The organism is Prosthecobacter vanneervenii, assembly GCF_014203095.1.
Lineage (GTDB): Bacteria > Verrucomicrobiota > Verrucomicrobiia > Verrucomicrobiales > Verrucomicrobiaceae > Prosthecobacter > Prosthecobacter vanneervenii.
In genome coordinates this window covers 113450-171120 of sequence record NZ_JACHIG010000007.1, presented here as the reverse complement: position 1 = coordinate 171120, position 57671 = coordinate 113450, and the positions used below count along the sequence as shown (strand labels likewise).

Genomic DNA, 57671 nt, shown 5'->3' with positions numbered 1-57671 from the left:
CTTCTTGGCAGCTTTCTTGACGGCTTTCTTGGCGGCCTTCTTAGCGGGGGCCTTCACAGCCTTCTTGGCGGCTTTCTTTGCAGCTTTCTTAGCCATAGTGTTTGTCCTCTGTTTGTTGTTGGTTGCTTTGTTGTTTTGTTTTGCCACGGATGCGCTTTTGGCGCCTCCCTGGACATTTTTTCCTGCGGCGGCCGAAGCGGCGCGCTTTTCTTCGATCGCAGCCTGCGCGGCGGCAAGGCGGGCGACGGGCACACGGAAAGGACTGCAACTCACATAAGTGAGGCCTACGCGATGGCAGAATTTGACGCTATCTGGATCACCGCCGTGTTCACCGCAGATGCCCAGCTTGATGTCGGGCTTGGTCTTGCGGCCTTTTTCGATGGCGATCTTGATAAGCTGGCCCACACCGGTCTGATCCAGCGTGGCAAAGGGGTTCTTCTTGAAGATTTCGTTTTCGGTGTAGGGCATCAGGAAGCTGCCCATGTCGTCACGGCTGATGCCGAGAGCGGTCTGCGTCAGGTCGTTGGTGCCGAAGCTGAAGAACTGCGCCGTTTCGGCGATTTCGTCAGCGGTGAGTGCTCCACGCGGCACCTCAATCATGGTGCCGACAAGATAGTCGAGCTTCACTTTTTTCTCAGCCATCACTTCTTTCGCTACCTTATGCACGATTTCCACCTGCAGGTCGAGTTCTTTCTTGAACCCGACGAGCGGAATCATGACTTCGGGCTTCACCTTGATCTTCTTCTTGGCCACATCAGCAGCAGCTTCAAAGATGGCGCGAGCCTGCATCTCGGTGATCTCGGGATAGGCGATGCCAAGACGGCAGCCGCGATGTCCGAGCATCGGGTTGAACTCATGCAGAGCAGCAACACGTGCGGAAACTTTCTCAACGGACACACCCATCTTCTTGGCGAGCTCGGCCTGGGCCTTCTCGTCATGCGGCACGAATTCGTGGAGGGGCGGGTCGAGAAGACGGATGGTGGCAGGCAGACCCTTGAGGGACTCAAAGATGCCTGTGAAATCTTCACGCTGGTAAGGCAGCAGCTTGGCCAGCGCCTTCTTGCGGTCAGCCACGTTGTCAGCCAGGATCATTTCACGCACGGCGTCGATGCGGTCACCTTCAAAGAACATATGCTCTGTGCGGGTGAGGCCGATGCCCTGGGCGCCAAAGGAGATGGCGTTCTGGGTCTGCTCGGGATTGTCGGCATTGGTGCGGACCTGCAGGCGGGTGGCCTTGCCGCACCAGTTCATGAGCTGCTGGAAGCTCTTGAACTTCTCAGTGGCCTGCGCGGCTTTGTCTCCGTGCAGCATGCCTGTGATGATCTCGGAAGGAGCGGTCTTCAGCTCGCCGGCGTAAACCGTGCCGCTGGTGCCGTCGATGGAGAGGTAGTCGCCTTCGTTGAAGGTCTGGCCTGCAACGGTGACGGTCTTCTTGTCATAGTCGATTTCCAGTGCAGCGGCGCCGCAAATGCAAACCTTGCCCATCTGACGGGCAACGAGAGCTGCGTGGGAGGAAACACCACCACGGGCGGTCAGGATGCCTTCAGCAGCGATCATTCCACGAAGATCTTCGGGGCTGGTTTCGTTGCGGACGAGCAGCACTTTTTCACCCTTCTGCTCAGCGACGACGGCGCGGTCAGCATTGAGGTAGATCTTGCCGGAGGCGGCGCCTGGGCCGGCGGGAAGGCCGGTGGCCACAGCCTTGGCCTTCTTGACGTCAGCAGCGTCAAAGATCGGAGCAAGGAGCTGGTCGAGCTGGTCAGCAGGGTTGCGCAGCACGGCGGTTTCCCAGTCGATGAGCTTTTCCTTCACCATGTCCATGGAGAACTTCAGAGCAGCGGCGGCGGTGCGCTTGCCGTTACGGGTCTGCAGCATGAACAGCTTGCCTTCCTGGATGGTGAACTCAACGTCCTGCACATCCTTGAAATGCTTCTCAAGCTTCTGGCGGACCTCAAGCAGTTCAGCGTAGGATTTAGGCATTTCCTTCTTGAGCTGGATCACCGGCTCAGGAGTGCGCACGCCGGCGACAACGTCCTCGCCCTGGGCATTGATGAGGAACTCACCGTAGAATTCGTTCGCGCCGTTGGCAGGATTGCGGGTGAAGGCCACGCCGGAGCCGGAGGTCGGCCCAGTGTTGCCGAACACCATCGCCTGCACGTTCACGGCAGTGCCCCACTCAGCGGGGATGTTGTACTTGCGGCGATACACGATCGCGCGGTCGTTCATCCAGGAGCCAAACACAGCGCCAGCTGCGCCGCGAAGCTGATCCCACGGATCGCTCGGGAAGCTCTTGCCGGTGCGCTCTTTAACGAGCTGCTTGAAGCGCTTCACCAGCTCCTGCTGGTCGGCGGCGGTCAGGTCGCTGTCCAGAATGTCCTTGTGATAAGTTTCGTGCTTGTAGCCTTCGATCACAACTTCGAAGGGCTCATGGTCTTCGCCTTCGCGCTTCTGCACGCCGAGCACCACGTCGCCATACATCTGGATGAAGCGGCGGTAGCAATCCCAGGCAAAGCGCTCGTTGTTCGTGGCTGCCACGAGGGAGAGCACGGTGTCGTCGTTGAGACCGAGGTTGAGAATCGTGTCCATCATGCCGGGCATGGAATCACGGGCGCCAGAGCGCACGGCCACGAGAAGCGGGAAGCCTTTGGCGTCGCCGAACTTGTAACCCATGATCTTTTCCATGCTCTTGATCGCAGCTTCCATCTGGGACTGCAGAGCGGCAGGATAGGTCTTCTTGTTCTGATAGTAATAGGTGCAGACCTCAGTGCTGATCGTGAACCCGGGAGGAACGGGCAGACCGATGCGGCTCATCTCTGCCAGGTTGGCGCCTTTGCCGCCCAGCAATGCTTTCATGGAGCCGTCGCCGTCTGCCTTGCCTGCTCCGAATGAATACACGTACTTAGTTTTATCTGCGCTGCCCTTGGATGCTGTCTTTGCCATATTGTTTTTTCAGATCGTCTTGTGCGATCCGTGGTTGTTTTGTGGGTTCTGTGGGGATTGAAGCGCGGATTTAAATCGCTGAAGTATATGATGCAAGCATTAGTTGACAATCAAAACCCATGGTGCAGGCGCCGCTCAGCAGCCTTCCGGCATCATAAATGCCATCGCTGCAGAAGGCAAAGTTGGCCCCTCGCAGCATGACAAGTATTGACGTGGAAAAGCAAAACCGGTTAAATGTTCAAAAGGAATGATGCCTCGTCTTCAAACAGCAGGCGCTCCGCACGCTACCACTCAATGCATACCCACACCCCCCAACCGAAGAACATGAAAATCAAACCTCGTTCCAGCCTCTTGGTTCGATCAGGCTTCACGCTTATCGAACTTCTGGTCGTGATCACCATCGTGGCTGTCCTGGCCAGCCTCGTGATGTCTCAGGCCACCAAGATGATTGCCGACGGCCGAAAGCTCCAGGTCCAAACCGTGCTCAAGGATCTGCGCGTGGCTATCACCAGCTATCAGGTGGAGTACAACCGCTGGCCTGTAAGCGCCAGCCTCATGAGCTCAGCATCTGGCGGGCAGGACATTCAGCCCGTGATGACTGATGAAAACAGCGGCATCGTCTCCGCACTGACCACTCTCAACACGAATCAAGGCAGTTCCAGCGGTGGCACCACCAACCTGAATCCAAAGGACATTAAGTTCATCGACCTGCCCATCGCCAGAAACGGCAAGTTTGGTCTGGTTAATCCGCAGCCCCCGTACAAGCTCGTGGACCTCTGGGGCACCACCTACTTTGTACTGCTCGACACCAACGGAGACAAACAAGTGGCCAACCCTGACCTGAAAAACTCAGATCCCAAGATCTCCGCCAACACCATCAGCCCTCCGCCGAAGATGCTTCCTCTGGAAGTGGCCATCTACAGCGCAGGCCTGGACCTGCAGCAAAACACCCAGGACGACGTGGTCTCCTGGAGAAGCAAATAATCCCACTCTTGCAGGTTTAGTCTGACCCCATGCGCAGCGGTTCACAGCCGCTGCGCTTTTTTATTTCCACCTCAGCTCTCCTGACACGAATCAGCGGGGAGACAGAGATTCACAGCTTGCTTAGGCCAGCTCTCAAAAGATTCTCTTTTGAACTGGCAGCGCAGCGACCGCAGTGGCAAGTCGGAAGCGCCGCCCACTGTGTGAAAATAACCCCACGCAGCCAATGTGACGCTCCACCACCTGGACAATGCGAAAGGTTTTTGAGGACCAAACTAGGCTCTCTGGACCAGCAGTTCGCCCACCTTGGCGGGATCGACCTTCTCATAAAAGTCGTCCTCGATCATGCACACAGGGCCAAATCCGCAGCTCGCCAGACACTCGGCAAATTCAATGCTGAATTTGCCATCTGGGCTGACTGCAATCGGGTGATGATGATCCGTGTGCGAGCGGTCAATATTGGCCGCTTTGCAGAAGGCATCCATCAACTCGTAGCTGCCCGCCATGGCGCACGAGAGCGTGCGACAAACACGAATGTGATACTTGCCGGGAGCGCTCTGGCGGAAGCCTGGGTAGAAGGTCACCACTTCAAGCACTTGAATTGGTTCCAGCCCGAGCTTGGCGGCCACCCAGTTCACCGACTCCTCGCTAATGTAGCGAAAGTGCTCCTGCATCAGATGCAGCAGGGGCAGCACCGCGCTGCGTTTGGAGACAGGATAGTGCGAGATCGCCTCATCCATGCGTTTTTCCAATTCGGCTGGAACTTCAAGGGCCATGCGTGGGTGTCTCTCGGGATGAAAAAGGTTGGGTGGGAAAAATCAGCGGTCGCACTCGCCCATCACGAAATCCAGACTGCCGAGCACGGCAGGAATGTCGCTGAGCATGCTGCCGACGAGCAGCTTGGGCACGATGCTGAGATTGAGGAAGGAGGGGCTGCGGATCTTCAGACGGTGCGGCACGCCGCCACCGGTGCTGTTGATGTAAAAGCCGAGTTCGCCCTTGGGATTTTCTGCGGCAAAATAAACTTCACCTGCAGGAGCATCAATGCCCTGGGTGGCGATGATGAAGTGGTGGATGAGCTCCTCCATCTTCATGAGCACCTTTTCCTTCTTTGGCAGCAGGCCCTTGGCATCGGCCACATTGATCGGGCCGCCAGGCAGGCTGGCCAGCACCTGCTTCAGGATGCGCACGCTCTGGCGCATTTCTTCCATGCGCACGAGATAGCGGTCATAGCAGTCACCCTTGGTGCCGATGGGAATGTCAAATTCGTACTTCTGGTAGTCCAGATAGGGCTGCGCCTTGCGCAGGTCGTGCTCCACACCCGAGGCGCGCAGGTTCGGGCCCGTGAGGCCGTAGCCGATCGCATCTGCACGGGAGATCACACCGATATCCTGTGTACGATCAATGAAGATGCGGTTGCGGGAGAGCAGCTTGTCGATCTCATCGATCACTGGCTCCAGTTCGGAGAGGAAGGTCTTCACCGCTTCCACAAAGCCGTTCGGCAGATCGCGGATCTGGCCGCCCACGCGTGTGTAGCTCGTGGTAAAGCGAGCGCCGGTGAGCTGCTCGCACAGATTGTAGATTTTTTCGCGCTCCGTGAAGGTGTAGAGGAAGACCGTCATGGCACCCACGTCCATGGCAAACACCCCGACTCCCAGCATGTGGGCCGAGATGCGCGCCAGCTCGCAGCAGATCACACGGATGGCGCGGCCACGCTCAGGCACTTCCCAGCCCATGAGCTTTTCCACCGCCAGTGCATAGGCCACGTTGTTGGCCAGAGGTGCAAGGTAGTCGAGACGATCCGTGTAAGGCACGAACTGGTTGTAGTGCATGTTCTCGGCGATCTTTTCGTCGCCGCGATGCAAAAATCCCACATCCGGATCTGCCTTGGTGATGATCTCGCCATCTAGCTCCAGCACCAGTCTCAGCACCCCGTGGGTGGCAGGATGGCTCGGGCCCATGTTGAGCACCAGTTTCTCGCCAACGATGTCCGTTGTGGTTTCTTCCACAGCTTCGAGCTGCCGGGCCGCTTTGGCGGCGGTATCCGGGGCCTCGTATTCTCGGGTGACAGTGGGCATGGAAAGAGGGGGTCTGGTAGCAGGCGTGAGAGGTATCTATCTACGCTGCCCAAGGAGCGGCAAGGCGATTTTGTGAAAAATTTCACAAGCTCCCCGGAAACCTGCCCAAAAATCCACCTCCCAGAGCGTTGGCGCATGCTCAAAGTTGCCCTCCGGCCGCTTTGGCCGAAGGTGTCGCGTCCATGCGCCGGAGCCCCCCCCTTCCTCATAGCCTCCTTCTCCCGCTTCTTGTCTGGGCTTGGCTGGCTGCTGCCGTAGTGTCGTCAGCTCAGACACCGCCGGCGGACGGCATCCTGGATGAAACACGCGCCCTGTCTGCTGAAACCCGCAACCAGCTGGCCGAAGAGCTCCGGCAGTTCCGTCAGGACCTTAAATATGAAGGCTGGGTCCGCACCTGCAGCTTTCTGCCCGCCGGCGTCACCATTCGCAGGCAGGCGCAAATGACCCGGCGCTCATGGAGCGGCATCCAGCCCGCCGTGCTCATGCTCTACGACCGCTCCAGCAGCAGCAGCGCAGTCTCCTTCGCCCCAGTCCTGTGGGAGCGCTACCCTGCCACCGACCTTGTGGAGATCATGCAGGAAACCCGCCGCATCTTCGCAGACACAAAGCTCACCCTCGACGAACGCTTGGCGGTGGCCACACGCACATGGATCGACCGCGTGCGCACCATGGAGAGCATGCGGCTGAAGCAGTCACTCTGGCTGCAGCGTCAGGAGAGGCAGTTTGGGCTGGTGGTGCCCGCCTTGCTCGCAGGCGGGGCCGTGATCGCTGCATTGCTGGGCTTCGTCTCACGTCGGCGCAGCGCCGCGTCAGACCGTCGCTTTCTGCTTCCAGTGGTTCACGTTGGCACACGCTTCGGGGCGGCCTTCGGCGGCGGCGTCACCGCAGACGTCAAGACCAGCGCCGGAGCACACTGATCAGTCCTCTTCCTCTCTGCTTTGCTGCACACCCTCCTCGGCCTTGATGCCCATGGCCTCCAGCTTCTTGTCCAGCTGCTCCACATACTTCCACGGCAGCTTTTTGCGCTGATACTTGCGGAAAAGCAGGTCTCTCAGTTCCAGCCAGCGCTCGTTGGTGGGGTTTTCCAGCGGCATCCAGTGCTCTCCGTCCGGATGGGCGTAGCGAAACTCCCAGTCACGCGAGTTCCAGTACGCGCGGATGTACTGCTTGCGACCGTCTTCCAGACGCTCGTGCCATTCATGGATTTGGTTTTTGGTCATTGAGAGAGTGCAGGATGCGCTAGTATCGCGACCATGCAAGCCGCCAGCCCCGGCAGTTCCCCTGCCCTGCCCAAAGTACTTCTCTACGTCATCACTGTCATGGTCGGTGGCGCGCTGCTTTCCGTGCCGCTCTTTCATTTTGGCAGGGCAGCCCAGGCCTGGCTCTCAGCCTCCTCCATATACGATCTCGGCATCGTCAAATGGCTGCTCTCGGAGATCCAGCGCGCGCAGTTCACCCGCTATTTTAACCGCGCCGTGCTCGTCTGCGCCCTCGCCTTCATCTGGCCCTTCATGCGCTGGGTCCGCCTGGAGCGCTCCCTCCTGCCCGCCTGGCGGCCTTTCAGCACCGGCATCAGGCAGTGGGCGCTTTGCTTTTTGCTCGCAGCCGGGCCGCTGCTCATGCTAGGATTCATCTTCCTCAAAAGCGGCGCCTATCAGCTCCGTCTTGATCCACGCTGGTGGCGGCTCGGAGAGCCCATCACCGGCGCTCTCGGCGCAGGCATCGTGGAGGAGTTCTTCTTCCGCGGCCTTCTGCTGGGCCTGCTGCTGCGCACCATGAAGGAGACCAGGGCCGTCCTCTCCCTCACCTTTGTCTTTGCGCTCGTCCACTTCCTCAAGCCGCCGGAGGGCTGGCAGATCAGCGATGCAGACGTCACCTGGAGCAGCGGTTTCCTCGTCCTGCGCCAGATTGCTGCCGGGTTTGGAGATGTTCAGTTTCTGCTGGCTGAATTCGCCACCCTCTTCGCCGTCGGCTGGGTCATTGCACGCGTGCGCATGCAGACTGGCGCGCTCTGGGCCGGCATGGGCCTCCATGGCGGCTGGGTATTTGGCCTGAAATACTTCAGCTCCCTCACCAGCTATGCCGGAGGCTGGCTGCCCTGGATCGGTGCCAATCTCAAGGTGGGCCTCATGCCCCTCTGCACCGTCCTGCTCACCGGCTTGGTCGCATCTCATCTGCTGCGCACGCGATAATTCATTTGCAGCCTCATTCTCCTCACGGAATCATAGCCGCGAGCAACTCCATGCCGGAGTGGCGGAATTGGTAGACGCGCCAGACTTAGGATCTGGTTTGGAAACAAGTGCAGGTTCGAGTCCTGTCTCCGGCACTTACGAAGGAGAATTGACCATTTTCGAGCTTCGGGAAAAACTGCGGAAAAATGTACCTTGGCCACTTCTTGGCCACTTTTGCGGAGCAACATCCCGGTCCCTTTTTCTGGCAGGCCCCCCTTGCCGAAACCTCCGCCTCCCGGACTACACTCAGAGCGAACTGCAATTTGCCCATCTATCGCGTTATAGAAATTTGAGAGGTCGGGCTTTACCCCTGACCCTTTTCATCCACCCACCATGCCTCGGCGAACCCATTATTCGCCCTGCATCGACCGGGTCATCGTCTGCGCGTTGTATCATGAAGGCCGGCGGCTCCGCCTGCCCATGACGCGACTGGTCAACGACCTGCTCACCTCATCCCTGCAACACACGCAGGGATGGAGCATCGCTGCCACGCAGATGAGCGTCCCGGCTCAGGGCCGCATTCAGGAGGCTGGCACCATACGCTAGCCGCTCTACGTCGTCACAGCACCCACTTCACCCACCCGGTTCTCTCGCAAGAGGGGCCGGGTGTTTTGTTGTCGGGGCCATGTGGCGGCTTCTTCCCCCCAAGCACACCCACCCCAAATCAGGAGACACACCACCATGGCCATCAAACTCAGCGCCAACTACAGTAAAAAACTCGGCCTGCCCCAATACAGTAGCCACAGCTTCAGCGCCTCCGTTGAAGTCGAACTCAACGACATCAGCCAAGTCGAAGCCGAGGTGCAGAAGCTCTATCAGCTCCTGCAGCAGTCTGTCGATCAGGAAATCCAACAACCTGGCTTTGTCCCGACTGCCAACACCAACGGCAACAGCCGTCCAGCGCCCCAGCAAAAAGGACGTGCCCAGCCGGTCAACGGCAGTGGTCGCCCGTCTGCGTCATCTAGCGCCGACCGCTGGAACTGCACCGACGGTCAGCGCGGGTTCATCCTGCGCATCGTCAACGAAAACCCCGGCATCACCAAACAGGTGGCGGAGGATCTGTCCCAGCAGCTCTTCGGCATCGGCGTCAAGCAGCTCAACAAGATGCAGGCCTCCCAGCTGATTGAGGACCTGCTCGTCATGGCGGGGAAGCCCGCTCCACGCCAGACCCGCTGGCAGCAACAACCCACCAACGCCCAAGCCGCATGAACACGACAGCTGCCTCACCACCAGAGCGCAGCGAGCAGGACGTCATCACCGCATTGCAGGAAACGGTGTCAGCTTCCCGGCTGTCACTGTTCCTGCAATGCCGGCTGAAGTTCTACTTCCGTTACGTGCTCAAGCTCAAGAAGCCCAAGACAGCCTCGCTCCATCTCGGTAACGCGGTTCACGCCGTGTTGAAGGCCTGGAACAAGGCACGCTGGGTGCAGCAGCCGCTCTCGCTCAAGGTGGTCCACGAGACCTACCTGGCAGCCTGGGCGGACGACACCGAAGGATCTGTCGATTGGGAACCCGGGGAGGAGGAGGCCGATAAAACCACCGGCTGGCGCCTGCTCGACACCTACCTGCGTGAAAGTCATATGCCTGCCGCCATTAAACCCGACGCCGTGGAAGTCCCGGTAGAGGCCGATTTGCAGCAGCATGGGCTGCCCCGCCTGATCGGCATCCTTGATCTGGTGCAGCACCGCCAGATTATCGACTACAAGACCAGCGCCACCACTCCCAACGCTGACAAGGTCGCCCACACCACGGAAATCCAAACCTGCAGCTACGCCATCCTGTACCGCCACAACACAGGCGCGCAGGAAACAGGCATGCAACTGCATCACCTGGTCAAACTCAAGAACCCCAAGGTGGTCATCACCACGCTGCCTCCCATGAGCCCTGGCCAGGAAACCCGGCTGTTCAGGCAAATGGAGGCCTACCTCGAAGGATTGCAGCGCCGCGACTTCATCCCTTCGCCTGGGATGCACTGCTCAAGCTGCGAATTCTATAACGAATGCCGCCGCTGGCATTGAACCCTGCTGCAGGTCGGCACTCACCACGAGCGCTGGCCTGCAGATCATCCCCCACACCCACTATGAAACATCTCATCCTCATCACCAGCCTGCTGATGCTGTTCGCACCGAATACGCACGCAGGCTGGTTCTTCGACGATCCCCCGCCTGATCTCGGACCGGAATACCGGGCCAAAATTGTCAGCCTGGAAGATCGCCTCTCGGAACAGCACGCCGTCACCACCCGCTGGGAGATCGCCACCGGCACTCTCGCCGTGGGCTGCGTGCTGTTGTTTGTCATTGGAACCGCCCTTGGGGCCAAAACACGCCAACATTATGATGGAACAACCCGACTGGGACGAACAGTCCCACCCACCGCTGCCACGGCAGCTCCCAACGGTGCCCGCCACCACATGGGCGAAGCAGGCCCGCCAGATCGTCATTCGACGTTGGCAGCCTGAACCGCTCAGCGAACCCGTCATCGACGAAGAACTGCCGAACCTCAGCGCCATTGAGCGCTCGGCAGAGGTCGTCTGCTTCACCTGCCGCCGGGCTGAATACTGGCTCTCACCGCAGGGAACCCTGCGGGAGTGGCTGAAGTTCAACCTGCGCCTGGCCATCGGCATCGCGGTGCCCGCCTTGCTGGTGGCACCACTGGTCACTCTGGCCTTGGAACGATTCAATCTCTGGATCGACCTCATCAGCAAATCGACGTCCAACTTCGTCCTGGTGCCGCTCTCGGTGCTGCTGGTCGTGGGACTCATTGCCGGATTGGTTTCCATTGCGAAATCCATTTTGTCGATGCGCCTGCGCCATCAACAGCGCCGGGATCCCTACAACTACTGAAGCGGCCTCCACGACCCAAACCCACCCAAGAGCCGGAGGATCGCAGGATCATCCGGCTCTTTTCATTTCAAGAAAGGAAATTCACCCCATGGAAAGCATCACTTTGTATTTCCGCGAAGGCCCTTCCGACAAAGTGTACCAAGCCAGCATCGCTCCCAAGGATGATGGTTATCACGTGCACTTCGCCTATGGCCGTCGCGGTGCCACCCTCAACACCGGCAGCAAAACGCAAACGCCTGTCGCCTACTCGATTGCCAAGGACATCTACGACAAATTGATCCGGGAGAAAATGGCGAAGGGCTACAAGCCCGGAGCTGAAGGTGTTGTCACCCCACCCCCGGAATCCCCCAACAAGCACACCAGCATTCATTGCCAGCTCCTCAATCCCCTGCATGAGCAGCAGCTCGACCAGATGCTGCTCAATCCGGACTACTGGATGCAGGAGAAACTCGACGGACGCCGGCTGCTGATCAAAAAGGACGGCGACCAGATCACCGGCATCAACCGCCTGGGATTCCCCACAGCTATCCCAGAAACCATCGCCCACGATGCCGCCCAATACCCCCGCGACTTCCTCCTCGATGGCGAAGCAGTGGGAGACACCTTCCATGCCTTCGACCTGCTCACCATCGGCTCCGAGGACATGCGTCCTTTGGGCTTCGCGGTGCGCTATTTGCGGATGCGCGACATGCTCAATGCCTTTGATCATCCGCACATCCGCTTGGTCGAGGTCATCTTCCCGTGTGAAACGGCTGACCGCCTCCAAGAGTTCAAGCGGGAAGGAAAGGAAGGCGTGGTGTTCAAACACAAGGACGCACCGTACAGTCCCGGTCGTCCCAACAGCGGCGGCAGCCAGCTCAAATACAAGTTCCACGAAACCGCCTCGTTCATCGTCACCAAGGTGAACGGCAAGCGCAGCGTCTCGTTGATCTTGTTTGACGGCGAGAAAGTGCGCCAGGCTGGCAACGTCACCATTCCACCCAACCACGATGTCCCTGAACCGGGCACCGTGGTGGAGTGCCGCTACTTGTACGCATTCAAGGAATCCGGCAGCATCTACCAGCCGGTTTACTTGGGAGCACGTCCAGACATTCGCGCCGCCGAATGCACCACCTCCCAGCTCAAATACAAAGCTGAGACGGATACCTGACACCACAACGCCGCGCAAACCCAGGCATCTTTACCGGTGCCTGGGCTTTTGCGCACAACCCCAAAGCTCACACTCATGAAGCACATTGTTTATTTCATCCGGCTGGCAGCCTGCGTGTTGCTCGTCCTCGCAGGCACCGCCTGCCCCCATTCCTCTTCGCAACCAGCGATCAAGGAACTGCGGCAGGACATCATCATCGTCGTTCCTCAAACCAAGACCACGCCGGAAATACCGCAAAAATTCGGCGAACAACCTCAAACACCACGCCCATGAACCCCATCTCACTGCCCGTTGCGGAATTGAAGCCCGCCCTTTTGGGGCTCGGCAAAGTGATCAATTCACGATCCACGCTGCCCGTTCTGCAATACGTTAAAGTCGAGCGTACGTCCGAAGGTTGGGTCGCTCTCACGAGCACCGATCTCGACCGCTTCGTCACCGTTCGTCTCGAACAACCCTCCACTGGACCTGCCATGACGGTGTTCATTCCTCATGAGCAGCTCGTTCAGCTCACCAAGAACTGTGACCGCAATGAAAGTCTGCTCATTGACACCACACCGACAGGCCCCGTCATCAAATTTGCCCTGGCTGACAACCTCGGCGAATCCAAGGTGAAACTCATTCCACTGGCGGAATTCCCGGTGACACCGCGCCTTCCTGGCGAGGCTATCCCGCTGCCGCCCGAGCTGCGCCGTTCCATCCACGAAGCAATGGATTGCGCCAGCATCGACGAAACACGCTACGTTCTCAACGGCACGTTCATCGACGCAAGCAACCCTAAGGCCAACTACATCGTGGGCACCGATGGCAGGCATCTCTACAGCGCGAACTCCTTTGCGCTGCCGTTGAAGCACTCCGTCCTCATTCCCAACAACAAGTTCCTCGGTTGGAAGGAGTTCAACAACGACGGGGAATGGCAGCTCAAGGCGGACGGCACAACCGTTCAGATCAGCAGCCGGCGCTGGCGGTTCATCTCCAAGCAGATCGACGGAAAATATCCCGACTGGCGCGTGACGGTCCCAAATCCTAGCGATGCCAAAACTCACATCACTCTCGACCCGGCCAAACTGGACGCGCTCATCAAGCTCATCCAGCGCATGCCATGTCACGACCCCAACAAATACCAGACCATCGGCCTGGAGTGCCAACAGGGGCAGTTCCTGCTTCTCGGCAGAGACACCTCTGACACTCCATGGACACGGGTTCCGGTTCCCGATGCCAAGTTCGAAGGCCAGGAGGTTTCCATCTTCCTGTGCCGTCGCTATCTCATCAAGGCACTCGAATACGGCCTCAACACCATCAGCCTCAATGAGGAAATTCACCCTCTGCGTTTTCACCACGAAGGCAGGCAGATGATCGTCATGCCCTTGCGCATAGACGGCACTTCCTCAAGGCAAACACCCAAGCCGCAACCCGCACCGGTGACCCCGCCGCCATCCCGGCCTGTTCCATCGCCTGCACCACCACCCACACCCATGATCACCACTCCCACCTCCGAAGGCTCTGCAACCGGCGAGCCCAAAACCGCCACGGAAGAAGTCATCGACCTGACCTTGCTCCTCCGGGACAAGCTCAACGAAGGCTTCAACCTGCTGCGCGAGCTCTCCCTCAAGTTGAAGGCCATCAATCGTGACCAGAAGACAAGCGCGCGGGAGCTGAATTCCGTCCGCTCCACCCTGCGCTCACTGCAAGGTCTGAAGCTGTAATCCACAACCCACACACCCCATGGAGCCAGACGCGCTTTCACCGGCGCGCTTGGCTCTTTTCGTTTCATGAAACGCATTTCGTCCATCGTTTTCGACAGGCAGGAGCGTCCCAAGCGAGCCACCATCATCACCCCACTCGGCACCATCAAGGTCGAGTGGCAGGAAGTGGCCGGAAATCGCTACTGGAGCAGCTCCGGCGAACTGCCTGCCAGACAGCTCGCCGTGCCCGTCATCCAAAGAATCGAGCGTCTCTTTTCCTGACGCCCTCAATCTCAAACCCATTCATCACCATGATCGCAAACCTTGAACCACAATCCCTCATCACCGCACCTAGGCATCCGAATCTCATCCTTCACTGCGGTGCACACAGCGTAAATCTTGAAGAAGTCGGCAAAGTCCGAACACCGCGCTCCTCCACGAGCTGGTGTCCCATTCCCCATCATCAGCTCATCACCACCGTGCAGAGAGCCCTGGCCACCACCAATCTACGCATCGGCGCTCAGGCTCATTCGCTGTCCCACGAGGGGCAACGATACTTCGGGCTCATGGAAGTCCACGCCCAAAAAGCCAGCGACGACTATTGCTGGGTGCTAGGACTGCGAAACAGTCACGACAAGACTTTCCCCGCCGGCATCGTCGCCGGTGCAGCGGTCCTGGTTTGTGATAATTTGTCGTTCAGCGGCGAAATCAAATTCGGACGCAAACACACCCGGTTCATCAACCGCGACCTCCCACAACTGGTGTCCCGTTCCATCGGACAGCTGCTTGCCAAATGGCACGACCAAGATAAACGAATCGCCGCCTACAAAGAGGCGGAGATCAGCGACACCCAGGCCCATGACCTCGTCATCCGCGCCACGGATGTCGGCGTCTGCAGCAATCGCCTCATCCCGCCCGTGCTTCATGAATGGCGCGAGCCACGGCATGCAGCCTTCGAAAGCCGAAACGTCTGGAGCCTGTTCAATGCCTTTACGGAGGCCCTGAAAGAAGGCAGCCTGGCGGAGCTGCCCAAGCGTACTGAGGCGCTTCACGGCCTACTCGACACTCATGTCGGGCTGGCCGCTTGAAGAAGAAAATGGAAAGAGGTTCGGCAGCCCCGAACCTCTTTCTTTTAGCTATCACTGCTAAACTGGCTTGCGTTGATCTATTTGACTCGCAGCAGCAGCTGAAATGGAGCTGGCAGGTCTTTACCCACAGGCTCCCACCATCGCCTTCAGCTCTTTCTGCACACGCGTTTTGAGTTCCGCTGGTCCCAGCACCTGTGCCTTGCTGCCCCAGCTGAGCACCCAGCGCGTGATCTCCTCCAGGCCGGAGAGTTCAGCGCGAAACTCGATTTCACTCCCATCATCATCCATGGGGGAGATTTGCTGGCTGGGATGCCACTGGCGCTCGGCCACCCGCGCACGTCAGTGCGCGGCTCCGTTGAAGCCCAACGATCTGCCAGTAAGGCGCTCTTTCTTTCCTCACACGAAGGAGTGCGTTTTCATTAAGTTATCGTCATGAATAACTTCGTTACACATCAACTTTTTACATGAGATGATCATGGGAAGACGCCACTTAAATTTGCGATTTTAGGTAATTAAACATGTGCGTCCACTTTCAAGAAGTTTGGAGAAGAGAGGGCATCACCTTCGAGCGCGACAAAGCGGCTAAAAATCCATCCTCCGGATTGGCGTGCCGTAGCTTGCCAGCTTTATTTGAGACATCTCGGCCAGAATCATTCAGCATTGTCAGCATCACCATGTCGATGACTTGTGACATCGAACATCCATCAAGGATTGAAATCGTTGCAGCATGGCTCTTCATCATCAGCATGCGCACGCCGCACTGCTCCCGGTTTGGGCAATTGCATTCCTGGGTGGTAGTCTTGCGGGTGCAGTAGGTGGGAGCAAAATCTCCATCGATTTTTCTGATGACATCTCCGGGGGTGAATGCATCAGCAGATGTGCTCAGACGCGCACCACAGTCTTTGCCACGCAGCCTTTCGATCATCCCGGCTTTGCGCAGATCGCCAAGAATGCCCTCCAGAAATTTAAGGGGAAGTTTTTCCCTGCGTGCCAGCTTCATGACGGACACTACCGGCCTTCCCTGGCGGCCTTCGAGTCCCAGTCGAATCAGTGCCCGCAAGGCATACTCGGCCCGCTTTGTAATATACATGCGAAAAGCGGCTCGTAGTTACGCAGGAATGGCTGAAGCGCCCTTGAGCCGCCCGCCGCTGATTTTAGATCCACGGATGGGATCCGGTCTGAGTGAGCCAGGCTCCTGTGAAGTCCGGGCGAGGACTGAATTTGTCGGCAGTTGAGACGTGAAGTTCATTTTTGAGCATGCTGCAATTTTTCGCAGAACGCTGATCACGTAATCTCACGTTACTTATATCCTTTTTAAAAGGTATACATTCAAAGCGGCTGTTGTCCAGCGGAGTCTGAACTGTCGGAGAGCCGACAGTTCAGCCCACGGCTTTTTCCAGCGTGAAGTCGGGATCGAGATCGTTGGCCTGCAGCCAGTCGCGGTTGTAGAGTTTAGACTGGTACTTGTGGCCGGAGTCGCAGAGGATGGTGACGATGGTCTTTCCCGGGCCCTGCTCCTGAGCGTGGCGCACTGCGGCACCAATGTTGATGCCGCTGCTGAGACCAAGGAAGAGTCCTTCATCACGCAGAAGGTGATAGATGATACTGAGCGCGGTCTGGTCGTCGATGCGATAGGCCTTGTCTACATTGAGGCCCTCGATGTTGCTGGTGACGCGCATCTGACCGATTCCCTCGGCGATGGAGTCGCCGTCGTCGATGTCGGTGTGGCCATGGGTGAACCATGACCACATGGCGGCTCCGTAGGGGTCTGCACACACCGTGTGGATGGCGGGGTTCTGCTCCTTGAGATAGATCGAAGTGCCCGCGAGGGTGCCTCCGGTGCCCACGGCCGAGACGAAGGCGCTGACTTCTCCACGCGTCTGGCGCCAGATCTCGGGGCCTGTGGTTTGGTAGTGCACGAGGCGGTTGGCAGTGTTGTCAAACTGGTTGGCCCAGAACCAGCCGTTTTCCTCTGCGAGACGACGTGCGATGTGGTTGTAGTTGCCAGTGTCGCTGTAGGGCTTGGCAGGCACGCAATGCACCTCTGCACCAAGCGTGCGCAGGAGGGTAATCTTTTCGGGAGACTGAGTTTCAGGGATGATGATGACAGAGCGGTAGCCCCTGGCCTGGCCAATGAGGGTGAGTCCGATGCCGGTGTTGCCAGCCGTGCCTTCGACGATGGTGCCGCCGGGTTTAAGCAACCCCTGCTTTTCCGCTTCAGTAATGATGCCCAGCGCGGTGCGGTCTTTGACAGAGCCGCCGGGGTTCATGAACTCGGCCTTGCCCAAAATTTCACAGCCAGTCAGCTCAGACAGGCGTTTCAGGCGGATGAGTGGCGTGCCGCCCACGTGGTGGTCGATGCCGTGATAGGTTTTGATGCTCATGGAAAGAGAGAGGCGGGAGAAACAGGGCCTCCGGTGATCCGGTCAGCAGTCAAAGGTCATTTGCGAAAAGGCTGCCGCACATCACTCAGCAGGTGTGCTGTCATCATGCGCATGCGGCAGGCTAGAGGCTTTGAGCGGCGAGTCAAAGCCTAGTTCATGAGCACGATGTGGAGACGACCGGCAGGATGGTCATCTGCGATGAAAAGAGGAGTTTTTTGCTTGCCGGTTTTAAATCATACATAATATATAGGATATAAATCACACCCGACCCGCTGCCCGCCGGAGGAAACCCTGACTTCTTCAACCCGGCGGCTGCTGATCCCACCAAGAGTGAACAGCGGCGTGCCTGCAAAGGCCAACTTTTGATTTTATGGACAAAGAACACACAAGCACACTGCGCGAATGGTTTCTGGAGCAACTGCTGCATGAGCAGCTCCAATCCAGCACGCCCCTGAGTGGCGAAATGGACGGACTCAAGAACAGCCTGCGAAAGCTGGCTGCGGACTATGCGGTTCTGGTGCAGATTTCCCGGCAGCAGACCTCTCGCCTGGCGGGCAGACCGCTGGTGCTGCTGATCTCTCCGCGAAGACCTGCCAACACCGCCTTTCTGCTACGGCTTTCCGGGGTGCTGGCATCTGCGGAAGACTCAGACGAGGGGCTGCACTTCAAGCCGCTGACGGTGGAGATGCGAAGCGGCGGCGACTCTGTGCTCAAGAAAGACGGCACTCCTGACGAAGAGAATACGCAGGTGCTGGTGGACCACCTGCGCCGCGTGCTGGAAGCACTGAGCCCGGCCCGCGCGGAGTCGCTGGCATTGAGCGCCTGAAACCATAAAGCCCCCTTTCATGTCTTCTTTAAACATTTCCTGCTTCGGCATTCTGCTGAAACACCACCTGCTGCGCCATCATGCCGATGCCGTGGTGCGAAAAGCGAAGCTGCTGCCAGAGCTGGCCCAGGCGCTGGCGGAGATCCCGGCTGATTTTCAAATCGAGCTGAATGGCCCCGTGCCATGCAGATCGGCATGCCAGACAGAGGAGCACCTGCACCTGCTGCTGAGGCTGGGGCAAAGCGGTGAATGGCGCGGAGAGCAGTGCCTGCTCTATCTGCAGGGCATTCTGGCCTGGAATGGCCAGGAGCTGGTGCCGCATGCCCTGCTGCCTGGAGCACTGATGCTCACGACGAGGGATGCCCGCAAGCCCGATGCAGCGCAGATCCAGAAGGCGCTGGGCATGCTGGCGCGGGCGGAGTTTGAGGTGGTGATGCAGAATGAGTCACGCATCGGCGTCTTCCGCCCGGCTCCGTCGGCACCTGTGCTGACACGCACCGCCCGCAGCACGGTCCCCGTGGCACGGGTGGCGTGAGAGGCCGCGCCCCACGAGATCAGATGATGAACTCGCCCACGTCCTTCTTTTTCTTGCGGGCGTTTTTGTCGAGAATTTCCAGCCCGGCCTCCTTGGTGACGACGAGGGAGTTTGGCGGCACGCTGTGCATGAGAAAGACATTGGCGCCGATGGTGCTGCCTTCACCAATGTTGGTCTCTCCGCCGAGGATGGTGGAGTTTGGGTAGATGGTCACGTTGTCCTCCACATCAGGGTGGCGTTTGGAGCCGCGCACGAGGTTGCCGCTGTCGTCTTTGGCAAAGCTGCGAGCGCCGAGGGTGACGCCATGGTAGAGCTTGACGTTGTTGCCGATGTTGCAGGTCTCTCCGATGACGACGCCGGTGCCATGGTCGATGAAGAAGTGGGTGCCGATGCTGGCTCCGGGATGGATGTCGATGCCGGTGCGTGCGTGGGCCCACTCCGTCATCATGCGCGGGATGATGGGCGCGCCTTCACGGTAGAGACGGTGCGCCAGACGCTGGATGGCGATGGCTTCCAGAAAGGGGAAGGAAAGGATGATCTCCTCCTGCATGCGCACGCTGGGGTCTCCGGCCAGCGCGGCCTCCACATCGTGTTTGAGCAGTTCGCGCACGGCGGGGATGGCCTTCACAAATTTCTTCATGATGGGCACGGTCTTGCCAGTGGGCTTTTCGGGATCGCCGATGCGCACGGCCTTGCGCACCTGCTCCTGCAGGCGGCGCACGACGGAGAGCATGCGCTCCACCGTGAGCTGAGCCAGGGTGCCATCGGGGATGGCATCGTGATCGTGGAAGCCGGGAAAAAGCAGCTGCAGCAGATCCTCGCAGACCTGGCTCACAGCGCCCTTGGAAGGGAGATTGCTGGAGCTGTTTTCATTGAAGCCGCCAAAGCGCTCGTAGGAGGCCAGCAGCTCGGGGATGTGCCAGTCGGCCAGGGCCAGCGCAGGGTTTTTCGGTTTGCGGGAGGACATGGATCAGACTTTACGATTCCACGGCGCCCGCGCCAGCAGCAGTCCCATGCCGCACCAGTCGCTGATGCCGGCAAAGATGAGCCCTGCACCGACGAATCCGCTGAGCCAGATGAAGGAGGGATTCACAAAGTGCGAGAGCAGCACGCCAGTGAGCACGATGGCTCCGGCGACGATGCGGACCTGGCGCTCCAGGCTGATGATGCGGCCTCTGCCACGATTCACCGGCAGGCCTGCCTCCACCCACGCGAGGGTGCCGCCCTCGACGATGACGGAATTGGGAAAGCCTCCCTGGGCCAGCTGGGCTGCGGCACGTGTGGCGCGCTGGCCGCTGCGGCAGAGGATGTAGACCGGCTTTTCCAAGCTGAGGTCATGCTTCTCGTAGAGGCTGGCGGGATCAAGAGCATCCAGGGGCACGTTTTTGGCCGCCGCCACGTGGACCTCGACAAACTCGACCGGGGTGCGCACGTCGATGACGTTCTGCGCGGGATTGTCCTGCAGGATCTGGTGCAGTTCGGTGACGGTGATGGTGGCCATGGCAGGGGTCAGCGTTTGGGGAGTTGGTGCAGCGCGGAGACGAGGGAATCCACCTCCGCGAAGGTGTTGTAAAAGGCCAGGGACGGGCGCACGGTGGTGTCCTGGCCAAAGTGGCGCTGTGCGGGCAGAGCGCAGTGGTGACCGGCACGCACGGCGATGCCCTGCTTGTCGAGATGACGCGCGATGGCGTCATTGGAAACCCCGGGGATGATGAAGGAGAGCACGCTGGCCTTGTTTGCCGCTGTGCCGATGGGCCGCAGTCCGGGCACGGTGGCGAGCGCCTGTGTGGCATACTCCAGCAGCGAGTGCTCATACGCGGCAATGGCGGGAATGCCGACGCGGAAGAGGTAATCGATCGCAGCCCCCAGACCCACGACACCAGCGATGTCCGGTGTGCCGGCCTCGAATTTTTCGGGCGCGGGACGATAGATCGTTTTTTCAAACGTCACGTCCTGGATCATGTGGCCGCCGCCCTGCCACGGGGGCATGGCATCGAGCAGGTGCTTTTTGCCATAGAGTGCGCCGATGCCGGTGGGGCCGAAAATCTTGTGCGCACTGAAGACGAAGAAATCGGCATCGAGTGCGCTCACATTGATGGGGATGTGCGGCGTAGATTGCGCGCCATCCACCAGGACCACCGCGCCGACGGCGTGCGCCATCGGGATGATCTGCTCCACGGGATTGACGGTGCCGAGGGCATTGGAGACATGCGTGACGCTGGCGATCTTGGTGCGCTCGCTTATCAGCCTGGCAAACTCCTCCAGAATGAGCTCACCACGGTCATTGATGGGAGCCACGCGGATGACGGCCCCTGTTTGCTGAGCCAGAAGCTGCCACGGGACGATGTTGGCGTGGTGCTCCAGCTGGGTGAGCAGAATCTCATCTCCAGGCCCGACGTGCCTGCGGCCGTAGCTGTTGGCCACGAGGTTGATGGCCTCGGTGGTACCGCGCAGGAAGACGATCTCCTTGGCATCTCCCGCGCCGAGAAACTGGCGCACCTTTTCGCGTCCGGCCTCGAAGAGCTTGGTGGAGCGCTCCGCCAGCACGTGCGCGGCGCGGTGGATGTTGGAGTTGTCCCGACCGTAGAACTGGGCGGTGGCATCCAGCACGGCCTGGGGCTTGTGCGTGGTGGCCGCATTGTCCAGATAGATGAGCGGGTGGCCGTTCACACGCTGATGCAGCGCGGGGAAATCCCGCCGCACACCCTCGACATCGAAGCTGCTCAGTGAAGCCGCCGGGGCGGGCAGCGAGGCACCTTTGAGACGCTCCAGGAAATAGAAGTCGGGCTCGGAGACCACCTGCGCCTGCTGCGGAAAAGAGGGCGTGCGGTGCAGGCTGGCCAGATCGGTCTCCACTGGAACATCCGGCGGATGGGAGCCGAGGCTCTCCAGATAGAAGCGTGGCTCGCCATACTCATAGGAGCCATCGGCACCGGCCTCGTGCGTGCCGGTGGGGGTCGCGGGCTTGGAGTCTGCAGCAGGCTCAGCACCCACGACGGTGGGGTGCACGGGCGGTGCTGAGCTGGTGGTGGTGGGGAAGCCGCCATTGAGCCCGATGTCCCGCGTGTCCGCTGCAGGCACGGTTGGCTCTGCGGCCGCAGGGGGTGCCACGGGGAGCTGGGTGGGAACGCCAGACAGAGTGACAGGCAGTGCGCCGGGCAGTTCAGGAGCAGAGGTGGCTCTGCCATTAAAGAGCTCGCCCACGAGGCTGCGAATCAGGGCGGTGTCCTCCGTGCCTGAGCCGAATGCGGCAAAGGGGGATGGAAGATCAGGCCTTAGGATAGACATACTCGTGGTAGTTGGTCACCGAGACATTTCCAAGCAGGCCGATGGCGTCCTCATCCAGTGCAGCCACGGAGAAGTAACGTGTGACGAGATGGGAGGCGATGGAGTTCTCATTGGTGCCCATGTAGCGCACGGAGAGGCCGGGCTCGATTTCGCCGGTGACGCCGGCTTTTTGCAGGCCCACCACACCGCGCTGATTTTCACCCACGCGGAGTAGCAGGATGCTGGTGGTGCCCTCGGCGCTCAGCGGCAGCTTGTCGCTGGGGATGAGGGGGATGCCACGCCAGGTGATGAAGGGAGAGCCAAACAGGGAGACGGTGGGCGGCGGCACGCCACGGCGCGTGGCCTCGCGGCCAAAGGCGGCGATGGCCTTGGGATGCGCGAGGAAGAAGGCGGGCTTTTTCCACACGAGGCTGAGCAGCTCGTCGAGGTCATCCGGAGTGGGCGGGCCTTTGCGCGTCTGGATGCGCTGCTGCGGAGCCACGACATTGAGGATGCCGAATTTGGGATGATTGAGCACCTCGCGCTCCTCTTTCTCCTTCAGCGCCTCGACGGTGAGACGTACCTGCTCGCGGAGCTGGTCGATGCGGTTGCTGTAGAGGTCCGTGATGCGCGTGTGCGTGTGCAGAACGGTCTGAATGGTGCTGAGGTGGTACTCGCGCGGCTCTTCCTCATAATCGACAAAGGTGGTCGGGAGCCTGGGCTCACCCTCATCCACCGTGAGGAGCTCGACCGTGGGGCCGGGCACTTTGGAGACGACGCGGTTCACGCGGTACACACCGCCATCGACATCGACATAGGGCAGCAGCTTGAGCAGCCAGCGTGGGGAGATCTCGTCCCACTGCGGCGGGGTGACGGTGGCGGTGGCCAGATTGCGCGCGGCTTTGGCGTTCAGGGCCGGGAATGATTGTACGGATGTGTTGCTCATGGAAGAATGGGAGATGTGGAAAAGAGTTGCAGGCCTGCCTCATGGGCTCGGCTCTCAACGAGAAGGACTTCTTTTCACCTCCAGTCTTCTGGTCGGCTTGGGCGATCCGCACGCCGCTGATGTTTCATCAGGGAGCTTTCGATGTCGCCAGGTTCCTTTTATCTCGTGGGGGCGGTCTGTGTCAAACGGGATGCTTTTTAGTAGGAATTTCGGAGGGAAGGGTCAAACGGTGCCAGCCGGCGCCTGGGAGTGGTCGGAATGACAACAACAGCGTGCGGATTCAATCCGTGAAGCCGTGGTGGTTTTCTCTGCTGCGGAAGGAGCCGCAGCCTCGGTGCTCGGGATCGCACGACGGGCGGAAGGCTGGCGCTGCAGCTGCACGCGGGGCGCACTGGAGGGGCTGAGCGTGAGCCAGGCACGACGCTGCGGCGAGGCATGCGCCCCGAGAATGGCGGCGCACAGACCGCCTGTGCGAAAGCGCTGGATCAGATCTCCCAGGCTGCGCCTGCTCATGGAGGTGCGGCTGGAGACTTCGGCGCTGGTGGCCCCGCCATCGAGCAGCAGCAGTGACTGCGCACGCTGGCGGACGCGCCTGTCGGTGGTGGGATTCTGGCTCACGATGGTGGCCAGCAGGGACTGCTCCGCCGAGAGGCCGGTGAAAGCCAGCGTCTGCAGCAGCGACTGTGTGGATCGGAGGATGAGCTTTTTCATGGCGGTGAGATTTGTTTTCATATCCAATCAATAGGAATTTAATGCCGCTTTTATTCCTACACGTCAAGAAGGATTTAAAGACACCGGCCAAGATCCCGCCCCTGGAGGCTCAGCGCGGTGCGACGGCGGCTGCCCATTTTGCCGGCGGAAAAACACGGCCGATGCACTGAAAGCCTCCTCCGGCTGCGGGCTGGAAAACCACAGCCTCGCCTTCACGCAAATCGGCAAATTCAGCACCTGCCGCATCCACCAAGCTGGGACGATGGCTGACAATGATGAGATTTTTGCCATCGGTGGGCGCAGTGCCCAGAAGCTGGCGCAGCGCCCCGGCGCGGCGTTTGTTTTCATTGGGCGAGACGACCAGACCTCCCTCCGTGACATCCAGCAGAGACTCCGGTTTGCCGAGCCCGAGAAGGATGGCGGCCTCCTGGGCGCGATAGAAGCGGCTGCACAGCACACGCCCCACGGGAATGCCGAGCCTTTGAAACGCCGCCCCCAGATCACGCGCCTGCTGCCGGCCTTCATGGGTGAGGTGACGCTGCGCGAAAACGTTGTCGAGATGCAGCGGGTCTGTGTCCGCCTGGTCGGGATTCGTCTGCGGATGACGGATGAAGATGACATGGCCGCCGGCACGCAGCTGCGCTACCAGCGCTGTAAGCGTGTCCGGTGCCTGGGCAGAGGCCAGGCTAAGGCAGGCCAGAAGATGAAGCAGTAGTTTGTGCATGGCCTCAGGCAAAGATGTCGCGAGCCACCTCCCCGGCGACGTCTGTGAGCCGGAAATCCCGCCCCGCGTAGCGGTAGGTGAGCCGTTCGTGGTCCAGGCCCATCAACGCGAGAAGCGTGGCATGCAGATCATTGGTGTGCATGCGCCCCTCGACGGCTTTGATGCCCAGCTCATCGGTGGCACCATGAGTGTAGCCTTTCTTCACCCCTGCCCCGGTCAGGAACATGGAGTAGCCGGTAATGTTGTGATCCCGGCCATCGGGCCCTTGCTGCGTGGGCAGGCGGCCAAATTCCGAGCCAAAGAGAACCAGCGTCTCCTCAAGCAGGCCGCGCTGTTCGAGGTCGGTCAGCAGCGCTGCCACCGGCTGGTCGATGGACTGCGTACGGTCGATGAGGCCCTTGTGCAGATTGTTGTGATGGTCCCACCCGCCCTGGCAGATTTCCACAAAGCGCACGCCGGCCTCGCTGAGCCGCCGCGCCATGAGGCACTGGCGGGCAAAGGCGGCCTTGGGCCCGGAAGCATTGACGCCGTAGGCCTCCTGGGTGGCGGCGGGCTCCTTGGAGATGTCGAGCAGTTCGGAGACTTTGTCCTGCATGCGGAAGGCCAGCTCGTAGCTGTCGATGATGGCGTTGACAGGATCAGGGGCTCCAGGCTGGGCGGCGAAGTCGCGGTTGAATGACTGCACGAGGTCGAGCTGGCGGCGCTGCAGATCTGCGGCGGAGCTGCGCTTGAGATTGGGCAGGTGGCCCTGGTCCGTGATGCGTGTGCCCTGGTAGTGGGCGGGAAGAAAGGCGCTGCCGTAGTTGACGGCGCCGCCAAAGTTTGGCGGAGGATTGACGGTGATATATCCTGGCAGATCCTGGTTGGGTGAGCCCAGCCCGTAGAGCAGCCAGGCCCCCATGCTGGGGCGTGTCAGGGCCGCATTGGCACTGCCGGTGTGGAGCTGCACCACCGCCTGCGGATGGGCGGGGGTGTCTGTATGCAGGCCGCGCAGCCAGGTGAGCTTGTCGGCATGGCTGGCGATGCCCGGGAGAAGCTCCGAGAACCATGAACCGGTGCGGCCATGCTGGCTGAATTTGAACTTGGAGGCGGTGAGCCGGCCGCCTCCGGGTGCGGTTTTGCCATCGTTTTTCACCAGCTCGGGTTTGTACTCAAAGGTGTCATGCTGGGACATGGAGCCTTCCATGAAGACAAAAATGATCCGCTTGGCCTTGGCGGCAAAATGGGGCGGACGGGGAGAGAGCGGCTTGAGCGGTGGTGCAGCGTTGCGAGCGGCTTCGGCGGCCAGCAGGCCCTGAAGAGCCATGTAGCCAAAACCAGCGGCGGTGGTCTGCAGCGCGGCGCGGCGCGAAAGAGATGCAGGATGAAATGAGGACATGAGAGCAGGAGTGAAAGATAAATGTGTCAGCGAATGAAGCGGAACTCTGCGGAGGCATAGAGAGCCTGCGCAAAGGCCAGCCAGGCAGCCGTGCGGGCATCGCCAGGCTGCACGGTTCGATCAGGAGCCAGCGCATCCGTGCGGTCGATGTCGTCCGCATTCCCGGTGGCGCTGGCTGGGCGTTCGGCTTTGGAAGCGGAGGCTGTGGATGCTACGAGAGCGGCTGGCGCAGCCTCAGGCACATAGGTGGAGGCGTAGTCCGCGATGAATCTGGCGCTGCGGGCATACTCCTTGGGCGTGGGTTCCCGCCCCAGCGTGAGCCACCAGGCCTGGGAGATGCGCTGATCCGGCTGCAGGCTGAGCAGATGCCTGGCCATGGAAAGAGACTGCTGGCGGACAAAGCCCGAATTTAGAAGATAAAGCGCCTGCGTGGGCACCGTGGTGGTGGCACGCCTTCCTGTGACAAGGGTCTGGTCCACGGGATCAAAAACCTCCAGGGCATGCGGCGTGACGCCGCGCAGCAGCGGCAGGTAGATGCTGCGGTGGCGGTCCTGGTCCGCCGCAGTGTGGATGCCTGCGGCCTCCGGCCCGTTGTCCCGCATCTCCACCATGCGCAGAGTGCTGGCCGGCGAGGTGGCCGGACGCACGGAGAGCTGCCCAGCGGAAAGAAGCATGGCGTCCCGCAGCTCCTCCGCGCTGAGGTGGCGCGGCGAATGCCGCCAGACGAGCCGGTTGGCAGGATCCTGCTCCAGATGCGTGGCCGGCGCCTGGGTGCCGAGACGGTAGGCATGGGAGAGAGCGATGCTGCGCGCCAGCTTCTTGACCGACCAGCCTCCAGCGATGAAACGCTGGGCCAGATGATCCAGCAGCTCCGGATGGGAAGGGCGTGCACCATTCACGCCGAAATTGTCCACGGTGCTGACGATCCCCTCGCCAAACAAATGCTGCCAGATGCGATTGACTGCGACGCGTGCTGTGAGCGGATTCTGCGGGCTGCTGAGCCACTGCGCCAGTTCAAGGCGGCCGCTCTGGCTGCGATTGATCGGAGGAGCGCCTGGCACCTGCACTGTGCTGAGAAAGCCGCGCTCCACCGTGGGGCCAAGGCGCTCGGCCTCTCCACGGATGCGCACCTCGGTGTCCGCCACATGGCTGGCATCATGCACCCCATGCACGACCGCGCCACGAGCCGCCGGGTCTGTGAGGGAGAGCCACTCGCCCTGCAGGGCCTCATAGCGCAGGCGGAAGGGCCGCTGCGTGGGCTTGCCATCGGCGGCCAGCTTGAGTCCTTCAGGTGTACCGCGAATCTCCTCCCAGGCTTTTTTGGCCTCGGCCAGACGGACCTCCAGGTCCTTGACCTTTTCCTCCGGTGGCGGCGGCAGTTTGGTGGAAAGCCGGATGAGCGTGGCGGGATCGTAGTAGTCCAGGCCGCCTCCTCCCATTTTGTTGCGCACACCGGCGGAGCTTTCCGTGCTGGTGAAGATGCCTGCCAGGGCATAATATTCACTGGTAGAGACGGGATCAAATTTATGGTCGTGGCAGCGGGCGCAGTTGACCGTGAGGGCAAGGAGGGAGCGCGTCACCGCATCGATCTGCTCGTCCACATTGTCCATGATGAAGCGTTCTTTGAAGCGCTGGTTCACGTCTTTGACTCCGAGCGCCAGGAAACCGGTGGCCGTGTGCAGACGATCGCGCTCGGCATCACTGCCTGCGGGCAGCAGATCTCCGGCGACCTGCTCCTGGATGAAGCGGTCAAACGGCACGTCACTGTTGAGGGCATCGATGACGTAGTCACGATACTTCCAGGCGTGCGGGTAGGGAATGTTGCGCGAGGGGCCGGTGGATTCGCCGTATCTGGCCACGTCCAGCCAGTGCCGCCCCCAGTGCTCGCCAAAGGCAGGTGATTCCAGCAGGCGGTCCACCACTTTGGCAAACGCATGGGCGGACTGGTCGCTCAGAAAGTTTTGCGTTTCAGAGGGGCTGGGAGGGAGACCCGTGAGATCAAAGGTGATGCGGCGGATGAGGGTGATGCGGTCTGCATCCGGCACGGGAGAAAGCTTCTTGTCCTCAAGGCGTGCCAGAATGAAGCGGTCCACCTCATCCTCGGCCCAGGCCGCTTGTTGTATTTCAGGCACCTTTGGCTGAGTGAGCGGCTGCCAGGCCCAGTGCGTGCGCTTGAGCTTTTCAAACTCTGGGATGCTGCGGCCCAGCGAAGGCGGTATGCGCTCGCGCGGCCATTCAGCGCCGTCTTTGATCCAGGTGGTCAGGTCGGCGACTTGCGCAGCGGTGAGCGCGTCGCTGTCCTTGGGCATCTGCTTTTTGGGATCGGCATGGCTTACGCGCTGCAGCAGCAGGCTTTTGGCGGGATCTCCCGCCACGACGGCTGGGCCGGACTTGCCGCCATTGAGCAGGCCTTTGAGGTCATCGACACGCAGGCCGCCATCGGGTTTGGTGTCTGCCGAGTGGCAGGTGTAGCAATGGTCTGCAAGGAGAGGGCGGATTTTCTTTTCAAAGAATTCAATCTTGGCGGCAATGGGATCGGCTGCATGCAGCAGAGACCCGCTGGAAGCCACGAAGACCGCCAGGAAAGAGAGCGGTTTCATGATCAAGTAGGGTTTTGGGTCAGCGTGAGGACGCGGCTTTGAGGAACTCAAAAAGCTCAAGGATGAGCACCAGGGAAAGAATGACGGTGACCATGCTGATGTGGGAGCTGGAGTTTGATTCTAGACGACCACGCGACCAGGCGCGGCATGGGAGGAATAAGCGAGACAGGGCTGCGGGATCAGGCCGAGCGGTTGCGCGGCATGGTGGGCGGCGCGGGCGGATAGAGCATGTTCAGCGTGGACTCACGCAGCCAGCCGCTGAGGGAGGCCAGATTGACACCGAGGCGGTGGGCCACTTCCTTGCGGCTGATGCCCTGGCGGATCTGGGCGCGGGCTGCGGCAATGAGGGTGGCTTTTTCTGCGGGAGAGTAGCGTGGAGGAGGAGGCATGATGATGTTTTGATTTGGGTGTTTCAGAGGATGCTTCCTATGCAGGGTGGCAATAAAGAGTGCGGCGGCGGCGCGCGGAGAAGGCCAGCGCGCCGAGCAGCAGCAGCACGGCGCGTGCTGGCTCAGGCACGGTGGTGACGGTGATCTGGCCGCTGGTAAAAAGCTGGGAAAGGTCCCAGCCGAGGCCGGCGCCCAAGGCGGGAAGATTTTCGGCACTGAAGCCGTTGATGCCCTCCACCGGAGCGGTGCCGGAGGTAATGCCGGACCAGTCAAAGAGCTTCCATGAATCTCCGGCTGCAAAGGCGGAGGGGGCAAGCGAGGTGCTGACGGTCAGAACGGAGGACGCGCCAAACACCACATTGGACCACGAAGCAGCCCCTACGCTAAGAAGGTCGGCGGCTGTGGAGGAATTCAGCGTGCCAGAGCCTGCACCGGTATAAAGATCCGCCACCACCGCACCATTCAGCGAAAGCGTGCCCGCGCCGCTGAGGGTGAGCGTGAGAAGCTGTCCGGACACATCCCCTGCACTGCCCGCGCCGAGCGTGCCATTGATGGTGACGGAGCTGCCGGAGGCCGGAGTAATGATGCCACTGCCACCGAGCGTGGCGCCAGATGCCACGGTGACAGCCCCCGTGCCGGTGCCGGAACCCGTGGTGTTATTGACGACCAGCGTGCCTGCATAAACGGTGGTGCCCGCGCTGTAGGTATTGGCCCCGGAGAGCACCTGAGTGCCCGCACCCGCTTTGACGAACGCCAGGGTGTTGATGTTGTTGGCCAGGGTTCCGCTGAAGCTGCCGCTACCGCCACTGGCTCCGACGGTCAGCGTGGAATTGATGCTGGCGACATTCACGAGTCCAGCGCCATTGAGGGCATCAATGGACTCCGCACCGACTGAGAGAGCAAAACGAGCCCCGGAGTTCACCGTGATGCTGGTGGTGTCTGGTATGAAGTTCTGGCTGCCAGCCGTGTTGACGCCGTTCTGCAGGTAGCCAGAGCCCGTGGTGGCCACGGTGATGTTTCCGGTGAAGGTGCTGGCAGCGATGAAGATGGTGCGGCCGGTGCCCTGCACAGTGATGTTGCCATTACCAGAGATTCCCTGGTAGTCAGTCCGGTCCGCAGCATTGGAGTCCAGCACCACATCACGCTGGAGCGTAACGTTTGTGAAGCCATTTCCCGCGCCAGTACCCGTGACGGTGCTGCGGCTGCCGAGGGTGACTGTGCCGGTGCCGTTGTTGGAAACGATGATGGCGGTGGTGAAGTTGGTGCGGTTGGTGTCGATGTAGAGAGACACATTGCTGCTGCCGGTATTGGCATCTCCCAGAGTCACCGCTCCAGTGCCCAGGGCGGCGGCGGCCTGCACCTGCGCGGTGCCTGCGCTGATGGTGCTGCCACCGCTGAAGGTGTTTGAGGTGGCGAGAGTCACCGTGCCGCTGCCTTGCTTCAGCAGCGAACCAAGGCCGGAGATCACGCCGCCCGAGCCGCTGATGGTGTAGTTGAGGCTGCTGTTGTTAAAGATGATCCTGCTGGGGGTGACGGTGGTGGTGAGCGAGACAGCACCGCTGGAGGCCGTGTCGTCAAAGGTCACCGCATCCCAAGTGTAGAACCTGTCCGTGCCACCGTTCCAGACCTGGCTGGTGTTGGTGTCCCAGCTGCCGGGGCCGGACCAGACGATATTGCCGATGCTGCCTGTGACGTTCAGCAGCACGCTTCCCGGCGTGGTCGTGGTGTCCAGCGCAAAGCTCTGGCGCACATTGGCCGGGATGCCTGCCAGCACGAGGTTGGAGACGCCGCCCGCAGCCAGCGAGGTGCCGCCGGTGATCAAAGCGTAGCTGCCGGGTGCGACGGCGAGCGATGAGCTGATCGCATTCACATTGATCGTGGTGGTGCCGCCGAGGGAAAGCGCGCCATTGATGGCGATCTGATCATTGCCGGAGGCAGTGTTTGAGGAGAGATCAAAACGCAGGATGCCACCACTGCCGCCCAGTGTGAGCCCACCGCCTGCGGTGAGCGTGCCCGCCGTGCCGGTGCCGGAGAGATTGATGATGGCACCATTCAGAGTCAGCGCACCGGCGATGGAGTTGCCGGAGAGGAAATTGAACGTGGTGGTGCCGGTGCCGGAATTGGTGATGCTGAGGCTGGCCGCGCCCGAGATGCCGCCGGTGAAGGTGGTGGTGGCCGTGGTGCCGGAATTGGTGACAGCCACGTTTCCGGTGCTGGAGATCGCGCCGCTAAAGGTCGAGGTAGCGCTGGTGCCAGTGATGCTCACAGCCAGATCTCCCGCCCCGCCAATGGTGCTGGAAACTGTATAGCTGGAGGAGTTGATGGCATTGGTGATGGAGCTGGACGTGCCCGCCTGAAGGGTGATGGGGGAGGCGACGGTGGAGTTTTGCAGATTGGCCAGCGTGCCGCCCGCGAGCGTGATGGGCCGTGTGAGCACATTGGGGAGGCCATTTTGCGCGGTGCCAAAAGTGCCCCCGGTATTGACCGTGATGGTCCCAGTGCCGGAGATGTTGGCGGCCAGGGCGATGCCCAGCGTGCCCTGATTGATGACGATGTTCCCATTCGTTACCAGCGTGCTGGTCAGTGTGATGGTATTGGTGCCGGTCTTTGTCAGAGTGTAGCCTGCGAGATCAAGGCTGGAGGTGCCTGCTGTGCCGGTGCCTGTGAGCCCCCAGTTGCCAGTGCCGCCGATGGTGGAGTCTCCAGTAAGTGTGACAAAACGCAGGGCGCTGTTTTGTGCCGTGGCGCTGCTGTTGATGATGCCCCCACTGCCACCGACACCCGTGCCTGCGATGGAGACCGCCTCGGTGCCGAGGTTGTAGCCGTTCACATCCAGCGTGGCCCCGCTTTGGATGACTGTGCCACCCGCCGCGCTGCCCAGCACACTGGCCGTGCCTGCGCGCAGGGTGCCCGAGCTCACGGTGAGCACACCGCTGAAGCTGCTGGCACCGTTTGCCAGCACCAGGGTGCCGCTGCCGGTCTTGTTCAATGGGCCGCTGCCGCTGATGAGTCCGGACAGTGTGAGCACGCCTGCGGCATCTGTGACCTCCACGGTGCCGCCACCGGCCTGGAGTGTCACGCCTTTGTTGGTGCTGCCGGTGCTGGCAGGGGTAAAGCGAAGCGTGCCGCTGGTGGAGGCTGCGCCAAGGATGACACTGCTGCCAGCGCCCAGGGAGCTGGAGCTGCCAGCGTTTGAGACGGAGTCCACGTTCACGGTGCCTTGCTGGATCTCCACCGCGCCCGTGAAGGAATTCGGAGCGCTGAGCGTGAGGGATCCGGTGCCCTTCTTCAGAATGCCTGTGGTGCCGGAAATGCCCAGGGCTCCGGTGATGCTGTATGCAGTGCCTGCAAGAGAGTTGTTGACCGTGATGGAGAGCGGCTGGACAGCGCTCGCCAGCGTGATGGTCCCCACGGAGGAGGAGTCGTCAAAGGTGACGTTGTCGAGGTTGAAAAAGGTCTGGTCGGCGGCTCCGCTCCAGTTGGTGGTGGTGCTCACATCCCAGGTGCCATTGACAGCGCCGGTCCATGTCAGGTTGGCGGCGGAGCCCGTGGCGGTGAGGAGCACGGAGCCGGGTGTGGTGGTGGTGTCAAAGCTGTAGGTCTGGCGTGTGCCGGAGCTGCCAAAGAGAAAGTTGGAAGAGGAGAGCGTGCCAAAGGAGCCTGCCGAGATGAGCGTGTACGTGACGCCGCTGACCGGCACTGACGAAGGGGCGATGATCGTGGTGACACCGCTGGCATTCAGCGCGCCACTGACAGAGATGAGGTCATTGACGCCGCCGCCAACGGTGTTGCTGCTGCCAAAGTCAAAGCGGATGGTGCCGCCGCCTTGCAGGGTCAGGCCGCCGGTGATCGTGAGCGTGGCCGCCGTGCCATCTCCACCCGCGCTGAGCGTGCCGCCGCTGACCACGGAACCGAGCACGTCCGTGGCAAAGCCTGATGTCCGCCCGCCGCTCAACGTCTGCGACGCACCGAGCACCAGGCCGCCAGATTTGGCAGACACATCCAGCAAGGCGCCAGGGCTCACCTGAATGACCGAGCTGGAGGAGATGGTGCCGGCGGAGGAGAGCGCCAGCGTGCCGGCGGTGATGTAAGTGCCCCCGCTGTAGGTGTTTGCCGCCGTGAGCTGGACCAGGCCCGCGCCCGTCTTGGTGAAGGAGCTGGGCTGCGTGGCGGTGGCGGCGGTGTTGAGGCCGTCCGTCAGCACGGCTGAGATGAGGAGATCTACAGCGGCCGAACCGTCTGCGACATTGAAGGTGGTGCCGGTGACGGAGGCTGCGCCGAGAGCCGCGCCGGAGTTTGCTCCTGATGAGGAGATGACTGAGGTGGTGGCTCCACCGTTGACGGTGACGAGATCCTTCAGCCCCCAGGCCTGGTAGGAGGCATTGAAGCCGCCGGTGCTGGTGAGAGTGCCGCCATTGAGCGTGACGGGCCCCAGCGCGCTGTAAAACGCGCCGTTATTGGTGACGACGCCCCCTGCATTGATGACAATGGGAGCCAGAGGTGTGGTGGAGTAGCCACCATAGACATTGCTGACGCCAAACACATAGCTGCCGCCGTTGTTGACCGTGACGGTGTTGGTGGCCACGTTTTGAATGGCGGCGGCGGTGACCAGGAGCGTGCCGCCGTTGATCGTCACGCCATTGATGAAACCCGTGGTGGCATTGGCAAAGTTGAGCGTGCCACCGTTGACAGTGATGTTTCCAGCAAGCGTGTTGGTGCCGCTGAGGCGCAGGGTCCCCGCGTTGACGGTCACGTCTCCGGTGAAGGTGTTGTTGGCGGAGGAAACCAGGGTCCCGGTCCCACTTTTGACGATGGATCCTGCAATGAAGCCAGTATTAGTGCTGTCACGGCCGTTTTTCAGCGGCGTGCTGATAAGCAGATCCGTGTCAGACGCACCATCGGCCACATTGAAGGTGACCGAGGTGATGGCGGCCTGCCCGATCTGGATGCCTGTGTTGGTGCCGCTGCCAGTGATCGTGGAAGTCAGGTCTCCCGTTGCGTTCACGGTACCCACCAGCCCCCAGGACTGAAAGTTGGTGTTTCGTCCGCCGATGGAGGTCAGCGTGCCGCCGCTGAGCGTGAGGGAGCCGAGGGTGTTGTACTCCGCGCCGTTGTTGGTCAGCGTGCCGCCGGCATTGATGATGACCGGCGAGCCGATGGCGACGTTGTAGTTGCCGAGAAAATTTTCGCGATCCACTTTCAGCGTGCCGCCGTTGTTGATGACGATGGTGTTGCTGGCGCTGCTTGTCAGAGAACCGGTGCTGGCGATGTAAACAATGCCCTGATTGACGACGAGGCCGCCGGTGAAGGTGTTGGCGGCAGTGAGATCCAGCTCTCCGGGACCGGTCTTGACCACGCGGGTGCTGGTGTTGTTGCCAATGATGGAGCCAATGGTGAGAACGGCGGATGTGTTGAACTGGTTGATGATCAGATCGCCGCTGGCCGGTCCACGCAGAGTGCCGCCGGTGATGGTGGAGACGTTGGCCCCCACATTGGCCGTGACCAGAATGCCGCTGCCCGCGATGGTGTTGGTGGTGCCGGTGAGAGTCACGGTATTGGCAGCAGCAGTGTTGAAGCGAAGTGTGTTCGCGGAGATGACGGCCCCCATGATGGGCGAGGAGGTGAGATCGACATTCTGGCTGGCGTAGTTGGCTGCGGTGTTGCCGCCGGTGGTGGTGGTGTAGTATGTGGCCAGCGCCACGATGGAGCCTCCCGCAGCATTGGTGGAGTTTACCGCCCAGTCAGTGCCATTGATGGTGGCCCAGCCGCCGATGATGCCGGTTGTGTTCGTTGTGCTGGTGACGATGGCGGCCGTGCCGGTGCCGGTGCCTGCCGTGGCAAAATTCACCGTGCCACTGCCACTTCGGGTGAGGCTGCCGAGATTGAGCGTGGCATTGTTGGACGCTGAGTTTTTGGTGACGGTGATGCTGTTGGCTCCGGTGCTGATGAAAGTGCCCTGCACCGTCTGGGTGCTGTCCGCGGAGCTATTGGCGGTGAAAGCCAGTGAGCCACCGCCGAGGGTCAGCGTGCCGCCGGCGTAGATCTTGTCGGTGTTGCTGGTGGTGTAGTCGAGTGTGAGCGTACCACCGGCTATGGAAGTGCCGCCGGTGAGCGCATTGGAGCCCGAGAGCGTGAGGTTGCCATCGCCGAGCTTGGTGAAGGCGCCGCTGCCGCCGAGCACGCCGGAAAGGGTCAGCACATTGCCTGCGGTAGATACATTGAGCGCGCCGCCCCCAGCACCGAGGGTGATGCTGCGGTTCAGGGTGGCGGTGGCTCCGGTGTAGATGAGGGTGCCGAGATTGGAGCCGTCCCCAAGGCCGATGCTGGTGCCCGCACCGAGTGTGCTGGCAGTGCCGCCTGCGGCCACGCTGCCGACGCTGAGGAAGCCCTGGTTGATCAGCACGCCCCCCGTGAAGGTGTTGGTGCCGCTCAGTACCAGCACGCCGGTGCCCGCTTTCACGAGTCCGCCTGCGCCTGCGTTTTGAATCACGGCGCTGATGGTGAGAGTGCCTGATGGGTTAAACTGCTGAATGATGAGATCCGCACCCGAAGCGGCGCGCAGATTGCTGCCACTGATGGTGGTGCCGTAGGCTCCCACGCCGGAGGTGATCAGGATGCCCCCGGAGTTGATCGTCTTGGCGGCCGTGCCGAGCGCAAGAGTCTTGGCCCCGATCTGATTGAAGCGGAGGGAGTTGGTGGTCAGCGCCGTGCCGCTGGCGGGATTGGCTCCGGTGATGGTGATGTCGGTGTTGTTCGCTGTGGCAAAGGTGTCCGAGGTGTAGGTGGCGAGGGCTGTGATGAGGCCGTCCGCCCCGTTGATGGAGTTGACCGCCCAGTCGCGACCGTTCACGGTGGCCCAGCCGCCAAGAATGCCGCTGGTGTTGGTGGTGTCTGTGGTGGCACCGACAGTGCCACTGCCGTTGGCTGTGTAGGCAAAGTTCAGCGTTGAGCCGCTGCTGCGGGTGATGGCGTTGAGGTTGAGCGTGGCGTTGTTTCCCGCGCTGTTGTTGCTGAGGGCGATGGTGCTGCTGCCGGCATTGAGCGATGTGCTGAGCACGGTCTCCGTGGTGTCAGCGGATGCGTTTGGCAGCAGGGTCAGCTGGGCACCGGCTAGGGTCAGGCTGGCGGTGGCGCTGAGCTTGCTGCCGCTCTGGGTGGTATAGTCCAGCACCAGGCCGCCGCTGATGGTGGCGGCACCGGTGAAGGTGTTTGAGCCGGACAGCGTCCAGGTGCCGGATCCCGTTTTGACGAGCCCGCCCGTGCCAGTGCCAATGCTGCCGGCCATGATTCCGTTTCCAGCGCCAGCCAGCGTGAGCGTGAAACCGCTGCCAGTGATCGTACCGGTATTGCTGAGGGTGAAAGTGCTGCCCGCAGTGTCTGATGAAATGGTGGCCGATGCCGCCAGCGTGATGAGGCCAGCATAGCTGTTGCTGCCGCTTACGCTTTGCAGCGCACCGGTGGCTCCGGCTGCGCCACTGCCTGCGAGGCTGAGCGCCTGGCTGCCGCCTGCAATGCCACCCTGCACCTGAGCCGTGCCCCCGGAGGCCACGGTGATGGCGCTGCTGGTGGCGAAGGCGGCGGCGTTCTGGAAATTGATGATGCCGGCATTGATCGTCGTAGCGCCGGTGTAGGCGTTTGCGCCGGAGAGTGTCAGCGTGCCGCTGGTGTTTTTGTTCAGCCCCACACTGCCAGCGAGAATGGCGGAGACGCTGCCTGCATCCAGCGCAAAGGCGCTGGCACTGGTGAGAGTGCCCGTGGTGCCGGTGATGCTGCCATTTTTGAGACTGACGGAGTTCACACTCTGGGCGGTGGTGCCGATGCCGAGCGTGCCGTTGTTGACGACGATGCCAGAGGCACTGTTGAGCACATTGGCCAGGGACAGGGTCAGCGTGCCGCTGTTTACCGTGGTGGTGCCGGTGTAGGTGCTGACCACGGTGCCGAGCGTGAGCGTGCCCGTGCCGCTGTAGGTGAGGGAGGAGGCATTGGAGCCGTTGTTGGCGATGGGCGCATTGATCGTCACAGATCCCGGGCCGAGGATGACGAGTTCATTGGTGCTGCCGATCTGCAGCCCGCCTGTGGTGCGGCTGATGGTCAGCGTGCCCGTGCCAGTCTGCAGCAGGCCGTTCAGCGTCAGCGTATTCGCCGCCAGCGCGGTGGTGGTGGCGGCACCAGTGTACTGCAGGGTGTTGGCCGTGCGTGCACCCGCCAGCGTGGCTGCAGCAGAGTAGGTGTAGTTGGTGGTGGCCGTGGTCACATTGGCCAGGTTTGCCGTGGCGGCCGTGGCTCCGGCATAGGCCACGATATTGCCGCCGCTGATCGTGGCATATTGCGTGGCGGTACCCGCACCCACCGTGGCCCAGGGGCCGATGATGCCATTGACCAGCGTGTTTGAACTGGTGGCCACGATGCCGCTGGCCAGCGGGACGACGCTGAAATTCAGCGTGCCTCCCACGCTCTGGGTGATGGCACCCAGCGCCGCCGTGAGGCTGGTGGCGGAGTTTTGATTCAAGGTGATGACACCAGCTCCGGAATTCACGGCCAGGCTGCTGAAGGTCTGGCTGATGGTGGCGGCAGATTTGCCGTTCAGCACGAGCGCTCCCCCTCCCAGCGCCAGGCTGGATGCGGAGTTGATGATGTTGGTGAGCGGGGAGGTGGTCTGGCTGAAATCCAGCGTCAGCGTGCCGGCATTCACCGTCGTGGCACCACTGTAGCCATTGGTGGCCGCGAGCACGAGGGCCCCTGCCCCGCTCTTGGTGATGCCTGCGCTGCCATTGACGACGGCGCTGATGGTGAGCGATGCACCCGAGGCGGTGAAAATGCCTCCATTCACACTGCCGAAGTCCAGCAGATCACTGGCGCTGGCAGCGGCGAGAGTGAGCGTGCCGGTGCTGAGCTGCAGTGAGGAAAGCTTGATGGCGGTTCCCGCATTGAGCGTGATGGTGTAGCTGCCTGTGGCGTCAGCACCGGCGGAAAAGACGGCGTTCTCCAGACCGGTGTTTGCCCAGATAAAAGGTGTGCCTGTGCCGATGTTGTTATTCCAGGTGGACTGGCTGAGGTTCCAGCTGCCCGCAGGAGAGGGACCACCGGCCCCGCCGTTCGTTCCGTTAAGATCCCAGTAATTCGTCTGCGACCACGCAGCAGGCGCCATGAGCACCAAGGCGAAGAGAAAGGTCAGGGGCGTGATGATGCGATGACGGCGCGGCCTTCGCGCAGGTGAGCCGCGCGAGCGCTTTAGCAGACGAGAGAGTAGGGACAGCAGTTTCATGGGGCTTTTTTTAGCCCGCGCAGCCTTGGGGGAGGTGCGGTGTGCGCGGGCAGGTTTTGGGCAGGAGGCCGCCGGGGGGGAGGGAGGCGGCACACATGGGGAATGGCACTGCTGGAAACCCTGCCGCACGCCTGACAAAAACCTGCCTGATAGCCCCGTCTGCCGGCGCACATGTCATCAGAGATTCCGCCTCTGCAAAGCAGCGCGGAATTTCAAAGGGCGTGTCGCTTGGGCGTCATGCCGGGGCATGACTTTGGCGTGGTCTCGCCGAGAGCGGCGGGCTGCACGGATTCCAGTCGAACGAACTTTCCGTTTGTCGGATCAGGCATTCATGCACCGCATGAAACGGGCATATCCTATAGGATGAGTGTGATTTAATAAATTAAATCCTTTTTGTCCAGTAGGATTTAGATATTTTTGCGTTGAATTTGAGCCGCTCATCCCATGGTGCCTTACGCACCCGGGACAGAAGGTCTCGTTCTCGCAGCATGCCTGGACTGCGGGAGAAGGGAGAGACTTGCTGGCCAGGCAGAGAGTTGCGCCCTGAAAAAAATCCGGCCCGGCGCGCACTGGGCACGCCGGGCCGGATCATTGCCGCCGGTTGCATAAAGACCTGCTTCACAGCAGGTGCCGGCGGTGGATCGGCGGCCCCTCAGCCCACCTGAAAAAATGAGGGGCCGCCTCTACCACGATTTGCCTGCTTTTAGTTCACGCCTTGCGGCGCACACGTCCAACCACGGATGCAGGCAAAATTTCAAGGTCGTCCTGATGATCCGGATCATAGGCAAGTTCCAGCGCGGCTTTGGAGCCCGGCACAAAGCGCCAGTGAAAGCGTTTGCTGAATTCGTCAGGCTGGATGCGGTCGTGCTGATTCCTGGATGCAGGACGGAAGGATGTCTTGTGTTTGAAGGAGGACATGGGATTCGAGCAAGAGGTTGAACAAGCGTGGCACGCAGGCCGCGCGCCTCCCAATGTCATGAGTCGGTAATGCATGATGCCTTTAATTCATATTGGGTCAATAGGATTTAAATCATTTTTTTCGAACCGTCTTTTTTCAAACATGTGCTGGACAGATGACCTGGTGGAAATTATACCCTACTTCGTGAGTGTGATATAAAGAGGGCAGGCGTCCACGCCGCTTGAAAGCTCCGATCCGTTCCAAGGAAGGCAAGTCCACCATGAACAGATCCCGCACCGTGGCGGAAAGCCACGCGGGCATGAATCTCAAGAATCATTCATCCGGCAAACCTCCCCCCCTGCTTATGAACAGAACAGCCACCACATCGACCCTGCTGAACGGTGCCCCTGCCCGGTTTCAGCCCAGCCAGCCAAACATCGTCTTCGACATGAGAGACTCCTTTCCACCCATTGGGCTGCCACGGATGGCAGTGGCGCAAAAATTCAAAGGCACCAACACCACGCAGACAGACGCGCCGGAGGAATTCCAGCCGATCATCACCCCCCGTCGCGTGCGCTCCAGGCTTCATCCGGAGAAGCGGGCCGCTGTCAGATCCGTGTTCTTGACTGTTCTGGTCATCTCCCTGACCACGGCCTTCATCATCATGCAAAAACGCAGCGCAGGGGCGGGCAGAAGGCAGGCAAAGCAGGAATCTACGCCTGCGGCCCTCCATCAGCTGGAAGAGCTCTGGAACAAATCTCTGAGCGCCAAAAACAGCCGCGCGGATTAAATGCGCGCGCCCATGAGCACCTTCATGACGTCGTCCATGGTGATCCAGCCGCACATCTCTCCGTGCGCGTCATCCACGAGAGAGGCGATCTCGTGGCGCTCCAGGAAGAGCGTGAGCAGCTGGGTGAGAGAGGCCTTGCTGTCGATGTGCAGCACCGGGCGTATGAGGTCGGTCCAGCGGGCCTGGGGTGTCTGGAGGTTCTGCACAAAGAGCTCTCGCACGCGGATGTAGCCGCTGATGTTGAGGGCGCTGCCGTCCGGGCTCACGGGATAGCTGCGGTGCAGCTTGGGGCCGAGATCCGCGACGTTTTGGGCCAGCGTCTTGCGCTGGTCAAAGATCTTCACTGAATCATGCGGCACCATGGCGGTCTTGACCCTCCGCGCACCGAGCGTGGCGGCGTGGATCATGATGATCTCCTCATGGTTGTGCAGGAGCTGCTCCGCACGTGCCGACTGCACGAGGGTGATGATGTCCATGATGTGGTCGCTCTGGCTGCGGCGGTCTCCGGAGCCCGCCTTGAGCCTTTCGCAAAATTTTTCCATCAGCAGCACCAGCGGGTGGCAGAGCCAGAGCATGACGCTGAGCGGGCCGATGAGCCGCGGCGCGAGGCGGCCGGCATGATGCACGCCGAGGATCTTGGGGGCCATCTCCCCGCCAAAGAGCACGGCGGCCGTCATGATGATGGAGAAAAGCCAGAGCCAGTCGGCGCCGTAGATGCTGCTGAAGACCGCGCCCGCCAGCGTGGCCAGGCCGGTGTTTGCCAGGGTGTTAAACACCAGGATGGCGGAGATGGGCCGCTCGATCTGGTTTTTCATGGCCAGCCAGCGCGCGGCGTTTTGCACGCCCTTCTTTTCCTGCAGCTTCAGGTCCAGGGGATTGAGGCTGAGGAGCACGGCCTCCGTCATGGAGCACAGGCACGAGACGGCCAGCACGGCAGCCGTGATGAAGAGAAGAAAAAGCAGCATGATGTGCCTGGACTCAAGCCAGTCCCCAGCGTTTGCGCAGGAAGCGTTCCCATGGGCTGAACAAAGCCTTGTCCGCCACAAAACCGACCACGATGATGACCAGCATGATGGCAGCCACCTGATCCATGGCCTGAAGCTCGCGCCCGTAGTGCAGCAGATGGCCGAGGCCAAAACCGGTGAGCACCGTGACGTAGATCTCCGCCGCCATGAGGGAGCGCCAGGCAAAGGCCCAGCCCTGCTTCATCCCGCTGACGAGGTGCGGCAGGCTGGCGGGCAGAAGCACATGCCACAGCAGGTGAAAGCCGCTGGAGCCCATGGTGGTGGCGGCACGGCGGTAGATCGGCGGGATCTGGCGGATGCCGTGGTCTGTGGCCAGCTGCACCGCCCACAGTGTGCCCATGATGACGATGAAGAGCATGGCGCTCTCCGTCTGGCCAAACCACAGCAGCGAGAGCGGCACCCAGCACACGCTGGGCAGCGTCTGAAGTCCGAGGGCGAGCACGCCGAGCGTGTCCGAGGCAAAGCGGAAGCGCGCCGTCAGCAGCCCCAGCGGAATGCCGAGCAGCAGGCCGATGATGTAGCCGATGCCCAGGCGCGTCATGGTCACCACGCCTGCGGACCACAGCGTGCCATCCGCCACCGTGGTGGCCAGGTATTTGCCGATGGCCAATGGCGAAGGCACCAGCACCGGAGACCACCAGCCCGCACGGGAGGCGGCCTCCCAGAGGGCGACGACCACGGCAAAGAATGCGACTGAAGAAAGCGCCCTTTTCATGAGTTCAAAGGGGTTGAGTGCTTCTTGAGCTCCACCGTGATGGCGCTGGCGATCTGCGCCACGGCGACGTCATTGATGTCTCTCTGGCGCGGCAGCTTGACCACATACTGCGAGTGCACGCGGCCTGGGCGCGGGGAGAAGAGCAGCACGCGGTCTCCCAGGCACACGGCCTCGCGCACATTGTGGGTGACGAAGACGACGGTCTTGCAGCGCTTCTGCTGGATGTCCTGCAGGTCGGCGTAGAGCTGCTCGCGTGTCATGGCATCGAGTGCCGCAAAGGGCTCGTCCATGAGCAGCACGCGTGGGTTGGGAGCCAGCGCCCGCGCCAGCGCCACGCGCTGCTTCATGCCGCCGGAGAGTTCGTGGATGTTGGCATGCACAAATTTTTCCAGCCCCACGAGCTTGAGATAGTACATGGCCAGCTCCTCGCGGTCGGAGTCTGTGAGCCCGGGTTTGAGCTTGAGGCCAAAGAGCACATTACCCATGACATCCAGCCAGGGGAAGAGGGCATGCTCCTGAAACATGACCATGCGCTGACGGCCGGGGCCGGTGACAGGCTGGCCGTCGGCATAGATGCTGCCGCTGGTGGGCTGCTCCAGCCCCGCGATGAGGTTGAGCAGCGTGCTCTTGCCGCAGCCGCTGGTGCCCAGCAGGCAGACAAACTCCCCCTCGGCCACCTGGAGATTGATGTCCTGCAGCGCCGTGACCGTCTGCCGCGCTCCCTGATAGGTCTTGGAGACGTTTTGCACCAGGAGCTTGGCGGGAGGCGGATTGCTTAATTCGTCAGCTAATGTCATTGAGTGGGCGCTGGATCAAAGCTTGGGGAGCAGGGCGTCTAGAGCAGGGATGTCGTGGAGGAAGCCGGCCTTCTTGGCAGACTCCACCATCACATCCAGCGCAGGGCGCGAGACGTCGGTGCTGAGCACCACACGTGGCAGTGAGCGGTCCAGCAGGGCTTCGCTAGGAGCCTTGGTGGTGAGCTCCTTGAGCTCCGCCTTGACCAGCTCGCGCGCTTCAGCGTGGTTTTCTTTGATCCAGGCGGTCAGCTCGCTGTGGGCGACGACCAGCTTTTTGGCGAGATCGGTGCGCTGGGTGACGAAGGCCGCGCTGGAGGCCAGCAGCGTGGCAAAGGTGCCTTTGTCTTCTTCAAAGATTTTGCCACCGGCCTCAAGTTCGAGGCGGGAGACCCAGGGCTCGACAGTCCACACGGCATCGATGTCACCTTTGACAAACAGCGCCAGCTGATCGGGGTTCTGCGTGGGCAGCACGGTGGCTTCTCCGCCGGTCTGCGTCACTTTGATGCCGTGGTCGCTGAGCCAGGAGCGCAGCTGGATGTCCTGCGTGTTTCCCAGCTGCGGAGTGGCGATGCGCTTTCCTTTGAAATCGGCAGGCGCATTGATGCCTGCGGCAGGGCGCACCACCAGCGCGCTGCCTCCGGTGGCCGCGCCGGAGAGGATGCGCAGCTCGGTGCCCTGGGATTTGGCATACGCATTGAGCACCGGGCTGGGGCCGATGTAGGTCACATCCAGCGAGTGCGCAAAGATGGCCTCCGTGGCAGAAGGCCCGGCGTTATAAACAAACCACTCCACTCCCACGCCCAGGCGCGGCTCAAACCATCCCCTGCCCTGCCGGCTGAGCTGGTGGGCCACGAGCCCCTGCACATGGGTGATGTTGGGGAAATGGCCAAAGCGCAGCGGTGCCTTGGGATCCACGGGCTGTTTGCCACAGGCCGTGATTCCGGCGGCGGACAGAGTGCTCAGTTTGAGGAAGTCGCGTCTGTTCATATTTGAGTGTTGTGAGATGGGAGGAGGAGGAAAGGTTCGGAGCTCCGGATGGGAGAGCTTCCTGGATCCAGCTTTGCTGCGGCTGGAAAAAGCGGAGCGTGGCGGCGGCGGCTTATTTTTTGACCTGCGCAGGGGTGCTGTCTGCGGCCAGCCTTGTCTTCTCCGTGCTCTCCACCTGCGTCACGCGGCCCTCGTGCACGATGATCTGCACCGAGCCGAAGCGCAGTGCGGACACCTTTTGTCTGACGATCTCGATCCAGGAATCGACTTCGGATTCTGCGGGCTGATGGGACATGGCTTTCGGGAGGAAGCTGGGGTTTGCGGATGGGCGTGCCGGTGAGCGGGCTCTAATAGCAGTCACGACGGATGTATTATTTTCGAATATACACTATGCAAGTATGAATAAAATTATTTTCACAGCTCCAAATCCGTCACTTTTCTCTCGACAGTGATAAAATCATGCGCTCCTAATCTACATCATAAGAGTATGGTAAAGGCTGTGAGGATGCGTATCCAGCGGCCGCGCGCCAGAGGCGTGCAGATCATCTCTGACCAGAGAGGCACCATCCGCAGACACGCAGAGGTGTGCTGAACTGGCGACCGCCGTCCACGGAGCCCGTCCCATCATGACCCCAGCGCAAAAACCATCCCCCATGCCCGCGTGGCCACGCCTTTCCGGTGTGGTTCTGTGCATGCTTGCAGGCATCACACGTCTGTCAGGGGAGCAGGCCGCCCCACAGCCGCGGATGTACATCCAGGAGTATGAGGTGGCAGGGGTGAAGCATCTGCCCCGCATGGAGGTGGAGAAGGCGGTGTACCCCTACCTCGGCCCAGGACGCACGGCAGACGACGTGGAAAAAGCGCGCGCTGCCCTGGAGAAAGCCTACAAGGACCACGGGTACCAGACGGTGTCTGTACAGATCCCGCGCCAGAATGCCAGCAGCGGAGTGGTGCTGCTGCAGGTGGTGGAGACGGTGGTGGGACGCCTGCGCGTGCATGGCTCCCGGTATTTCGACCCCGATCAGATCAAGCGCAAGGCGCCCTCTCTCGCTGAGGGAACCCTGCCTGACTTCAACAAGATCAACCATGACATCCTGGCGCTGAACCGGCAGGCAGACCTGCGCGTGACTCCTGCACTGCGCGCCGGAGCCCGCCCTGGCACGGTGGACATTGACCTGGATGTGAAGGACAAGGCGCCACTCCACGGCAGCCTGGAGGTAAACAACCGCCACAACAACAACACGACCCCGTGGCGCATCAATGCCTCCCTGCGCTATGACAATCTCTGGCAGCTGGGGCACTCGCTGGGCCTGAGCTACCAGATCGCGCCTGAGCGCCCCAATGACGCACGGGTGCTTTCCGGATTCTACCTGGCACGCATTCCTGAATGGGAAAACGTGAGCGTGCTGCTGCAGGGCTCCAAGCAGGACAGCGACGTGTCCACGCTGGGCGGTGCCGCTGTGGCGGGCCGTGGCCAGGTGCTGGGGGCCAGGCTGCTCTTCACCCTGCCGCAGAAGCAGGGCTTTTATCAAAACCTGAGCTTTGGCATGGACTACAAGAGGTTTGAGCAGGACATCACCGTGGCAGGGGCCAAGACCTCCGCACCGGTCACCTACTTCCCCTTTACCCTGAGCCATTCCGCGACTTGGGCAGCGGCCAGGCAAACCACGGAATTCAACAACAGCATCGTCTTCGCCCTTCGCGGACTCGGCAGCGATCAGGCCAGCTTCAGCCGCCGCCGCTACCTGGCGGATGAAGGCTTCTTCTACTATCGCAGCGATCTCGCGCATACACAAAAGCTGCCGGGCGGCTTTGAGGCTTATGGCAAAGTTCAGGGGCAGGCAGGCTCGGGCCCGTTGATCAACAATGAGCAGCTCGCGGGCGGCGGACTGGCCACGGTGCGCGGCTACCTCGAATCCACCGTGCTGGGAGACAGCGGCGCGTTTGGCACGCTGGAGCTGCGCTCTCCATCTCTGATCAACAGCAGCAAAGACAGCAGCGCCGGTGGCGACTCCTGGCGCTTTCACCTCTTCGCCGATGGCGGCCGTCTGATCATGCGGAACGCACTGCCGGGGCAGCAGTCCACCTTTGACCTCTTCAGCGTGGGAGGCGGCAGCCGCTTCCACCTGCTCGGCCATCTGAATGGCTCCGCCGATGTCGGCGTGCCCTTGGTCACCCAGGGGGTGACACGCACCGGCGAGGTGCTCGTGACGATCCGTTTCTGGGCGGATTTTTAATCTCCACTTTTTCAAACCCAACGCGCATGAACCAACGCCTTCTGCAATCCTTCGTCCTCTTTCTGCTGCTGACAGCCTCCGCGCTCTCGGCTGAAAAAAACTGGTGGGGAGACGGCAAGTGGACCCTCCGCAAGGAGATCACAATTGACACCAGCGGCAAGGGCGTCGCCATCGCCGAGCCCATCGGCACCAGCGCCGTGCTGGTGCGCCTGCACGAAGGCGTGTTTTCATTTCTCTCCGCCAGGGAGGACGGTGGAGACCTGCGCTTTGTGGCGGACGATCACAAGACGGTGCTCAAGCACCATGTGGAAAAGTGGGACGCACTGCTGAATGAAGCCTACGTCTGGGTGCAGGTGCCGGACCTCAAGCCCGCCGCTGCCAGCACCATCTGGCTCTACTACGGCAATGGTGAAGCTCCCGCACCTGAAGCTGCCAAGGAAACCTATGAGGCCAACACCACGCTGGTCTATCACTTCACAGATTCCGGCAAGGATTCCTCTCCCACCGGTGCCAATGCCGAAGGCGCACCTGCTCCGGCGGCGGGCTCCCTCATCGGCGCGGGGCTACGTGTGTTTGGCCAGGCCCCCATCAAGGTGCCCGCACCTCCGCTGCCTGAGTTTGCCCCCGGTGCTCCGCTCACCGTCTCTGTCTGGGTCAAGCCCAGCGCGCTGCAGCCCAATGCGGTCATCATCAGCCGCCGCGATGGCGCGAATGCCTTCATCCTCGGGCTGAACAATGGCATTCCCTTTGTGGAAGTGAACAAGCAGCGCAGCAGCGACGGCGCACCCATCGCCGCAGGTGGCTGGCACCACATCGCCGCAGTGGCAGATGCAGGCACCATCACCGTCTATCTCGATGGCAAATCCTACGGTGCCGTGAGTGCTGCCATTCCCTCCATCAAGACTCCGGTGGAGATCGACAAGGACAGCACCACCACGGATCTCGTGGGCTTCACGGGAGAAATTGACGAACTGCAGATCGCCAAGACCGCACGCCCGGCTGGATTCATCCGCTTTGCTGCGGTGAACCAGGGCAGCACCTCGGATGCGGCCAAGCTCGTCACGCTGGGCTCTGAGGAAGCCTCCGATCATGAAGAAGAGGGCGAGATCATGAAGCATCTCACCCTCATCTCGGACATTTCCAAAGACCTGACCTTTGACGGCTGGGTGGTGATCTTCCTCTGCACCCTGCTGGCCGTGGTGGGCTGGGGCATTGCAGTGGGAAAAGTGATCTATCTCAACACGATTGAGAAGGCCTCCGCCGAATTCATGAAACGCTGGGAAAAAATCTCCAGCGACCTGACCGCCATCGACACCGAAGACGCCGAGAGCGTGAAAAACCTGGGCGGCAGTGTCAGCGGCAAGGTGCAGAAGCTCATGTACCATTCCCCGCTGTATCAGCTCTACCACCTGGGCGCGCAGGAGATCAGCAACCGCATGAAGTCTTTCCGGCAGATCACATTTGATCCTGCACAAAAGAAAACGACCCAGGTGCTCAGCCTCTCCGGGCGCTCCATCCAGGCCATCAAGGCCACGCTGCACGGCGGCATGGTGCGCGAGGTGCAGAAGCTCAATGGCAAACTGGTCTTCCTCACCATCGGCATCGCCGGTGGCCCCTACCTCGGCCTGCTCGGCACCGTGATCGGTGTGATGATCACCTTCGCCGTGATCGCGAAAAGCGGTGAAGTGGAGGTGAACTCCATCGCTCCTGGTATCGCAGGCGCTCTTCTTGCCACGGTGGCCGGCCTGGCTGTCGCCATCCCGGCGCTGTTCATCTACAGCTACCTGAGCTCACGCATCAAGGACGTGGTCTCCAACATGGAGACCTTCATCGACGAGTTCGTCACCAAGATGGCCGAACACTACAAGGAGTAACCTCATATGCAGGCCGACAGCAAATCCTACGATGACATCAACGTCACGCCCATGGTGGACCTCTACCTGGTGCTGCTGCTGATCTTCATCATCATGACCACCGCCGGGGTGCAGGGCGTGAAGGTGAACCTGCCACGTGGCGGTCCGTCCACCTCCAAGCCCATTGAAGGGCCGAAGATGCAGGCTGTGACCGTGGACAACCAGGGGAACATCAAGCTCAACGCCACCGCTGTGACTCTGGACGAGCTGGCCAGCAAGCTGGAGGCCATCAAGGCCGCCACACCGGACTCCCCCATCGTGGTGCGCGGAGACAGCGCCACGCAGTACCAGACCATCATGGACGTGCTCACCGCCGTGGGCCGTGCCGGGTTTACCAACATCGGCCTGGCCACACAGGCTGCGAAACGCTGACCAAACCAGCAGGAACCACTACACCATGCCATCTCCTCACATAGAAAACGAAGAAGATGAAGAACCCGGCTTCTTCAAACGGAACTTCGTGCTCATCATCATCGGCGGTCTGGTGCTCTCAGTGGGCGGCTATTTCCTGGCCAATCGCACGCCTTCAAAGGCTGCGCCCAAGCGGAAGTTGGAGGTGATCTCCATCTCCCTGCCTCCGCCACCGCCTCCCCCTCCGCCCCCACCACCTCCAGAGAAGAAGGAAGAGCCCCCGCCTGAGGAGAAGGTGGAGGAAATGATCGCGCAGGAGGAAGTAAAGCCTGACGAACAAAAGCCCGACGACAAGCCTGCGGACAAGCCCGCCGATGAACCTTTGGGCACCGCCATCGGTGGTGGAGACGGCAGCGGCCTTGGTCTGGGCGGCGGAGGAGGTGGCGGCATGATCGGCGGCACTGGCGGCGGCGGCAAAGGCGGCTCCAAGTGGGGCTGGTACGCCGGGCAGGTGCAGAACCGCATCGCCGATGCGCTGCGCTCCCACCCGCTCACACGCAATGCCGGATTCTCCAATGTGGTCCGCATCTGGAGCGACTCCAGCGGCCGGATCACCCGTGTCAGGCTGCGCTCCAGCACTGGCAGCAAGTCAGTGGACGCTGCCATCGAAAACGAAGTGCTCGCCGGGCTTGTGCTCAATGAGCCGCCCCCCTCTGACATGCCCATGCCCATCAACCTGCGCCTGTCCGCGCGCCAGCCGAACTGAGGCATGAAACCACGCGCTCCTTTATTCCCAATGCTGAACACACGCATTTATCACCTGGTGCTTCCCGGCCTGCTGTCACTGACCACTGCCTCGGCGTGGTCTCAAACAGCGAGCGGAAAGAATGCGCCCGCCTCCCCTGCCCCGACCGCCGCAGCCCAGGCAGATGCCGCGCTGCCCCTGCCGGCCAAGATCACGGTCGCAGAAGCCAGCGCTGCCGCAGCAGGCCCCAGCCTCAAGGACCTGCCGCCAAGCCAGCTTTTTGACAGCAACGGGCTGCCGGTGCCCACGGCTGCCCCCACCCCGCCCCCGCCGGTGGAGGAAGAGGATGATGAGCCCAGCATGGCGGAGAGCCTGGCCGTCAACCTCGTCAAACGCATGGTAGAGCGTGGTATGATGAGCCCGGAGGATGCCAAAGATCTCTTCCGCGTGGCCGAGGCGGATGTGGCCGCCGCCAAGGCGAAACGCCGCGAGCGCAAGGCGGCGGCGCAGGAGATCGCGCTCGCCACGGGTACACCCTTGCCAGGAGCCCCAGGCGGCGCGGGAGCCGGAACGGATGCCACCGGTGAAAAAATCCGTGTCAGCTACGTGCCGGAATTTGTGAAGAAGGAGCTGCGCGACCAGATCAAAGACGAGCTGGTGCTGGAGGCCAAAAAGGGCGGCATCCTTGCCCCCACCCTGCTGCCGGAGTGGGTCAGCGCGTGGAAGCCGTTTGTGGATTTCCGCATGCGGTATGAGTACGACAGCTTTCCCTCCGGCAATGATGTCAGCGGCGCTTTCCCGAACTTCAACGTCATCAACAGCGGGCAGCCCTACGACACGAGCAGCAAGCAGTTTGCCCCGCAGCTCAACAGCAACCAGAACCGCGAGCGCATCCGCATGCGTCTGCGCCTGGGCACGGAAGTGGACCTCGGAGAAAACTTCACCCTGGGTGTGCGCGTGGGCACCGGAGACAGCAACTCTCCCGTCTCCGGCAACCAGACGCTCGGCAGCACCAACACCGCCCCTGGTGGAAACTTCAGCCAGCAGGGCGGCCAGTTTGCCAAATACGCCATCTGGCTGGACCGCGCCTTCCTGCGATGGGATCCAGTCGATTCGTTTGCCTTCACCATCGGCCGCTTTGACAATCCGTTCTTCTCCACCAATGCCATCTGGTCAGATGACATCGGCTTTGACGGCATCGTGATCAAAAGCCGCTACAAGGTGAATGAAGGCGTGGAGCCCTTCCTCACGCTGGGCACTTTCCCGATCTTCAACACGGACTACAACGTGGCCTCCAACCAGCCGGCCAAGTTTGCCAGCCACGACAAATGGCTGCACGCCAGCCAGGTGGGCGTGGACTGGAAGATCAACAAGGACTGGCATGCCAAGATCGCCAGCGCGTACTACTACTTCCAAAACGTGCAGGGGCAGCTCTCCAACCCCTATGCGCCGCAGAATGCAGAAGATGCTGGAAACACCGACAGCACACGCCCGACCTTTGCGCAGAAGGGAAACAGCTACCGCGCCCTGCGCAAGATCATCTCGAATGCCAGCAACGGCTTCGGCACCATCAATCAGTTCCAGTACTACGGCCTCGCCTCGTCATTCCGCGTGGGCACGGTGACGGCGCGCATCGACTACGACGGGTTTGAGCCTTTCCAGATCTCGCTGCTGGCGGAGTATCTGCAGAACTTTGCCTTCAACAAATCCGCCGCCGGCGCGGTGGCGGTGAACAACCTGGATGCCAACGGATTTGCCGGAGGCAACAAAGCCTGGGACCTCAACCTGCGCTTTGGCACCGCCGGCATGCAGAAGCGTGGCGACTGGATGACCTACATCGGCTACACGCACCGTGAATCCGACTCCGTGGTGGACGGCTTCAACGACCAAAATTTCGGCGGCGGCGGCACCAATCTGGAAGGCTACACCGTCGGCGCGGCCATGGCGCTCTCCCACCGGGTGAATGCCGCCGTGCGCTTCATGAGCGCCAGCCAGATCGCCGGGCCGCAGTTCAAGTCCGACATCTTTATGTTCGACATCAACGCCAAGTTCTGATCATGAAACCCACCCATCTCATCTTCGCCCTCATGTTCCTCAACAGTGGCGCGCCGCTGCTTGCGGAGGACGCCAGCCCCACGGAGCAGCGGCTGCGCGAATCCTTGAAAAGCATCGCCGTGCGTCTGCGGGCCGCAGAGACGGATCGTGTGAATCTTCAAGCGGCGCAGGCGCAGAGCGAAGTCACGATCAAGCAGCAGGCCGAGGAGATCGAGGCGCTGAAGAAGAAGCTGAGCGCCTCGGCCAAGCAGGCCGCCGCAGACCAGGCTGCCGCGCGCAAGTCCATCGACGCGCTTACCGCCAAGCTGGAGGTGCGCGAGAATGAAAACGCGCAGTACCAGAAGGCGCTGGAAAAATGGAAGGATGGCTTCAACAAAGCCGCCGCCGTGGCCAGGGCCAAGGAGGCGGAGCGCGCCCAAGCCGCCGGGAGCGTGATCGAGCTGCAGCAGAAGCTGGCCGACCGCGAACGCAAAAACCTGGAGCTCTACGAGATCGGCAGCGAGATCCTGGAGCGCTACAAAAATTTCGGTCTCGGCAAGGCGCTGCTGGCGCGCGAGCCTTTCACCGGCACCACCACGGTCAAGCTCAAGGAGCTGGTGCAGGACTACGCCGACAAGCTGCAGGACAACAAACACAGCCCCTTTCATGATGAAACCGGCAAACCTGCGCCGGATGCAAAGCCTGCCGCCAAGCCTGCGGCGGCACCCACCACTGCCGCCACCAGGCCATGAAATGCGTGCTCCATCTGCTGCCGCTGCTGATGCTCACGGCCGCCACGGCGGCTGATGAGGGGCTGCTGGTGCGCGCGGGCGGGGCGGAGATCACGGTGGAGGATGTGCGCGCCTCGCTGGAGACGCTGGATGCGCGCCAGCTCACGGCCGTGCGCGAGGACAAGACGCTGCTGGAGCAGGTGGTGCGCTCCTTCATCGCCCAGCGTCTGGTGCTGCAGCAGGCGCTGGAGCGCAAATGGAACGAGGAGCCCGAGGTAATTGCGCGGCTGAAGCGTGCGCATGACACCGCGCTGACGCAGAGTTTTCTGGAATCCGTGGCCCAGCCTCCGGCGCACTACCCGGATGAAGAAGATCTGAAGGCCGCCTATGCCAAAAGCCAGGCCGCGCTGCTGGTGCCGCGCACCTACCGGCTGGCGCAGCTTTTTGTACCGCTGGAAAAGGATGCAACACCACAAGCGCAGCAGCAGGCGGAGGAAAAAATCCACGCAGCCGCAGCCCGCATGCCCGCCGACCCAAAGCTCGTGGAAATCGGCTGGCTGTCCGAAAGCCAGATCCAGCCCGAGATCCGTGGCAGGATGCCGGTGCTGAAACCCGGAGCTGTCTCCCCGCCCATCCGGCTGGATGACGGCTGGCACATTCTGAAAGTGCTGGAGATGCGCGAAGCCCACACCCCCACACTGGACCAGGTGCGGTCGCGGCTGCGTGCCGCGCTACGCAGCGAGCGCCTGCGTGAAAACACCGAGGCCTATCTCGCTCGGCTGCTGAAAGAGAACCCCATCGTGCTCGACCAGACGGCGCTCGCACGGGTGCTGCCTGGGGCGGCGCACTGAACCTCCGCCCCCTCATTGCCATGAATCTTTCCAACCATCTCCGCCTGCACAGGAAACGCCATGCCGCCGTGCACGCCGCCGCCGTCTTCTGCCTCTCCCTGCTGGTGGCGCTGCACCCTGTGGCAGTGCATGCGGACGTGCTGCGCCCCGGCGGTGTCGGAGGCCCGGCTGCCGTCACCACGCCCGGTGTGGACCCGGTGGCCACAGCGCAGGTGGTCAATCAGGGACGCGCCAATGCCAGCGACATCCTCGTGCGTGCCGCCGATGCCGCACACAACGTGCAGCTCATGCAGGATGCCGCGCGCGCTCTGGCGGTCAGCGGGCCCAATCATCTCGCGACAGGGCTGCCAGATGTGCCGAATGGCCTGACCGCAGGCGGCCTCGTGGTAGATCCTGGTGTCTCGGCTGGCACGGCCACGTGGTCAGGTGCAGCGCTGCCCACGCAGACGAGCAGCGCAGGCCACACCACCGTCACCGTGCAGCAAAACGCCGCCCAGGCGCTGCTTTCCTGGCAGACCTTCAATGTGGGCAAGGACACCACGCTGGCCTTTGACCAGAGCGCCGGAGGCCCGGATGTGGGCAAGTGGATCGCCTTCAACATGATCAATGATCCCACCGGCAACCCCACGCAAATTCTGGGCTCCATCCAGGCCGCCGGGCAGGTGTATGTGATCAATCAAAACGGCATCATCTTCGGCGGTTCCAGCCAGGTGGATGTGCACACGCTGGTGGCCTCCTCCCTGCCGATCAATACGAACCTCATCTCGCGCGGCCTTCTGAACAATCCGGATGCGCAGTTTCTCTTTTCAGCGCTGGCGCTGCCCGCAGGCACCAGCGGCCCCACCAATGGCTTCACGCCGCCTGCCGCGCCCGCCGGAGGAAAGATCGGCGATGTGACGGTGCAGGCCGGTGCGCAGATCGAGGCCCCCACCACGGATGCCAGCGTGGGCGGACGCGTGGTGCTGGTGGGACCCAATGTGACCAACAACGGCACCATCTCCACGCCCGACGGCCAGACCATCCTTGCCGCCGGTCTGCAGGTGGGCTTTGTCGCGCACAGCAGCAGCGATCCCAGCCTGCGCGGCCTGGATGTCTATGTGGGTGCCGTGGTGGACCCGGCTTCATTGATCCCACCGTATGCAGGCACCGCCACCAACACCGGCGAAATCGAGGCACCGCGCGGCGATGTGACCATGACGGGAAAAACCGTGGTGCAGGCGGGCGCGATCGACAGCACCACCTCGGTGTCTCTGAACGGCCGAATCGACCTGCTGGCCAGCTACAATGCCATCACCAACACAAAGTATGATTCTGTGCTGTATCCTAACATCCCACCCTTCCTGCTGCAGTCCACCGGGCAGGTGGAGGTGGCGGCGGGCAGCGTGACGCAGATCCTCCCTGAGTGGAGCAGCACCGAGACCGTGACCGGGACAGAGCTGGCACTGCGCTCCCAGATCAACATGCAGGGTCTGACCGTGCACCTGGGCGCGGGCGCCATCGTGCTGGCTCCGAATGCGGTGGTGAACCTCAATGCCGGCGTGTGGCAGGCCGCCGCGACGAGCCCGCCCCAGAGCCTCTTCGTCCTCAGCGGCGGGCAGATCTATCTGGATGCCAGCGCGGTGATCAATGTGGCGGGCTCCACGGATGTGAACGTACCGGTGACGCAGAATCTCATCACCCTGCAACTGCGTGCCGCAGAGCTGGCGGATTCCCCGCTGCAGCGCGATGGCGTGCTGCGCGGCCAGACGATCACGGTGGACATCCGCGAGACCGGCACCTACAACGGCAAAACGTGGGTGGGCACGCCGCTGGCAAACATCTCCGGCTACGCCAGCCTCATCCAGCGCACCGTCGGCGAGCTGACGACCGCAGGCGGCACCGTGAACCTCAATGCCGGCGGCTCGGTGGTGGTGCAGAACGGCGCGCAGATCAACACCTCCGCAGGCTGGATCAACTACACCGGCGGCACGGTGCAGACGACCAAGGTCATCACCGGCGGCACGATCATCGACATCTCGCAGGCCACGCCGGATCTGGTATACAGTGGTATCTACTCACCCTCCACGACGCAGACGGACCTGACGTGGAATGTCGCCACCACCTTCTACCACTCCACCAGCCCGGCGGCCTCCTACTACGATCCCGGCCTGCTGCATTCAGGAGATGGCGGTCAGCTCAGCATCACGGCGCCGGGCATGGCGCTGGACGGCAGCTTTCTAGGCAGCACTTTCTATGGGCTGGACCAGCTCGTCAGCGGACCGGCCCTCGGCAAGTTCAGTGTCAACTTTCAGGCCCAGCAGCTGATCAACAACCAGCTCACGCCTTACTCCCCCACTCCACCCACGGTGACGTTTCAATCCGGGACCGCGCCCACCCCGGTGGCCGCCTTCAGCGTGGATGCCAGCGGCAATCCCCTGGCGGCTCTCAGCGCTGGCCGTCTGGCTGCAGTGTCCCTGGCTCCTGAACTGCTGACGACCTCCGGCTTTGGCAGCCTCAGCGTGGTCAATGCCGAAGGGCGCATCGTCGTACCCAGCAGTGTGGCGCTCACGGCGGGGCTGCATGGCACCCTCTCGCTGACGGGTGCCAATCTGGACATCTTCGGCCAGCTGAGCGCACCGGGCGGCAGCATCACACTCATGGCGCTGGAGATCTCCCCGCAGCAGCTGGCCGCCGTGGAGAGCGCGGGAGATTTGAGCGTCATCACTCCCTACACCGGGCGCGGCCTGCTCACGCTGGGCAGCACCGCCCTGGTGACCACCGCCGGCACGCTGACGGATGACCGCCTGTCCGCAGGTGCGCTGCAGCAGGCCCATGTGCTCGGCGGCGGCACGGTGACTCTGAAGGCCTACAGCGCCAGCCTGGCCGCAGGCAGCATTCTGGATGTGTCCGGCGGGATCTACATGAACGCGGCAGGCACGGCCAAATTTGGCAACGCCGGCACGCTGACCATCCAGGCCGGGCATGATCCGCAGCTGCCGTATTTTCTCGGCGGGCAGTTCACCCAGTTCAGCGCCACGCTGCTGGGCTACTCCGGGGCCGTGGGCGGCACGCTGTCAGTCTCCGCCCCGCTGGTGCAGGTGGGCGGCACGGCACTCAGCGCCAACTCTCTGGTGCTGCAGCCCTCTTTCTTCCAGCAGGGTGGTTTCACCAGCTACAAGATCAGCGGCACCGGTGAGTCCACGGGCGTGTCCGGGCAGTTCCTGCCGGGCGTTTACGTCGCCAGCGGCACGACCATCCAGCCGGTGGCAGACAACCTGGCGGTGGCCGCAGGCACCACGCTGGCCACCACTCTCGTGCGCAAGCCCGTGGGCCTGCGCAGCCCCATGAGCATCGAGTTTGACGCGCCCGGCTCTGCGGGTGCTCCGGCTGGCCCGGGTGTGTTTGGGCAGGCGGTGCGCGGTGGCATCGTGCTGGACACAGGCGCGGTCATCACCACCGACCCGCAGGCGCATGTGACTCTCAAGGGGCAGACAGCCGCCGTGCTGGGCACCATCATCGCCCCCGGAGGAAACATCACCATCAGCGGCGGGGATGACTCCACAGCGCTGCTCTTTGCCGATGGGCAGACCCAGGGGCTGACGACAGTTTTCATCGGCCCGCAGAGCGTGCTCTCTGCGGCGGGCACACGGCTGCTGGTGCCGGATCCCTACGGCCTGCGTCTGCTCGGCCAGGTGCTGGCTGGCGGAGACATCAAGGTGTCTGGCAACATCGTGGCCGCCGCAGGAGCGCTGCTGGATGTCTCCGGCACCACCGACGTGCTGGACCTGACTCCGGCGCAGACAGACCCCACCGTCACCAGCCAGCCCACGCCGGGCAGCGGTGTCACTTCTCCAGTCTCCAGCCTCTACGCCGTGCGCACGCAGGTGGACAGCAGCGGCGGAAGCATCACGCTGCAGGGCGGGCAGATGCTCTTTACCGATGCCACGCTGCGCGGCAATGCCGGAGGCCCCACGGCGCTCGGCGGCACGCTCTCACTTTCATCGGGCCGCTTCTACACCGCAGGCACCATTCCTCCGGTGCTGGACACCACCCTGCAGGTCAAGCAGAGCGGCCTGAACATTCCGGTGCCGCTGCCTGCCAATGCCACGGCCATCGGCCGCACGCTGCTCAGCACCGGCGGCACACCGCTCATCAGCCGGGGCTATTTCAGCGCCAATGCCTTTGCACAAAGCGGCATGGATTCGCTCGTGCTCGGTGGCAAGGTGCAGTTCTCCGGAGCCACCAGCATCAATGCGCGCGGCTCCATCACGCTGGCGGATGGCGGCGTGCTCTTTGCCGATGCCGCCGTGAGCCTGAGCGCCGCCGCCGTCTCGGTGGGGCTGGCCTTTGCACCGCCGGTGCGTCCGGAGGATCTCGCCGGGCAGCTGCCGTTTTCCGGCGTGGCCTCCACCTCCGGCTCCGGCAGCCTCAGCGTGAGCGCCGGTCATGTGGAGGTGGGCACGCTCACGCTGCAAAACATCTCCTCCGCCTCGCTGGCAGCGGTGAATGGCGATCTGGTAGGAGATGGTATCCTGGCGGTCTCAGGCGCGCTGACACTCACGGCGGGCCAGATCTACGCGCCCACCGCCACGCAGTTCACCGCAGTGGCATATGGCGCAGGCGGCTCCATCACCACGCAGCTTTCCGGCGGGCTGCGGCAGCTCCCGCTCTCGGCGGGCAGCACGCTGAGCCTCTATGCCGCCACGATCAATCAGCTCGGCGTGCTGCGCGCGCCCTTCGGCACGATCAATCTCGGCTGGGACGGCACGGGCACTGCGCCCACCGAGCTGCTCACCGGCACCACGCTGGCCTTTCCGGTCACGACGCAGCTCACGCTCGGCGCGGGCAGCATCACCTCCGTCTCCGCCGTCGATCCCCTCACGGGCGCAGGCATCGTCATTCCCTACGGAGCCAGCTTTGACGGCACCTCATGGATCGACCCGCGCGGCGTGGACATCACCGCAGGCGGGCTGCCGGTGAAAACGATCAACATCAAGGCGGGCAGCATCTCCATGAACAACAGCGCCAGCGTGGACCTGCGCGGCGGCGGGGATCTGATGGCCTACCGCTGGACCGAGGGCAATGGCGGCACCACCGACATCCTGGACACAGATGGCAGCTATGCCGTGATCCCCGGCTACCAGTCAGACACCGCCCCGTACGGAGCCTACAATCCGAACAACGTGGCCACCAACCTCATCTACTCCGGCGGCTCCGGCTATGTGAATGGCACGCTGCATGCAGGAGACCGCATCTATCTCGCCGGCAGCAGCACTCTGGCAGCAGGCTACTACACGCTGCTGCCCGCACGCTATGCCCTGCTGCCGGGCGCAGTGCTGGTCACGCCTGTCACTTCCAGCCTGCCCACCGGCACGCAGGAGCTTCCGGGTGGTGCCAGCTATGTGTCAGGCTATCAGTTTAATGACCTGAATTCCACACGCACCGTGCCCACGCTGACCAGCAGCTTTGAGGTCATCGGCCAGAGCGTGATCCACCAGCGCTCCGACTACACGCTGCTCTACGCCAGCAGCTTCCTCAAGACCAGCACCGGCACGACGCAGCTGCCGCAGGATTCGGGCTATCTGCTCTTCCAGGCATCG

General features: G+C 61.8%; 46 protein-coding genes and 1 tRNA gene (2 of these 47 running past the window's edge). 24 read left to right on the top strand and 23 right to left on the bottom strand.

Annotation, left to right across the window (positions count from 1 at the left end; genetic code table 11):
* Positions 1–2940, bottom strand: the 5' portion of a protein-coding gene (ppdK, locus tag HNQ65_RS16715) for a pyruvate, phosphate dikinase (protein ID WP_184340987.1). Its footprint begins 15 nt before the window's first position; the window shows 2940 of its 2955 coding nt (coding positions 1–2940); it begins with the start codon at positions 2938–2940; the stop codon falls past the left edge of the window.
* A 324-nt stretch (positions 2941–3264) separates the two neighbouring features.
* Here ppdK and HNQ65_RS16710 point away from each other — a divergent pair, with 324 nt between their 5' ends.
* A complete protein-coding gene (locus HNQ65_RS16710) occupies positions 3265–3924 on the top strand; it encodes a type II secretion system protein (RefSeq protein ID WP_184340985.1) in 660 nt (219 codons plus the stop codon).
* Positions 3925–4196: 272 nt separating this feature from the next.
* On the opposite strand, the gene HNQ65_RS16705 is transcribed toward HNQ65_RS16710, so the two are convergent.
* Entirely contained in the window at positions 4197–4697 is a 501-nt protein-coding gene (locus HNQ65_RS16705) for an NADH-quinone oxidoreductase subunit NuoE family protein (RefSeq protein ID WP_184340983.1), read from the bottom strand.
* Positions 4698–4739: 42 nt separating this feature from the next.
* Positions 4740–5999, bottom strand: a complete 1260-nt coding sequence (gene nuoD, locus HNQ65_RS16700; protein ID WP_184340981.1) for an NADH dehydrogenase (quinone) subunit D — start codon at positions 5997–5999, stop codon at positions 4740–4742.
* Positions 6000–6256: 257 nt separating this feature from the next.
* On the opposite strand from nuoD, the gene HNQ65_RS16695 reads away from it, so the two are divergent.
* Complete coding sequence (locus HNQ65_RS16695) at positions 6257–6916, top strand: hypothetical protein (protein WP_221306195.1); 660 nt, start codon at positions 6257–6259, stop codon at positions 6914–6916.
* Here HNQ65_RS16695 and HNQ65_RS16690 read toward each other — a convergent pair whose 3' ends face one another.
* Positions 6917–7219, bottom strand: coding sequence for a hypothetical protein (locus HNQ65_RS16690; RefSeq protein WP_184340977.1), 303 nt, complete (start codon positions 7217–7219; stop codon positions 6917–6919). It abuts the gene before it with no gap.
* 33 nt (positions 7220–7252) lie between these two features.
* Here HNQ65_RS16690 and HNQ65_RS16685 point away from each other — a divergent pair, with 33 nt between their 5' ends.
* From HNQ65_RS16685 to HNQ65_RS16635, 11 genes are all read left to right on the top strand, one after another.
* Positions 7253–8191, top strand: coding sequence for a CPBP family glutamic-type intramembrane protease (locus HNQ65_RS16685; protein WP_184340975.1), 939 nt, complete (start codon positions 7253–7255; stop codon positions 8189–8191).
* Positions 8192–8243: 52 nt separating this feature from the next.
* Positions 8244–8325 (top strand) — tRNA-Leu (locus HNQ65_RS16680).
* Positions 8326–8563: 238 nt separating this feature from the next.
* Positions 8564–8776 carry a hypothetical protein gene (locus tag HNQ65_RS16675; RefSeq protein WP_184340973.1) on the top strand — a complete coding sequence of 71 codons (213 nt, stop codon included), beginning with the start codon at positions 8564–8566 and terminating at the stop codon, positions 8774–8776.
* Positions 8777–8911: 135 nt separating this feature from the next.
* A complete protein-coding gene (locus HNQ65_RS16670; RefSeq protein WP_184340971.1) occupies positions 8912–9439 on the top strand; it encodes a hypothetical protein in 528 nt (175 codons plus the stop codon).
* Complete coding sequence (locus HNQ65_RS16665) at positions 9436–10248, top strand: RecB family exonuclease (protein ID WP_184340969.1); 813 nt, start codon at positions 9436–9438, stop codon at positions 10246–10248. Before HNQ65_RS16670 ends, HNQ65_RS16665 begins: the two co-directional genes overlap by 4 nt.
* Positions 10249–10563: 315 nt before the next feature.
* A complete protein-coding gene (locus HNQ65_RS16660; RefSeq protein WP_184340968.1) occupies positions 10564–11073 on the top strand; it encodes a hypothetical protein in 510 nt (169 codons plus the stop codon).
* Positions 11074–11161: 88 nt separating this feature from the next.
* Positions 11162–12223 carry an RNA ligase family protein gene (locus HNQ65_RS16655; protein WP_184340966.1) on the top strand — a complete coding sequence of 354 codons (1062 nt, stop codon included), beginning with the start codon at positions 11162–11164 and terminating at the stop codon, positions 12221–12223.
* A gap of 75 nt (positions 12224–12298) precedes the next feature.
* Positions 12299–12496 carry a hypothetical protein gene (locus HNQ65_RS16650; RefSeq protein WP_184340964.1) on the top strand — a complete coding sequence of 66 codons (198 nt, stop codon included), beginning with the start codon at positions 12299–12301 and terminating at the stop codon, positions 12494–12496.
* Positions 12493–13926: a DNA polymerase III subunit beta gene (locus tag HNQ65_RS16645; protein WP_184340962.1), complete on the top strand. Its 1434-nt coding sequence runs from the start codon at positions 12493–12495 to the stop codon at positions 13924–13926. Before HNQ65_RS16650 ends, HNQ65_RS16645 begins: the two co-directional genes overlap by 4 nt.
* A 66-nt stretch (positions 13927–13992) precedes the next feature.
* Positions 13993–14187, top strand: a complete 195-nt coding sequence (locus HNQ65_RS16640; protein WP_184340960.1) for a hypothetical protein — start codon at positions 13993–13995, stop codon at positions 14185–14187.
* 29 nt (positions 14188–14216) lie between these two features.
* Positions 14217–14993, top strand: coding sequence for a DUF932 domain-containing protein (locus HNQ65_RS16635; RefSeq protein WP_184340958.1), 777 nt, complete (start codon positions 14217–14219; stop codon positions 14991–14993).
* Between the two features lie 120 nt (positions 14994–15113).
* On the opposite strand, the gene HNQ65_RS16630 is transcribed toward HNQ65_RS16635, so the two are convergent.
* The 3 genes from HNQ65_RS16630 to HNQ65_RS16620 all read right to left on the bottom strand — a co-directional run bounded on the left by HNQ65_RS16630 (position 15114) and on the right by HNQ65_RS16620 (position 17377).
* Positions 15114–15323, bottom strand: coding sequence for a WCX domain-containing protein (locus HNQ65_RS16630; RefSeq protein ID WP_184340956.1), 210 nt, complete (start codon positions 15321–15323; stop codon positions 15114–15116).
* A gap of 202 nt (positions 15324–15525) precedes the next feature.
* A complete protein-coding gene (locus tag HNQ65_RS16625; protein ID WP_184340953.1) occupies positions 15526–16083 on the bottom strand; it encodes an RrF2 family transcriptional regulator in 558 nt (185 codons plus the stop codon).
* 289 nt (positions 16084–16372) lie between these two features.
* Entirely contained in the window at positions 16373–17377 is a 1005-nt protein-coding gene (locus HNQ65_RS16620; protein WP_184340951.1) for a cysteine synthase A, read from the bottom strand.
* Between the two features lie 370 nt (positions 17378–17747).
* On the opposite strand from HNQ65_RS16620, the gene HNQ65_RS16615 reads away from it, so the two are divergent.
* Positions 17748–18203, top strand: coding sequence for a hypothetical protein (locus HNQ65_RS16615; RefSeq protein WP_184340949.1), 456 nt, complete (start codon positions 17748–17750; stop codon positions 18201–18203).
* 19 nt (positions 18204–18222) lie between these two features.
* Positions 18223–18738 carry a hypothetical protein gene (locus tag HNQ65_RS16610; RefSeq protein ID WP_184340947.1) on the top strand — a complete coding sequence of 172 codons (516 nt, stop codon included), beginning with the start codon at positions 18223–18225 and terminating at the stop codon, positions 18736–18738.
* Between the two features lie 19 nt (positions 18739–18757).
* Here HNQ65_RS16610 and epsC read toward each other — a convergent pair whose 3' ends face one another.
* From epsC to HNQ65_RS16555, 11 genes are all read right to left on the bottom strand, one after another.
* Entirely contained in the window at positions 18758–19705 is a 948-nt protein-coding gene (gene epsC / locus HNQ65_RS16605; protein WP_184340945.1) for a serine O-acetyltransferase EpsC, read from the bottom strand.
* Between the two features lie 3 nt (positions 19706–19708).
* Entirely contained in the window at positions 19709–20239 is a 531-nt protein-coding gene (locus tag HNQ65_RS16600; protein ID WP_184340943.1) for a rhodanese-like domain-containing protein, read from the bottom strand.
* Positions 20240–20247: 8 nt separating this feature from the next.
* On the bottom strand, positions 20248–22026 hold the full coding sequence (locus tag HNQ65_RS16595) for a cysteine desulfurase (protein ID WP_184340941.1): 1779 nt from the start codon (positions 22024–22026) through the stop codon (positions 20248–20250).
* A complete protein-coding gene (locus HNQ65_RS16590) occupies positions 22007–22951 on the bottom strand; it encodes a family 2A encapsulin nanocompartment shell protein (protein WP_184340939.1) in 945 nt (314 codons plus the stop codon). Before HNQ65_RS16590 ends, HNQ65_RS16595 begins: the two co-directional genes overlap by 20 nt.
* Before the next feature lie 222 nt (positions 22952–23173).
* The gene (locus HNQ65_RS16585; RefSeq protein WP_184340937.1) at positions 23174–23683 is read right to left on the bottom strand and encodes a helix-turn-helix domain-containing protein; all 510 of its coding nucleotides are present in this window, start codon (positions 23681–23683) and stop codon (positions 23174–23176) included.
* Between the two features lie 88 nt (positions 23684–23771).
* Positions 23772–24386, bottom strand: coding sequence for a histidine phosphatase family protein (locus HNQ65_RS16580; protein WP_184340935.1), 615 nt, complete (start codon positions 24384–24386; stop codon positions 23772–23774).
* 4 nt (positions 24387–24390) lie between these two features.
* The gene (locus HNQ65_RS16575; RefSeq protein WP_184340933.1) at positions 24391–25764 is read right to left on the bottom strand and encodes a DUF1501 domain-containing protein; all 1374 of its coding nucleotides are present in this window, start codon (positions 25762–25764) and stop codon (positions 24391–24393) included.
* A 26-nt stretch (positions 25765–25790) separates the two neighbouring features.
* Positions 25791–28364: a PSD1 and planctomycete cytochrome C domain-containing protein gene (locus HNQ65_RS16570; RefSeq protein WP_184340931.1), complete on the bottom strand. Its 2574-nt coding sequence runs from the start codon at positions 28362–28364 to the stop codon at positions 25791–25793.
* Positions 28365–28543: 179 nt separating this feature from the next.
* On the bottom strand, positions 28544–28753 hold the full coding sequence (locus HNQ65_RS16565) for a transposase (RefSeq protein ID WP_184340929.1): 210 nt from the start codon (positions 28751–28753) through the stop codon (positions 28544–28546).
* A 37-nt stretch (positions 28754–28790) separates the two neighbouring features.
* Positions 28791–38018, bottom strand: coding sequence for a beta strand repeat-containing protein (locus HNQ65_RS16560; protein WP_184340927.1), 9228 nt, complete (start codon positions 38016–38018; stop codon positions 28791–28793).
* A 708-nt stretch (positions 38019–38726) separates the two neighbouring features.
* Positions 38727–38936: a hypothetical protein gene (locus HNQ65_RS16555; protein ID WP_184340924.1), complete on the bottom strand. Its 210-nt coding sequence runs from the start codon at positions 38934–38936 to the stop codon at positions 38727–38729.
* Positions 38937–39280: 344 nt separating this feature from the next.
* Between HNQ65_RS16555 and HNQ65_RS16550 the strand changes: the two genes are divergently transcribed.
* Positions 39281–39706 carry a hypothetical protein gene (locus tag HNQ65_RS16550; RefSeq protein ID WP_221306194.1) on the top strand — a complete coding sequence of 142 codons (426 nt, stop codon included), beginning with the start codon at positions 39281–39283 and terminating at the stop codon, positions 39704–39706.
* On the opposite strand, the gene HNQ65_RS16545 is transcribed toward HNQ65_RS16550, so the two are convergent.
* From HNQ65_RS16545 to HNQ65_RS16525, 5 genes are all read right to left on the bottom strand, one after another.
* The gene (locus tag HNQ65_RS16545) at positions 39703–40671 is read right to left on the bottom strand and encodes a CNNM domain-containing protein (protein WP_184340920.1); all 969 of its coding nucleotides are present in this window, start codon (positions 40669–40671) and stop codon (positions 39703–39705) included. The two genes, HNQ65_RS16550 and HNQ65_RS16545, sit on opposite strands and share 4 nt — an antisense overlap.
* 13 nt (positions 40672–40684) lie before the next feature.
* Positions 40685–41446 carry an ABC transporter permease gene (locus tag HNQ65_RS16540; protein WP_184340918.1) on the bottom strand — a complete coding sequence of 254 codons (762 nt, stop codon included), beginning with the start codon at positions 41444–41446 and terminating at the stop codon, positions 40685–40687.
* Positions 41443–42243: an ABC transporter ATP-binding protein gene (locus HNQ65_RS16535; RefSeq protein ID WP_184340916.1), complete on the bottom strand. Its 801-nt coding sequence runs from the start codon at positions 42241–42243 to the stop codon at positions 41443–41445. Before HNQ65_RS16535 ends, HNQ65_RS16540 begins: the two co-directional genes overlap by 4 nt.
* Positions 42244–42258: 15 nt before the next feature.
* Positions 42259–43230: an ABC transporter substrate-binding protein gene (locus tag HNQ65_RS16530; protein WP_184340914.1), complete on the bottom strand. Its 972-nt coding sequence runs from the start codon at positions 43228–43230 to the stop codon at positions 42259–42261.
* A gap of 112 nt (positions 43231–43342) precedes the next feature.
* Entirely contained in the window at positions 43343–43525 is a 183-nt protein-coding gene (locus HNQ65_RS16525; RefSeq protein ID WP_184340912.1) for a YezD family protein, read from the bottom strand.
* 358 nt (positions 43526–43883) lie between these two features.
* Between HNQ65_RS16525 and HNQ65_RS16520 the strand changes: the two genes are divergently transcribed.
* The 8 genes in view from HNQ65_RS16520 to HNQ65_RS16485 are tightly spaced (at most 30 nt apart) and all read left to right on the top strand, a layout consistent with a single transcriptional unit that may run on beyond the window.
* The gene (locus tag HNQ65_RS16520) at positions 43884–45467 is read left to right on the top strand and encodes a ShlB/FhaC/HecB family hemolysin secretion/activation protein (protein ID WP_184340910.1); all 1584 of its coding nucleotides are present in this window, start codon (positions 43884–43886) and stop codon (positions 45465–45467) included.
* Between the two features lie 26 nt (positions 45468–45493).
* Entirely contained in the window at positions 45494–47341 is a 1848-nt protein-coding gene (locus tag HNQ65_RS16515; RefSeq protein ID WP_184340908.1) for a DUF2341 domain-containing protein, read from the top strand.
* Positions 47342–47347: 6 nt separating this feature from the next.
* Positions 47348–47752 (top strand): ExbD/TolR family protein, encoded by a 405-nt coding sequence (locus HNQ65_RS16510; RefSeq protein WP_184340906.1) that lies wholly within the window; start codon positions 47348–47350, stop codon positions 47750–47752.
* A 25-nt stretch (positions 47753–47777) separates the two neighbouring features.
* Positions 47778–48497 carry a TonB C-terminal domain-containing protein gene (locus tag HNQ65_RS16505; protein ID WP_184340904.1) on the top strand — a complete coding sequence of 240 codons (720 nt, stop codon included), beginning with the start codon at positions 47778–47780 and terminating at the stop codon, positions 48495–48497.
* A 30-nt stretch (positions 48498–48527) separates the two neighbouring features.
* On the top strand, positions 48528–50531 hold the full coding sequence (locus HNQ65_RS16500; protein ID WP_184340902.1) for a putative porin: 2004 nt from the start codon (positions 48528–48530) through the stop codon (positions 50529–50531).
* A gap of 2 nt (positions 50532–50533) precedes the next feature.
* Positions 50534–51262 (top strand): phage major capsid protein, encoded by a 729-nt coding sequence (locus HNQ65_RS16495; protein ID WP_184340900.1) that lies wholly within the window; start codon positions 50534–50536, stop codon positions 51260–51262.
* Positions 51259–52092, top strand: coding sequence for a peptidylprolyl isomerase (locus HNQ65_RS16490; protein WP_184340898.1), 834 nt, complete (start codon positions 51259–51261; stop codon positions 52090–52092). Before HNQ65_RS16495 ends, HNQ65_RS16490 begins: the two co-directional genes overlap by 4 nt.
* 20 nt (positions 52093–52112) lie before the next feature.
* Positions 52113–57671, top strand: the beginning of a protein-coding gene (locus HNQ65_RS16485; RefSeq protein WP_184340896.1) for a filamentous haemagglutinin family protein. Its footprint extends 5733 nt past the window's final position; 5559 of the gene's 11292 nt are visible here — the first part of the coding sequence; its start codon is at positions 52113–52115; the stop codon falls past the right edge of the window.

What these genes read in the sequence shown, in the direction of transcription:
- HNQ65_RS16710 (WP_184340985.1), top strand. Translation starts at nt 3,265, where the DNA reads ATGAAAATCAAACCTCGTTCCAGCCTCTTGGTTCGATCAGGCTTCACG.
- HNQ65_RS16705 (WP_184340983.1), bottom strand. Translation starts at nt 4,697, where the DNA reads ATGGCCCTTGAAGTTCCAGCCGAATTGGAAAAACGCATGGATGAGGCG.
- nuoD (WP_184340981.1), bottom strand. Translation starts at nt 5,999, where the DNA reads ATGCCCACTGTCACCCGAGAATACGAGGCCCCGGATACCGCCGCCAAA.
- HNQ65_RS16690 (WP_184340977.1), bottom strand. Translation starts at nt 7,219, where the DNA reads ATGACCAAAAACCAAATCCATGAATGGCACGAGCGTCTGGAAGACGGT.
- HNQ65_RS16685 (WP_184340975.1), top strand. Translation starts at nt 7,253, where the DNA reads ATGCAAGCCGCCAGCCCCGGCAGTTCCCCTGCCCTGCCCAAAGTACTT.
- HNQ65_RS16675 (WP_184340973.1), top strand. Translation starts at nt 8,564, where the DNA reads ATGCCTCGGCGAACCCATTATTCGCCCTGCATCGACCGGGTCATCGTC.
- HNQ65_RS16670 (WP_184340971.1), top strand. Translation starts at nt 8,912, where the DNA reads ATGGCCATCAAACTCAGCGCCAACTACAGTAAAAAACTCGGCCTGCCC.
- HNQ65_RS16665 (WP_184340969.1), top strand. Translation starts at nt 9,436, where the DNA reads ATGAACACGACAGCTGCCTCACCACCAGAGCGCAGCGAGCAGGACGTC.
- HNQ65_RS16660 (WP_184340968.1), top strand. Translation starts at nt 10,564, where the DNA reads ATGATGGAACAACCCGACTGGGACGAACAGTCCCACCCACCGCTGCCA.
- HNQ65_RS16655 (WP_184340966.1), top strand. Translation starts at nt 11,162, where the DNA reads ATGGAAAGCATCACTTTGTATTTCCGCGAAGGCCCTTCCGACAAAGTG.
- HNQ65_RS16650 (WP_184340964.1), top strand. Translation starts at nt 12,299, where the DNA reads ATGAAGCACATTGTTTATTTCATCCGGCTGGCAGCCTGCGTGTTGCTC.
- HNQ65_RS16645 (WP_184340962.1), top strand. Translation starts at nt 12,493, where the DNA reads ATGAACCCCATCTCACTGCCCGTTGCGGAATTGAAGCCCGCCCTTTTG.
- HNQ65_RS16640 (WP_184340960.1), top strand. Translation starts at nt 13,993, where the DNA reads ATGAAACGCATTTCGTCCATCGTTTTCGACAGGCAGGAGCGTCCCAAG.
- HNQ65_RS16635 (WP_184340958.1), top strand. Translation starts at nt 14,217, where the DNA reads ATGATCGCAAACCTTGAACCACAATCCCTCATCACCGCACCTAGGCAT.
- HNQ65_RS16625 (WP_184340953.1), bottom strand. Translation starts at nt 16,083, where the DNA reads ATGTATATTACAAAGCGGGCCGAGTATGCCTTGCGGGCACTGATTCGA.
- HNQ65_RS16620 (WP_184340951.1), bottom strand. Translation starts at nt 17,377, where the DNA reads ATGAGCATCAAAACCTATCACGGCATCGACCACCACGTGGGCGGCACG.
- HNQ65_RS16615 (WP_184340949.1), top strand. Translation starts at nt 17,748, where the DNA reads ATGGACAAAGAACACACAAGCACACTGCGCGAATGGTTTCTGGAGCAA.
- HNQ65_RS16610 (WP_184340947.1), top strand. Translation starts at nt 18,223, where the DNA reads ATGTCTTCTTTAAACATTTCCTGCTTCGGCATTCTGCTGAAACACCAC.
- epsC (WP_184340945.1), bottom strand. Translation starts at nt 19,705, where the DNA reads ATGTCCTCCCGCAAACCGAAAAACCCTGCGCTGGCCCTGGCCGACTGG.
- HNQ65_RS16600 (WP_184340943.1), bottom strand. Translation starts at nt 20,239, where the DNA reads ATGGCCACCATCACCGTCACCGAACTGCACCAGATCCTGCAGGACAAT.
- HNQ65_RS16595 (WP_184340941.1), bottom strand. Translation starts at nt 22,026, where the DNA reads ATGTCTATCCTAAGGCCTGATCTTCCATCCCCCTTTGCCGCATTCGGC.
- HNQ65_RS16590 (WP_184340939.1), bottom strand. Translation starts at nt 22,951, where the DNA reads ATGAGCAACACATCCGTACAATCATTCCCGGCCCTGAACGCCAAAGCC.
- HNQ65_RS16585 (WP_184340937.1), bottom strand. Translation starts at nt 23,683, where the DNA reads ATGAAAACAAATCTCACCGCCATGAAAAAGCTCATCCTCCGATCCACA.
- HNQ65_RS16580 (WP_184340935.1), bottom strand. Translation starts at nt 24,386, where the DNA reads ATGCACAAACTACTGCTTCATCTTCTGGCCTGCCTTAGCCTGGCCTCT.
- HNQ65_RS16575 (WP_184340933.1), bottom strand. Translation starts at nt 25,764, where the DNA reads ATGTCCTCATTTCATCCTGCATCTCTTTCGCGCCGCGCCGCGCTGCAG.
- HNQ65_RS16570 (WP_184340931.1), bottom strand. Translation starts at nt 28,364, where the DNA reads ATGAAACCGCTCTCTTTCCTGGCGGTCTTCGTGGCTTCCAGCGGGTCT.
- HNQ65_RS16565 (WP_184340929.1), bottom strand. Translation starts at nt 28,753, where the DNA reads ATGCCTCCTCCTCCACGCTACTCTCCCGCAGAAAAAGCCACCCTCATT.
- HNQ65_RS16560 (WP_184340927.1), bottom strand. Translation starts at nt 38,018, where the DNA reads ATGAAACTGCTGTCCCTACTCTCTCGTCTGCTAAAGCGCTCGCGCGGC.
- HNQ65_RS16555 (WP_184340924.1), bottom strand. Translation starts at nt 38,936, where the DNA reads ATGTCCTCCTTCAAACACAAGACATCCTTCCGTCCTGCATCCAGGAAT.
- HNQ65_RS16550 (WP_221306194.1), top strand. Translation starts at nt 39,281, where the DNA reads ATGAACAGAACAGCCACCACATCGACCCTGCTGAACGGTGCCCCTGCC.
- HNQ65_RS16545 (WP_184340920.1), bottom strand. Translation starts at nt 40,671, where the DNA reads ATGCTGCTTTTTCTTCTCTTCATCACGGCTGCCGTGCTGGCCGTCTCG.
- HNQ65_RS16540 (WP_184340918.1), bottom strand. Translation starts at nt 41,446, where the DNA reads ATGAAAAGGGCGCTTTCTTCAGTCGCATTCTTTGCCGTGGTCGTCGCC.
- HNQ65_RS16535 (WP_184340916.1), bottom strand. Translation starts at nt 42,243, where the DNA reads ATGACATTAGCTGACGAATTAAGCAATCCGCCTCCCGCCAAGCTCCTG.
- HNQ65_RS16530 (WP_184340914.1), bottom strand. Translation starts at nt 43,230, where the DNA reads ATGAACAGACGCGACTTCCTCAAACTGAGCACTCTGTCCGCCGCCGGA.
- HNQ65_RS16525 (WP_184340912.1), bottom strand. Translation starts at nt 43,525, where the DNA reads ATGTCCCATCAGCCCGCAGAATCCGAAGTCGATTCCTGGATCGAGATC.
- HNQ65_RS16520 (WP_184340910.1), top strand. Translation starts at nt 43,884, where the DNA reads ATGCCCGCGTGGCCACGCCTTTCCGGTGTGGTTCTGTGCATGCTTGCA.
- HNQ65_RS16515 (WP_184340908.1), top strand. Translation starts at nt 45,494, where the DNA reads ATGAACCAACGCCTTCTGCAATCCTTCGTCCTCTTTCTGCTGCTGACA.
- HNQ65_RS16510 (WP_184340906.1), top strand. Translation starts at nt 47,348, where the DNA reads ATGCAGGCCGACAGCAAATCCTACGATGACATCAACGTCACGCCCATG.
- HNQ65_RS16505 (WP_184340904.1), top strand. Translation starts at nt 47,778, where the DNA reads ATGCCATCTCCTCACATAGAAAACGAAGAAGATGAAGAACCCGGCTTC.
- HNQ65_RS16500 (WP_184340902.1), top strand. Translation starts at nt 48,528, where the DNA reads ATGCTGAACACACGCATTTATCACCTGGTGCTTCCCGGCCTGCTGTCA.
- HNQ65_RS16495 (WP_184340900.1), top strand. Translation starts at nt 50,534, where the DNA reads ATGAAACCCACCCATCTCATCTTCGCCCTCATGTTCCTCAACAGTGGC.
- HNQ65_RS16490 (WP_184340898.1), top strand. Translation starts at nt 51,259, where the DNA reads ATGAAATGCGTGCTCCATCTGCTGCCGCTGCTGATGCTCACGGCCGCC.